Origin of the sequence: Synechococcus lacustris Maggiore-St4-Slac, assembly GCF_024345595.1 — a bacterium.
In the GTDB taxonomy this organism is placed as follows: Bacteria; Cyanobacteriota; Cyanobacteriia; order PCC-6307; family Cyanobiaceae; genus Synechococcus_D; species Synechococcus_D lacustris.
Map to the genome: position 1 here is coordinate 1 of NZ_JAGQBK010000006.1, position 55,868 is coordinate 55,868.

The 55,868-nt window shown below is 51.2% G+C and carries 59 protein-coding genes, 3 tRNA genes and 1 other RNA gene (1 of these 63 running past the window's edge); 26 read left to right on the forward strand and 37 right to left on the reverse strand.

Translation table 11 applies throughout. The annotated features are described in order from the left end of the window. The 4 genes from KBY68_RS06010 to KBY68_RS06025 all read right to left on the reverse strand — a co-directional run. Positions 1-3,260 (reverse strand): type I polyketide synthase (locus KBY68_RS06010; RefSeq protein WP_255096320.1); only part of this gene is annotated, 3,260 nt, incomplete at its 3' end. 52 nt (positions 3,261-3,312) lie between these two features. Then, on the reverse strand, positions 3,313-3,999 hold the full coding sequence (locus tag KBY68_RS06015; protein ID WP_255096321.1) for an ATP-binding cassette domain-containing protein: 687 nt from the start codon (positions 3,997-3,999) through the stop codon (positions 3,313-3,315). A gap of 9 nt (positions 4,000-4,008) precedes the next feature. After that, positions 4,009-5,181, reverse strand: a complete 1,173-nt coding sequence (locus KBY68_RS06020; RefSeq protein WP_255096322.1) for an FtsX-like permease family protein — start codon at positions 5,179-5,181, stop codon at positions 4,009-4,011. Then, on the reverse strand, positions 5,178-6,233 hold the full coding sequence (locus KBY68_RS06025; RefSeq protein WP_255096323.1) for an HlyD family secretion protein: 1,056 nt from the start codon (positions 6,231-6,233) through the stop codon (positions 5,178-5,180). The genes KBY68_RS06020 and KBY68_RS06025 overlap by 4 nt, the downstream gene beginning before the upstream one ends. Positions 6,234-6,330: 97 nt before the next feature. On the opposite strand from KBY68_RS06025, the gene KBY68_RS06030 reads away from it, so the two are divergent. Genes KBY68_RS06030 through KBY68_RS06045 form a run of 4 tightly spaced genes read left to right on the forward strand, consistent with a single transcriptional unit; the run spans position 6,331 to position 11,203 of the window. Continuing rightward, positions 6,331-7,491 (forward strand): acyltransferase family protein, encoded by a 1,161-nt coding sequence (locus KBY68_RS06030; RefSeq protein ID WP_255096324.1) that lies wholly within the window; start codon positions 6,331-6,333, stop codon positions 7,489-7,491. A 56-nt stretch (positions 7,492-7,547) separates the two neighbouring features. Beyond that, the gene (locus KBY68_RS06035) at positions 7,548-8,156 is read left to right on the forward strand and encodes a response regulator transcription factor (protein WP_255096325.1); all 609 of its coding nucleotides are present in this window, start codon (positions 7,548-7,550) and stop codon (positions 8,154-8,156) included. Next, a complete protein-coding gene (locus KBY68_RS06040) occupies positions 8,149-10,206 on the forward strand; it encodes a sensor histidine kinase (RefSeq protein WP_255096326.1) in 2,058 nt (685 codons plus the stop codon). Before KBY68_RS06035 ends, KBY68_RS06040 begins: the two co-directional genes overlap by 8 nt. Before the next feature lie 46 nt (positions 10,207-10,252). Next, positions 10,253-11,203 (forward strand): hypothetical protein, encoded by a 951-nt coding sequence (locus tag KBY68_RS06045; RefSeq protein ID WP_255096327.1) that lies wholly within the window; start codon positions 10,253-10,255, stop codon positions 11,201-11,203. On the opposite strand, the gene KBY68_RS06050 is transcribed toward KBY68_RS06045, so the two are convergent. From KBY68_RS06050 to KBY68_RS06060, 3 genes are read right to left on the reverse strand one after another with little or no spacing between them, the layout of a single operon-like run. Next, positions 11,169-11,651: a hypothetical protein gene (locus KBY68_RS06050; protein WP_255096328.1), complete on the reverse strand. Its 483-nt coding sequence runs from the start codon at positions 11,649-11,651 to the stop codon at positions 11,169-11,171. The genes KBY68_RS06045 and KBY68_RS06050 overlap by 35 nt on opposite strands. An 8-nt stretch (positions 11,652-11,659) precedes the next feature. Beyond that, positions 11,660-11,782 carry a hypothetical protein gene (locus KBY68_RS06055; protein WP_255096329.1) on the reverse strand — a complete coding sequence of 41 codons (123 nt, stop codon included), beginning with the start codon at positions 11,780-11,782 and terminating at the stop codon, positions 11,660-11,662. A 9-nt stretch (positions 11,783-11,791) separates the two neighbouring features. Then, positions 11,792-12,034: a DUF8674 family protein gene (locus tag KBY68_RS06060; protein WP_193464805.1), complete on the reverse strand. Its 243-nt coding sequence runs from the start codon at positions 12,032-12,034 to the stop codon at positions 11,792-11,794. Between the two features lie 95 nt (positions 12,035-12,129). Here KBY68_RS06060 and KBY68_RS06065 point away from each other — a divergent pair, with 95 nt between their 5' ends. Continuing rightward, complete coding sequence (locus KBY68_RS06065; RefSeq protein WP_255096330.1) at positions 12,130-13,308, forward strand: glycosyltransferase; 1,179 nt, start codon at positions 12,130-12,132, stop codon at positions 13,306-13,308. Between the two features lie 155 nt (positions 13,309-13,463). Next, on the forward strand, positions 13,464-14,120 hold the full coding sequence (locus tag KBY68_RS06070; RefSeq protein WP_255096430.1) for an undecaprenyl-phosphate galactose phosphotransferase family protein: 657 nt from the start codon (positions 13,464-13,466) through the stop codon (positions 14,118-14,120). On the opposite strand, the gene cbiB is transcribed toward KBY68_RS06070, so the two are convergent. The 5 genes from cbiB to KBY68_RS06095 are packed head-to-tail and all read right to left on the reverse strand — an operon-like array spanning position 14,091 to position 18,512. Beyond that, entirely contained in the window at positions 14,091-15,077 is a 987-nt protein-coding gene (cbiB, locus tag KBY68_RS06075) for an adenosylcobinamide-phosphate synthase CbiB (protein WP_390634981.1), read from the reverse strand. The two genes, KBY68_RS06070 and cbiB, sit on opposite strands and share 30 nt — an antisense overlap. Then, on the reverse strand, positions 15,059-16,054 hold the full coding sequence (gene ilvC, locus KBY68_RS06080; RefSeq protein WP_106499266.1) for a ketol-acid reductoisomerase: 996 nt from the start codon (positions 16,052-16,054) through the stop codon (positions 15,059-15,061). The genes cbiB and ilvC overlap by 19 nt, the downstream gene beginning before the upstream one ends. Before the next feature lie 46 nt (positions 16,055-16,100). Continuing rightward, complete coding sequence (locus tag KBY68_RS06085) at positions 16,101-16,703, reverse strand: ATP-dependent Clp protease proteolytic subunit (protein ID WP_106499265.1); 603 nt, start codon at positions 16,701-16,703, stop codon at positions 16,101-16,103. 48 nt (positions 16,704-16,751) lie between these two features. Beyond that, a complete protein-coding gene (locus KBY68_RS06090) occupies positions 16,752-17,417 on the reverse strand; it encodes an ATP-dependent Clp protease proteolytic subunit (protein ID WP_106499264.1) in 666 nt (221 codons plus the stop codon). Positions 17,418-17,441: 24 nt separating this feature from the next. Next, positions 17,442-18,512: a PIN/TRAM domain-containing protein gene (locus KBY68_RS06095; RefSeq protein ID WP_106499263.1), complete on the reverse strand. Its 1,071-nt coding sequence runs from the start codon at positions 18,510-18,512 to the stop codon at positions 17,442-17,444. 52 nt (positions 18,513-18,564) lie between these two features. Here KBY68_RS06095 and hemW point away from each other — a divergent pair, with 52 nt between their 5' ends. Continuing rightward, complete coding sequence (gene hemW / locus KBY68_RS06100) at positions 18,565-19,806, forward strand: radical SAM family heme chaperone HemW (protein WP_255096332.1); 1,242 nt, start codon at positions 18,565-18,567, stop codon at positions 19,804-19,806. On the opposite strand, the gene panB is transcribed toward hemW, so the two are convergent. Then, positions 19,753-20,511: a 3-methyl-2-oxobutanoate hydroxymethyltransferase gene (gene panB / locus KBY68_RS06105; protein WP_255096433.1), complete on the reverse strand. Its 759-nt coding sequence runs from the start codon at positions 20,509-20,511 to the stop codon at positions 19,753-19,755. The genes hemW and panB overlap by 54 nt on opposite strands. A 64-nt stretch (positions 20,512-20,575) precedes the next feature. Here panB and ffs point away from each other — a divergent pair. Beyond that, positions 20,576-20,672: signal recognition particle sRNA small type (gene ffs, locus KBY68_RS06110), an RNA gene on the forward strand. 16 nt (positions 20,673-20,688) lie between these two features. On the opposite strand, the gene ftsZ is transcribed toward ffs, so the two are convergent. The 5 genes from ftsZ to miaB form a co-directional block, all read right to left on the reverse strand. Further along, on the reverse strand, positions 20,689-21,810 hold the full coding sequence (gene ftsZ / locus KBY68_RS06115) for a cell division protein FtsZ (RefSeq protein WP_255096333.1): 1,122 nt from the start codon (positions 21,808-21,810) through the stop codon (positions 20,689-20,691). Positions 21,811-21,904: 94 nt separating this feature from the next. Next, positions 21,905-22,708: a cell division protein FtsQ/DivIB gene (locus KBY68_RS06120; protein WP_255096334.1), complete on the reverse strand. Its 804-nt coding sequence runs from the start codon at positions 22,706-22,708 to the stop codon at positions 21,905-21,907. Positions 22,709-22,711: 3 nt separating this feature from the next. Continuing rightward, entirely contained in the window at positions 22,712-23,122 is a 411-nt protein-coding gene (locus KBY68_RS06125) for a hypothetical protein (RefSeq protein WP_106499260.1), read from the reverse strand. After that, entirely contained in the window at positions 23,119-24,171 is a 1,053-nt protein-coding gene (locus KBY68_RS06130) for a D-alanine--D-alanine ligase family protein (RefSeq protein WP_255096335.1), read from the reverse strand. Before KBY68_RS06130 ends, KBY68_RS06125 begins: the two co-directional genes overlap by 4 nt. 18 nt (positions 24,172-24,189) lie before the next feature. Further along, a complete protein-coding gene (gene miaB / locus KBY68_RS06135) occupies positions 24,190-25,542 on the reverse strand; it encodes a tRNA (N6-isopentenyl adenosine(37)-C2)-methylthiotransferase MiaB (protein ID WP_255096336.1) in 1,353 nt (450 codons plus the stop codon). Between the two features lie 93 nt (positions 25,543-25,635). Between miaB and KBY68_RS06140 the strand changes: the two genes are divergently transcribed. Then, positions 25,636-26,676 (forward strand): dipeptide epimerase, encoded by a 1,041-nt coding sequence (locus KBY68_RS06140; protein WP_255096337.1) that lies wholly within the window; start codon positions 25,636-25,638, stop codon positions 26,674-26,676. Next, positions 26,670-27,725, forward strand: a complete 1,056-nt coding sequence (locus KBY68_RS06145; protein WP_255096338.1) for an N-acetyltransferase DgcN family protein — start codon at positions 26,670-26,672, stop codon at positions 27,723-27,725. Before KBY68_RS06140 ends, KBY68_RS06145 begins: the two co-directional genes overlap by 7 nt. Before the next feature lie 2 nt (positions 27,726-27,727). Here the strand turns inward: KBY68_RS06145 and KBY68_RS06150 are convergent. Next, a tRNA-His gene (locus KBY68_RS06150) sits at positions 27,728-27,800 on the reverse strand. A 40-nt stretch (positions 27,801-27,840) separates the two neighbouring features. Between KBY68_RS06150 and KBY68_RS06155 the strand changes: the two genes are divergently transcribed. Together KBY68_RS06155 and KBY68_RS06160 are read left to right on the forward strand one after the other, a co-directional pair. Then, entirely contained in the window at positions 27,841-28,242 is a 402-nt protein-coding gene (locus KBY68_RS06155; RefSeq protein ID WP_241537006.1) for a DUF4359 domain-containing protein, read from the forward strand. Next, complete coding sequence (locus KBY68_RS06160) at positions 28,232-29,584, forward strand: FAD-binding oxidoreductase (protein ID WP_255096339.1); 1,353 nt, start codon at positions 28,232-28,234, stop codon at positions 29,582-29,584. The genes KBY68_RS06155 and KBY68_RS06160 overlap by 11 nt, the downstream gene beginning before the upstream one ends. 21 nt (positions 29,585-29,605) lie before the next feature. Here the strand turns inward: KBY68_RS06160 and KBY68_RS06165 are convergent, their stop codons facing one another. The 3 genes from KBY68_RS06165 to KBY68_RS06175 form a co-directional block, all read right to left on the reverse strand. Continuing rightward, a complete protein-coding gene (locus KBY68_RS06165) occupies positions 29,606-30,142 on the reverse strand; it encodes a pentapeptide repeat-containing protein (RefSeq protein WP_255096340.1) in 537 nt (178 codons plus the stop codon). A gap of 78 nt (positions 30,143-30,220) precedes the next feature. Continuing rightward, positions 30,221-31,414 (reverse strand): bifunctional folylpolyglutamate synthase/dihydrofolate synthase, encoded by a 1,194-nt coding sequence (locus KBY68_RS06170; RefSeq protein ID WP_255096341.1) that lies wholly within the window; start codon positions 31,412-31,414, stop codon positions 30,221-30,223. 5 nt (positions 31,415-31,419) lie between these two features. After that, entirely contained in the window at positions 31,420-32,616 is a 1,197-nt protein-coding gene (locus KBY68_RS06175; RefSeq protein ID WP_106499254.1) for an aspartate aminotransferase family protein, read from the reverse strand. On the opposite strand from KBY68_RS06175, the gene KBY68_RS06180 reads away from it, so the two are divergent. Then, positions 32,609-32,690 (forward strand) — tRNA-Leu (locus KBY68_RS06180). The genes KBY68_RS06175 and KBY68_RS06180 overlap by 8 nt on opposite strands. Here the strand turns inward: KBY68_RS06180 and murA are convergent. Continuing rightward, complete coding sequence (gene murA / locus KBY68_RS06185; protein ID WP_255096342.1) at positions 32,691-33,989, reverse strand: UDP-N-acetylglucosamine 1-carboxyvinyltransferase; 1,299 nt, start codon at positions 33,987-33,989, stop codon at positions 32,691-32,693. It abuts the tRNA gene before it with no gap. Between the two features lie 146 nt (positions 33,990-34,135). On the opposite strand from murA, the gene KBY68_RS06190 reads away from it, so the two are divergent. The 5 genes from KBY68_RS06190 (at position 34,136) to trpC (ending at position 37,718) form a co-directional block, all read left to right on the forward strand. Beyond that, a tRNA-Leu gene (locus tag KBY68_RS06190) sits at positions 34,136-34,219 on the forward strand. Positions 34,220-34,290: 71 nt separating this feature from the next. Further along, positions 34,291-34,539: a DUF8653 family protein gene (locus tag KBY68_RS06195; RefSeq protein WP_106499252.1), complete on the forward strand. Its 249-nt coding sequence runs from the start codon at positions 34,291-34,293 to the stop codon at positions 34,537-34,539. An 18-nt stretch (positions 34,540-34,557) separates the two neighbouring features. After that, positions 34,558-35,373, forward strand: a complete 816-nt coding sequence (locus tag KBY68_RS06200) for a TrmH family RNA methyltransferase (RefSeq protein ID WP_390634982.1) — start codon at positions 34,558-34,560, stop codon at positions 35,371-35,373. After that, positions 35,370-36,827: a dihydrolipoyl dehydrogenase gene (gene lpdA, locus KBY68_RS06205; RefSeq protein ID WP_255096344.1), complete on the forward strand. Its 1,458-nt coding sequence runs from the start codon at positions 35,370-35,372 to the stop codon at positions 36,825-36,827. Before KBY68_RS06200 ends, lpdA begins: the two co-directional genes overlap by 4 nt. Positions 36,828-36,830: 3 nt before the next feature. Next, positions 36,831-37,718: an indole-3-glycerol phosphate synthase TrpC gene (gene trpC / locus KBY68_RS06210; RefSeq protein ID WP_255096345.1), complete on the forward strand. Its 888-nt coding sequence runs from the start codon at positions 36,831-36,833 to the stop codon at positions 37,716-37,718. Between the two features lie 113 nt (positions 37,719-37,831). Here trpC and KBY68_RS06215 read toward each other — a convergent pair whose 3' ends face one another. Together KBY68_RS06215 and rpsD are read right to left on the reverse strand one after the other, a co-directional pair. Further along, positions 37,832-38,623: a response regulator transcription factor gene (locus KBY68_RS06215; RefSeq protein WP_255096346.1), complete on the reverse strand. Its 792-nt coding sequence runs from the start codon at positions 38,621-38,623 to the stop codon at positions 37,832-37,834. Between the two features lie 129 nt (positions 38,624-38,752). Continuing rightward, positions 38,753-39,361, reverse strand: coding sequence for a 30S ribosomal protein S4 (gene rpsD, locus KBY68_RS06220; RefSeq protein WP_106499247.1), 609 nt, complete (start codon positions 39,359-39,361; stop codon positions 38,753-38,755). A gap of 104 nt (positions 39,362-39,465) precedes the next feature. Here rpsD and yidD point away from each other — a divergent pair, with 104 nt between their 5' ends. The 3 genes from yidD to KBY68_RS06235 are packed head-to-tail and all read left to right on the forward strand — an operon-like array spanning position 39,466 to position 41,466. Then, positions 39,466-39,681, forward strand: coding sequence for a membrane protein insertion efficiency factor YidD (yidD, locus tag KBY68_RS06225; protein ID WP_390623240.1), 216 nt, complete (start codon positions 39,466-39,468; stop codon positions 39,679-39,681). After that, on the forward strand, positions 39,678-39,935 hold the full coding sequence (locus KBY68_RS06230; RefSeq protein ID WP_106499245.1) for a glutaredoxin family protein: 258 nt from the start codon (positions 39,678-39,680) through the stop codon (positions 39,933-39,935). The genes yidD and KBY68_RS06230 overlap by 4 nt, the downstream gene beginning before the upstream one ends. Positions 39,936-39,963: 28 nt before the next feature. Continuing rightward, positions 39,964-41,466 carry a UDP-N-acetylmuramoyl-L-alanyl-D-glutamate--2,6-diaminopimelate ligase gene (locus KBY68_RS06235; RefSeq protein WP_255096347.1) on the forward strand — a complete coding sequence of 501 codons (1,503 nt, stop codon included), beginning with the start codon at positions 39,964-39,966 and terminating at the stop codon, positions 41,464-41,466. Here the strand turns inward: KBY68_RS06235 and KBY68_RS06240 are convergent. From KBY68_RS06240 to sppA, 12 genes are all read right to left on the reverse strand, one after another. Further along, positions 41,463-41,780, reverse strand: coding sequence for a hypothetical protein (locus tag KBY68_RS06240; protein WP_106499243.1), 318 nt, complete (start codon positions 41,778-41,780; stop codon positions 41,463-41,465). The genes KBY68_RS06235 and KBY68_RS06240 overlap by 4 nt on opposite strands. Before the next feature lie 33 nt (positions 41,781-41,813). Continuing rightward, entirely contained in the window at positions 41,814-42,953 is a 1,140-nt protein-coding gene (locus KBY68_RS06245; RefSeq protein WP_255096434.1) for an aminotransferase class V-fold PLP-dependent enzyme, read from the reverse strand. A 28-nt stretch (positions 42,954-42,981) separates the two neighbouring features. After that, positions 42,982-43,158 carry a hypothetical protein gene (locus tag KBY68_RS06250; RefSeq protein ID WP_255096348.1) on the reverse strand — a complete coding sequence of 59 codons (177 nt, stop codon included), beginning with the start codon at positions 43,156-43,158 and terminating at the stop codon, positions 42,982-42,984. A gap of 121 nt (positions 43,159-43,279) precedes the next feature. Continuing rightward, positions 43,280-44,749, reverse strand: a complete 1,470-nt coding sequence (locus KBY68_RS06255) for a Ycf46 family AAA ATPase (RefSeq protein WP_255096349.1) — start codon at positions 44,747-44,749, stop codon at positions 43,280-43,282. Further along, on the reverse strand, positions 44,746-45,225 hold the full coding sequence (locus KBY68_RS06260; RefSeq protein WP_255096350.1) for a YceD family protein: 480 nt from the start codon (positions 45,223-45,225) through the stop codon (positions 44,746-44,748). Before KBY68_RS06260 ends, KBY68_RS06255 begins: the two co-directional genes overlap by 4 nt. Beyond that, on the reverse strand, positions 45,225-46,364 hold the full coding sequence (gene yidC / locus KBY68_RS06265; RefSeq protein ID WP_255096352.1) for a membrane protein insertase YidC: 1,140 nt from the start codon (positions 46,362-46,364) through the stop codon (positions 45,225-45,227). The genes KBY68_RS06260 and yidC overlap by 1 nt, the downstream gene beginning before the upstream one ends. A 60-nt stretch (positions 46,365-46,424) precedes the next feature. Further along, the gene (locus KBY68_RS06270) at positions 46,425-46,847 is read right to left on the reverse strand and encodes a PH domain-containing protein (protein ID WP_106499239.1); all 423 of its coding nucleotides are present in this window, start codon (positions 46,845-46,847) and stop codon (positions 46,425-46,427) included. Then, positions 46,801-47,247: a ribonuclease P protein component gene (gene rnpA / locus KBY68_RS06275; RefSeq protein WP_255096353.1), complete on the reverse strand. Its 447-nt coding sequence runs from the start codon at positions 47,245-47,247 to the stop codon at positions 46,801-46,803. Before rnpA ends, KBY68_RS06270 begins: the two co-directional genes overlap by 47 nt. A 50-nt stretch (positions 47,248-47,297) precedes the next feature. Next, positions 47,298-47,435, reverse strand: coding sequence for a 50S ribosomal protein L34 (gene rpmH, locus KBY68_RS06280; RefSeq protein ID WP_106499237.1), 138 nt, complete (start codon positions 47,433-47,435; stop codon positions 47,298-47,300). 50 nt (positions 47,436-47,485) lie between these two features. After that, positions 47,486-48,064, reverse strand: coding sequence for a DUF2808 domain-containing protein (locus KBY68_RS06285; protein WP_255096355.1), 579 nt, complete (start codon positions 48,062-48,064; stop codon positions 47,486-47,488). Between the two features lie 94 nt (positions 48,065-48,158). Continuing rightward, positions 48,159-48,542: a chorismate mutase gene (aroH, locus tag KBY68_RS06290; protein WP_106499903.1), complete on the reverse strand. Its 384-nt coding sequence runs from the start codon at positions 48,540-48,542 to the stop codon at positions 48,159-48,161. Continuing rightward, a complete protein-coding gene (sppA, locus tag KBY68_RS06295; RefSeq protein WP_255096356.1) occupies positions 48,539-49,324 on the reverse strand; it encodes a signal peptide peptidase SppA in 786 nt (261 codons plus the stop codon). Before sppA ends, aroH begins: the two co-directional genes overlap by 4 nt. Before the next feature lie 79 nt (positions 49,325-49,403). Here sppA and KBY68_RS06300 point away from each other — a divergent pair, with 79 nt between their 5' ends. The 5 genes in view from KBY68_RS06300 to KBY68_RS06320 are tightly spaced (at most 33 nt apart) and all read left to right on the forward strand, a layout consistent with a single transcriptional unit that may run on beyond the window. Next, positions 49,404-50,339 (forward strand): DMT family transporter, encoded by a 936-nt coding sequence (locus KBY68_RS06300; RefSeq protein WP_255096357.1) that lies wholly within the window; start codon positions 49,404-49,406, stop codon positions 50,337-50,339. Next, the gene (locus KBY68_RS06305; protein WP_255096358.1) at positions 50,336-51,397 is read left to right on the forward strand and encodes a glycosyltransferase; all 1,062 of its coding nucleotides are present in this window, start codon (positions 50,336-50,338) and stop codon (positions 51,395-51,397) included. Before KBY68_RS06300 ends, KBY68_RS06305 begins: the two co-directional genes overlap by 4 nt. A gap of 21 nt (positions 51,398-51,418) precedes the next feature. Further along, positions 51,419-53,422, forward strand: coding sequence for an NAD-binding protein (locus tag KBY68_RS06310; protein ID WP_255096359.1), 2,004 nt, complete (start codon positions 51,419-51,421; stop codon positions 53,420-53,422). Positions 53,423-53,428: 6 nt separating this feature from the next. After that, positions 53,429-55,195: an ArnT family glycosyltransferase gene (locus KBY68_RS06315; RefSeq protein WP_255096360.1), complete on the forward strand. Its 1,767-nt coding sequence runs from the start codon at positions 53,429-53,431 to the stop codon at positions 55,193-55,195. A gap of 33 nt (positions 55,196-55,228) precedes the next feature. Next, positions 55,229-55,868 carry the 5' portion of a peptidylprolyl isomerase gene (locus KBY68_RS06320; protein WP_255096361.1) on the forward strand. 89 nt of this gene lie beyond the right edge of the window, so only the first 640 of its 729 coding nucleotides appear in the window; the start codon lies at positions 55,229-55,231; the stop codon falls past the right edge of the window.

Sequence of the window (55,868 nt, forward strand, 5' to 3'; positions counted from 1 at the left end):
ACCAGATTTCTGTATGCATTCCCATATTCTAAGCCCATACTCCGAAGTGCTCCATAGTATTTTGGCAGTGTAATTTCAGTAGGCTCTGTTGTAAATTGCTTTTCAAAATGTAATTCACTAATTTTCTCTCCTAGTCTCACATTTTCCAAGTTCTCTGTTTCACCACTATTGACATAAACCTTTCCGTGCTGAGTCCATTTTTTGCTTGTTTCTGCTGAACTGAAAAATTCCATTAAAGAATTTTCAGGATTGTAGACAATTTGCAGAACTATTGCCTCCCCTTTTATCTGTAATGGTAGATCTAATCTTAAATTTTTTAGCTTTAATTTGCTTCCCTCTTTAACTAGTACATTGAGAGTTTGTTCTATAAAGCCAGCTGCTGGGAATACACAGTGGTTTTTAATGCAATGGTCGTTCAGATCTAGATTTGTTTGTTTGCATAGTTTTAGCTGGTAATAATGTATATCGCCTGGCAACTCGAGCATAGTGATGCTACTACTTTCCTCGATTTTATTAAACTCTTGTCTATCATCATTGCTTGTTTTCTGGTTTAGGTGTTCTCGCCATAATTGGCCTTTTATTTTTGATTCTTCATTTAATTTAGGCCACCAGTATTTCTTTTTTTCAAATGGATATCCTGTTAATATGCGTATTTGATTTTTTGGTACATTATATATATTCTTCCAATTTACTGGGTAACCTGCTGCCCATATTTTTTGAGCCGTTTTCAATAGAGTGAATTCACTATCAATCTGATATTGTATTGATGGGAATACTTTTATTTCAGGATTTGGGCTTAGTATTTGCTTGGTTAAATTTATTAAAATAGGTTTTGGCCCAATCTCTATGAATAAATTTCTATTTTCTTCGGATAGTGCACTAATAGCATCCTTATAGAGTACTGGTGATAATATTTGTTTAGACCAGTACTCTATAGATTCAGTTTCATTGGTTATTCTTTTACCGGTTACCGTGCTGTACATTTTCCCACTTGATGAAGAAAATTTGATACCCTTGAGCATAGTTTCAAATTCACTTATCATTGGATCCATCTCGGGTGAATGAAATGCGTGGGATACATTCAATTCACTACACTTAAAGCCACTGCTAATGGCCTCACTTTTAAATGCATCTAGGTTTGATCTTTCACCTGATATAATCAGTTGGTTATCTGTATTATAGCCGGCTAGATATGTCCTTGGATAATATTCTAGTAATGATTTTATGTTATCAATTCCTGCCTCTATAGCCAACATTCCTCCTGTTTTGGGTAAACTAGCCATTAGCTTCGCCCTAACGCATATTATGTGTGCAGCATCTTTTAAGGTTAAAACTTTGTCTAGATATGCAGCTAGGATTTCCCCTACACTGTGGCCAATTACCGCGTCTGGTTCTACCCCCCATTCTTTCCATAGAACTGTTAGGGCGTAGCCAAAAACAAATAAAGCTGGTTGCACAACTCTTGTATCTGCAAAGCTTTCGTCCCCTTTATTTGATAACCAGTTTTCGAGCAGAAGCCCATTTGTTTCTTTATCCAGATATTTCATTACGTGATCAACTGCGTTTCTAAATATCTGATTTTGAGCATATAGATCATGCCCCATCTGCTTCCATTGCGAGCCTTGACCTGTTATAAGAAATGTTATTTTCGTGGATTTTTTCGAGGAAATATCGTTAACGATTAATTTAGAGGTTTCAATGTCATTCTCAGCGTAGGATTTTAATTGTTCAATAAGCTCATTGGTGCTGCTGGCAATCCATCCATTGCGATATCTAAAATTAGATCGATATGATGATATTTCAGCTATTAACTTAATTCTTGCTGCCTCGTCGATATCTTCCAATGTTTTTGCTACATCGCCTGCAATCTTTCGAAGTGTGGATAATTGTCTTGCTGATAATATCAGGGCTAATCTTTTTTGAATTGTTGTTTTTTTTATTTCATCTCTATTTGAATTGTCTTCGGCTGAAACCAGAACTACATGTGCATTTGTTCCTCCAAATCCAAATGAACTTACTCCAATTTGCACTGGACTCCCCTCTAGCCCAATTTTTGTTGTTTCTAGTGGAATTTTTAGTTTGTATAATTCTAGATTTATTTTTGTGTTGGGGTTTTTCAAATTAATAGCTGCTGGCACTTCTTTGTTTTTTGCAACTAGCACAGCTTTTATTAGACCCGTGATACCAGATGCGGTTTCGGAGTGGCCTAGATTTGCCTTTACTGACCCTACAAGGCACTCTGTTTTTAATGCCAATGCAATGCCTAATGCCTCTAGCTCAATTGGATCGCCTTGCTTTGTCCCCGTTCCATGTGCTTCTATATAATCAGTTCTTGACGAGTCTAGTGCTGCATCTTTATAGGCAGATTCTATGCATAATATTTGTGTATCCAGCCTAGGGGCAGAGATTCCACTACTTCTACCATCAGAATTTACTGCTGATCCACATATTATTGCATCTATAATGTCGCCATCTTCCAATGCCTTTTCATAACTTTTTAGAATTACCACACCCGCCGCTTCCCCACGTACGTATCCATCCGCATCATCATCAAATGTTTTGCATTGCCCACTGGGTGATAACAAGCCTGCTTTACAGAAGCTTGTGTGTATCCCTGGGTGAACTATTATTTGTACTCCACCCACAATTGCCATATCACATTTTCCACTATTTATACTTTGGCATGCAAGATCTATGGCAACTAGTGAGGATGAACATGCTGTATCTACAGTTAAGCTTGGACCTCTTAAATCCAAAAAATACGATAACCTATTGGCTGCTATACATCCGGTATTTCCCGATAGTAAAAATGTTTCATTTTCGGGTACTAAATAGTCGTATTCTGATCCCCACAAGAGCATCCCGTAATCGCAACTTGATATACCAATAAATACTCCTGTTTTTGTGCCTTTGATCTCATCAATTCGGATTCCTGCGTTTTCAATTGCCCTCCACGATACCTCCATTAAAAGTCTCTGTTGAGGGTCCATGCATGTGGCTTCTCGCGGGGATACACCAAAGAAGCTTGCATCAAAACTGCCTACATCATCAAGAAATCCAGCTTCTTTTACATGATGAGTTGATGGATTTAATGGATTTAAATTATAATGAATGTTTTGATCCCATCGCTCTTTAGGACAGCTACTGATGGCGTTACCTTTATTTATTAAAAATTCCCATAGCTGGTTTGGAGACTCTATGCCTCCTGGCAACCGGCAGCCCATTCCAATGATTGCAACGTGACGCTTTATGTCGGTCAAGGCGGGTGATCCGTTTTTATCTATTGTACAATTTGGCTCATCTGGTTGAGCTTTAGATTATTAAACCGTTTTCAAGCTTTATAATACGATCAGCATAATCTAGAATTTTATTGTCGTGGGTTATTATAATTACTGAGCATTGCTTAGTTTCTGCTAACTCTTTCAGTAAGCTTATTACTATTCTTGCTGAATCTTTATCCAATGAGGCTGTTGGCTCATCAGCCAGAATTATTTCTGGTGTATTTGCGATAGCTCTTGCTATTGATATCCTTTGTTTTTGGCCTATTGAAAGGTCTTTTGGTTTAAAGTTTGCCCTATGACTAAGTTCCAGGAGTTCTAGTAGTTGAAAACATCTTTCTTCAATCTCACTCATTTCTTTTCTTCTCCATTCTTTATGCACTTCAAGACCAACCCTTATGTTTTCCTGTGCCGTAAGGTATGGAAGTAAGTTATGTGATTGAAATATGAAACCAATTTGCTTACGTAGTTCAACTAGTTCCATCCTATTAGCGGATACTATGTTTTTGCCAAGAATCTCTAGGTATCCCTTTGCTCCCGTGCGAAGTCCCCCCATTAATGTTAATAATGTTGTTTTACCTGATCCTGATGCACCTGTGAGGATTATTAGTTCACCTTTTGATACTTCTAGTTCTATTGAGTTAAGTACCTGTGAATGAGGATCTTCTTTGCAGTATCGGTAGGTTAATTCCTTGATTTTTACGGGTTTCTTGGATTGCATACTATTCTCTTAATAGAGTGTTGAGGGGTCTACTTCTCTTAGTTTATTTGTTGCTATATAGCATGAAATCATGCTGGTTGCAATACTTAGGCTTGCTACTATGATAGCTCTTCCAATTGTCATGTATATGAGCAGGTTTGACGCAGACATCATGATTGAGTATAATCCCATTGAAATAAGAATTGAAAACGGAAAGGACATTAGCGTAAGTATCAATGCTTGCGTAAAAACAATTTTTATTACAAAAATATTTGTGTACCCTAATGCCAGTAGCGTTGCGTATTCAGGAAGATGACTTATTACATCTGAATATAGGATTTGATACAATATTATTCCACTTACTACAAATCCAACTATAACCCCAAGCCCAAATATAAATGTTAGTGCTGTGTTCTTGCTCCAGTAGTTCATTTCTGTTTTTGATATTTCTTCTATCAACATCGCACTAACTGTTCCTCCATTTGGGAATAATTTTTCTGAAAGTGCTTTTTTGACCCTTTCCTTAGCATAATTCTTGCTTATTTTTACTACGCCTAGATTTGCTATATGTTGGTTTCTTTTTGGATAGTAATGTAATAAATTATTTTGAGACATGACTAAACTTAAATCAGAGGCAAAAGTAGACCCTATCTGTGCTGTTGAATTTATAAGAATTCTTTTATCAATTAGATTTGACCGATATGAATTTTTTTGCATCATTTCTCTTTTTGCATCCCTTACATATGATGGCCTTGAAAGTGTATCAATTGCAGCGCGTTCGTAAAGATCTATTAATCTTAAATCTAGGCTTGTCTTTTTTGTATCTAGGGCGCTATTTAGAGGATCAATTCCATATATCTGTGCATTTGTTGTCATTCCTTCCGACTTGATTAGCACAGTTCCAAGTTCTATGGATAATGTGGAAACTTTTGCTACTCCTTCCACTCCTTTGGCTCTCATTATGTCTGAGATGCTTATTGTTGGAGACTGAGATAATCTTTTAAATCGTGAGCTTACTATTACGATTTCTCCATCTAGCAGTGAATATGGTCGAGATTGACTTTGATATATCGATTCCAACAAGCCAAGTTGAAAAAATACTAGTACATTTGAAAAACAGATTCCTGCAGTTGCAGCAGCTGTTTTTATGGGTGAATCTTTTAGCTGCTTTATTGCTAATGGAAGCCTTTTGGAGAATTTCATTTTTCTGAATAGATTGGTTCAAAAAGGATATTTACTTCCATATAATTATAATTTTGGGCCTGGATGGATGATTTATTGTCTAATTTTATTAATACGTTAAAAACTCTATTTGCAAGGTTTGCTGCTGGATCATCAGAATTAACAGTTTGTTGTGTAACCTGGCGGCTTACTTCTATTACTCTACCTTTCCACTTTAAATTTGGAACCCCATTCGCAGTTATATTTGCAGCTTGTCCTAATTTAATATTTTCTATGTCTGCTCTATTTACTTCAGCAAGTATCCCCATGGAATTGCTGTTCCCAACATCCATAACTGCCTTACCATTATTTATGCTTTCCCCCGGCCTTGAATATATTTTGAATACTTTTCCATTTTCGGGTGCTTTTATTACTGAGAGCATTGATTTAAATTTATTTGCTTCGTATTCCCATTCTGCAGATTTTAATTTAGCTTTGTTTGTTTCTACTAGCTTTTGATTTGACAGATATTCTTGTTCAGTTGCTCTATAGAGTGTTTCCTTCTCATCCGCTTGTTCATATGTGGCAGCACCTTGATTTCTTAGAAAATTGTATCTTTTGTATTGTCCACGATAAAAATCCCTTAATGTCTTAGAAGATATCATCTTTGCTTTAGCGCTTTCAAGCTCCGCAATCTGTTGAATTATTTTTGCTCTTGACGATTTCATATTATAAATTGATTCATCTCTGTCCTCCACACTAAATAGTGGATCCCCTTTCTTGATAAATTGATTTTCTTTAACGTATAGGGCTTTAATCCTGCTTGAAGAGTAGATCATTGGATATTGAATCGAACGGATATATTCCGTTGGCTGTACCTTGCCTAAGGCGAATACCCTTATGTTAAGTGGCTGTTCTACATGTGAATTCTTTGATCCATTGATTTTTTGTATTGCTACTACCAGAATTAATATTGACGCCAAATATATTGTTAACTTTTTGAATGAGATTTTATTTAATATCCCCACCCTATTTTGCTTTTCTTCTGTTTTATGAGTGGCATTCACTTTTTGTTCATTTTCATTTTCCTGCATATCGTGTTTGCTAATAATGATTTATTCTAGCTTTCTTATCTCGGATTGCAATGCAATTCCTTGTGATATTATCCTTATTTGCATTTTTACTTGCTTTATGCTACATGCCTCCCGCAATGTCTCTTTAGACTATCTTAAGGCTTTCGTTATTGTATTGGTGGTTTTTCTTCACTCAATTTTAGCATATCCATCATGGGCTTTTTTTAATGTTAATTCATTTCTAAATTCAAGTGCTCCCATTGTAGATCCGGCTAGATGTGAGTTTATAGATTTTATTCCCAGCCTCTTAAATGGTTTCTTTATGGCCCTTCTTTTTTTTATTTCAGGCCTTTTTGTTTATCAAAGTTTGTTAACTAAGGGCCCTGTTGCTTTTGTCCGAACCCGATTTAAAAGGCTTGGTATTCCCTTCGTATTTGTTCTTTCATTTGTGATGCCGATAGCTTTTTATCCTTCTTTTCTAATGTCTGGCTCTACTAAGGATTTTATTTCCTTTTGGTTTAGTTGGTCTTGGACTAGTGGCCCTGCTTGGTTTTTATCTTTGCTTTTACTTTTTAATTGCTATGCAGTTATCGTATATCGCCTTAAGCTTTTTCCAAGCTTCTCTTCTGCTAATTTTATTGTATCTAATCCCTTAGTTTTTTTCCTCGTTCTTATTTTTGCCTCTGTTTTTGTCTATCTTCCTTTGATGTATTTCTACGGACCATTTCAATGGTCATCGTTTGGTCCCCTTCTTATTGGCCAAACTAGTCGTTTACTTTTTTATTTGGTTTACTTTTCAGCTGGATTAATCGTAGGAAAGGTTGGTCTTAGCTCAACCTTTCTACTTGATTCCCGTGTATTTCTTAGGCGCTCCTTTGTTTGGCTTATTGCTTCAGCTATTCTAGGCTTTATTTATTTGGCTTCTTTGAAAATTGTTCCCATTAATTTAACGGTTCCCTGGAGCCCTCCTGCTTTGTGGTGGATTAATGCACTTATTTTTTGTTTTTATTCAGCTATCCTTTTAATGTCATCTTTGTTGCTCTCTTTTACCTTCTTTTCCAGGAGAGTTGATCTTCTTGACCATCTTAGTGCCAATTCTTTTGGTATTTATATTTTACATTATCCTTTTGTTGTTTGGGCCCAGTTTTTTCTTCTTCCTTTTCACCTACCTGGCTGTCTTAAGCTCCTGATTGTTTTTACCTTTGCTTTCTTTTTTAGTTGGTGGACTAGTTCTTTGATTCGCATATCCCCCCGCGCAAGATACCTTCTTGGCGGTTGATCCCTTTGCTATAATGTTGTTACTCAGAATTTCTATGATTTTTCTTTTAGTGCCTAATGTCAATCTCAATTCCATTGCAGCTCACACAACCACAAACGAATATTTGTAGTTGCTTGGTTGTTGAGGGTCAGGAAATTTTTTCGCGCTTATTATGTAGTTTACTTCAAAATTATTTAAATGTAGACCTTATTGCCACTGCTTCAAGTGTTTCTGAGGCGTTTATTGCATGTGAGAATTTAAAGCCTGATTTATTAATCCTAGACTTAAATTTACCGGATGGTGATGGTATTGAGGTTGCTGAGGTTTTTAGCCGTTTTTCACCTGGTGGAAAAATTATAATCTTATCTGGCCATGCCAGTAGTTTTATTGCTCCCCCTGAATTTTTGGATTATATTTTTGGTGTGGTTGATAAAACAGCAGCTTTTGAAAACTTGCAGATTTTATTAGAGAAACTCTTTGTTAATCCGTTTTTATCTCTTACCCCTCGCCAACGGCAGATTTTTACGCTTATTGGCAATGGGCTTCAAAATAAGGAAATTGCTTCACACTTGCAGTTATCTATCACCACAGTTGAAACCCATCGTAAGGCTATTGCTAGGCATTTAAATAAAAGTGGCGCTGAGTTACTTGTTTACGCAGCCACTTTTACTCGCTTGTATGTTTAAATTTAAAATAGCATTTCTTTTTCCTGAAAGGCTTTCTTCTCGGCTGGTTTTAAGTGTTCTTTTGCAAATTCTATTTATTTCATTTGCAGTTGGTATTCTTTCTTTTATTGCCGGTTTGCGCTCAAAGCAGCTTGAAGCAATTAATTATAAACAGCAGGGGGCATTAACGGCCTTTACTAGCGGTCTATCTAGTAGGTTGTCTGCACCTATATATATAAATAATTTAAATGCAACTTCTATCGCCCAAGGTGATTTGGATTTAAAAAACTTCAATCAGATGTCTGATCGATTTTGGAGTCAGTTGCAACAATTCCCTGTTTCCTATATTAATTATGGAGGCACCAATGGTGAGTTTCTTGGTGTGCAGCGGCTTGATAATGGCCAGTTTTTAGTTAATGAAAACACTAATAAACCACAGCCTGGGAGCTTGTCTATTTATAAACTAGGCCCCCATGGTAAAAGAGGTGAGCTTATTGAAATTGTTCAAGGGATGAGCCAGCTCCATGAAGAACCCTGGTATACCGAAACTGTGTTTGCAAACCGTCCAATGTGGAGTTCAATATATCAATGGGAAGATGATCCAAATGTTTTTGCAATTTCTTTTAATCAACCCATAAAATCACGCGATGGCGAATTATTGGGTGTTATTGGTGTTGATTTTGTTCTTGCTCAACTGAGTACATGGATGAAGTCTGTTTGGCAACCAGCTAACGGGCTCGCTTTAATTGTTGATAATAATGGCTATTTGGTAGCTAGCTCTGATTCAAATTTGTTATTTACACGCGTTGGCAATCAATTAAAGCGTAGAAGAATAGACCAAGTTTCTCTCCAAAAAGTTCAAACCGCAGTTAATACCTTTTTTGTTAAAAGTACTTCTGCATCCAATCAATTGCAACCTAATTTTTCAACTTTATCTAGCTCACCAATCCCAATTGCTTCTGGTTCTAACCAGCGTGAAATCCTCTTAGATGCTTCTCCTTGGGGCCAAGAACTTGGCCTGAATTGGATTCTTATTACCTTTTTTGAATCAGATTTGGGATTTTTATCATCTTGGCTGTTTGCTATTTTTGCTCTTTGTGCTTTTTTCATTCTTGCTTTTTTTATATGGATTAGTTTACGTTCTATTATTTCTTGGTTGTTATTACCTTTAACCTCTCTTCGCAGCCAAGCAGATGGTATCGCTAAGGAACTTGCATCTAATGATTTGCCAATTGGCGAAATTAAGTTTTTCTCTGATCAGCCTTCAGAAATCTATTCAATGTCTGTTTCTATTGATAAACTTATTAAGGCTTACAATTATCAATTCAGATTGCTATCCGAGCAAACGGAACGGGAGGCTATTAAGGATGCACAATCTATTGCTATCCTTCGCGATAAACTTAAAACCAGCCTTAAGGCTGCTGCCATTGCCCATGAAATTAATCAACCACTTAGTGCCATTATTTTAAATTCTAGTATTCTTCTGCGCCATGCTCCCAATGATCCCGGCCTCTTGCTTCTAAATTCTCAAGCATCTGAGATGTCAGCTGTAGTTGAAAAGATGCGGTCTCTTTTGGCAAACGTGCAATCTAGGCAGGAGGTTATTAATTTACAAAATCTTTTAAATTCTATTGTTGTTTATGCCAACAGTAACCTTCCTCAACTCCCTGCATTGCTTAAGCTCAATTTTGATTCTGAACGCTTTTGGATTTTGGCGGATGCGTCTCAGATCCAAATGGCCTTAATTAATTTATTTAAGAATTCTCTTGTTGCTCTGCATTCGTATTGTGTTGATTTGCCTTTAATAGAGCTTGGTTTGTTTCGGCAAGCTGATTATATTGTTATTTCTATTTCAGATAATGGCCCTGGTTTCAGTGATTATCATCTTGATAATTTGCTTTTAAATTCCTCTGGTGATTCAGGTTTAGGCCTGGGTTTGTTTTTAGTGCAATGCACCATGGAAAATCATAATGGCTTTATTAAGCTTGGCCGCTCTGCCTCCGGTGGTGCGCTTGTTGAATTGTGTTTCCCAGCCCTTCCTCTACCCACTTCTGGGTATGGCCCTAATTAGGCGTTTTATTTATATTTAAATTAGCTTGCTTCAGCACTTCATTCTTGTGCCAGATTTATTAAAAGATGGTATCCCAATTATTGATTTGCTTCAAATATCAGCTGATCTTGATTACACGGCAAGCCACCTTGGCAGGCATCAGAGCGGTGTTTCCCGTATTTATAGGCAGGTTAGTAGATCGCTCGATTTGAATTTTATTAAGAATGAAAATGGGTTTTACTCTGCTTCAAATAACCTTGCTGTTTTGCACTGCCTTCGCACCGCTTCTCAGCTTTTGCGCTTAAATAATCCAGCTTCCTTGCGTTGGGTTTCTGGTTTATATCATGATTGGATTTTTTCTCAACATTCATCATTTCCTATTCCTTTAGCTAGGCCCTGGTTTGGAGAGGAGCAAACATTGAATTTGTTGAAAGATAGGGTTATAGATCTAGCTATTGTTAGTTGTTTAGATGTATTTCCAACTAAAACCATAATTAATTCGAATCCATTTCATTTTGATAAGTTTATTGCCATTGGCCTTTCGAGCTTTCCGCTTACATTGAGTGCTAGCCCAAACCACCCTTTGGTATCTGCTGATCAAATTAAGCCAAATGATTTTCGATTCTTCCCTTCACTTGCTACCTTAGCTAATTTGTTTCCAAGCAAGGCAAATTTATTGGCTGCCTTGGGTTTATGGCGCAATAGGCGCCCAATTCTTAAATACAACTGGCGGCATTGGGAGGGTGCTTGTTGCGATTCAAAAACTTTGATCTACACCACGCCAATTAGCAAGATGTTCCTCAAGGATAAGCTGCAGATATCTGATATCAAATTTGACCTTTCTATTTGTGATGGCGATGTGCTTTTGGTTCGCGAAGATGTTTTTCAACACCATGTGATTAAGTCACTTATCTTTGGTATTTGGTCAGCCTATTCCTCTATCTGTGCGCCGCTATTTGCAAACGATTCCAGATTTAAAATCTTCACATGCAACCCTGCACTGAAATTCGGTAGCTGAAGCCGGTGCTGCCTGGATCAGCACTGGCACCAATCTTGAAATTTACCTGGCTAACGGTTTTACCTTGCACCGCAGCAAACGGGCCAAACATTGCGCCACTACCCATTGGCGGTGTGATTAATTCATTCACAACCTGTAGGTTTGTGCCATCACTAAATTTTAAGTATGCCTGCACTGGATAACGGGCTGCTTCCGTTGATTGGGCTGTGAAAAATAACTTATATGTGTTAAACGCTTTGTTTACGGCAAAGTCGGTATTCCAATTGGTTCTCCCTAATGCCAAGCCTATTGGTGAAACTTTGGGCGCACCCACCCTTTTAACAACAGTGGTTCCACCGCTGCCGCCGATTGGCATCAGGAAGTTGCAGCTTTGGGCAAAGCTGGCATTAGCGCTTGTAAATATGCCAAGCAGGGCACCCAACCAGATTTGCTTGTTTTGATTAATCATTTTTTGGCTCAGGATTTGGGTGGTGGTGTTTGGGTGTCGCTTGGTTTTAGGAACACAAATACTGTTCCCACCACAACCATCAGCACCAATACGGCACCCCCAAGAATCGGCAGCAGCAATGAGTTGTCCATTAATTCAGTTTAGCTGTGAAAGAGCAATACCAACCCTTGGCTCACCTGATGAAACTCCCTTTCCTCCCGGCTTAGGTCGATGCCAACGCCGAGTCCCTCCTTTAACGCCTGTTCAAATGGTGGTTGGTTTGGAATTGTTTTATCGGTGCAGAGGGCTGCAATACCCACAGATGTTGCATGCCATGTAAAGCCATCGGTTACCCATATGGCCTCTTCCATCAGGGCTTCTTCCAGTAGGGAGCGCAGTGGCAAGGATTTCACCAACCAGTCCCTAGCCTGATAACGAAAATGCTTCGCGGCAACACACCGTGAGCTTTTGTAGTGGAGCTCACCTAGCCTCCGCGGCGATGAGCAGTTTTTCTTTCCCAACCGCCCTCGTTCACGAGTGGTTTAGCCCCCGCTCAGTTGGTGGTGCTGAATTGGTGGTGCAACAGCTAGACCATCTATTGCAACCCCAGTTGTTCAGCTTGGTTGATGCTGAATCAAGCCACCCCGGCAGCTGGCTTGAAGGGCGTTCAATCCGCACATCTTTTATCCAGAAGCTCCCCTTCGGCAAAAGCCATGTGCAGCAATACTTGCCCCTTCTACCCCTGGCGATTGAACAGCTCAACCTGGAGGGTTATCCCCTGGTTTTAAGCAGTAGCCATTTGGTTGCCAAGGGAGTGCTAACCAGCCCCGAACAACTGCACGTGAGTTATGTGCATACCCCAGTGCGCTACGCCTGGGATCAAATGCACGCATACCTTCGGGCCTCCTCCATCGCTAGGGGCCCCCTCGGCCCTTGGGTGCGCTGGCAGCTCCATCAGTTGCGCCTTTGGGATGTGTTGAGTGCCAGCCGCCCCAACCATTTGATTGCCAATTCCCGTTTCACCGCCCAACGCATAGCCCGCTACTGGGGCCGCTCTGCCACCGTGCTGCCACCCCCCGTTGGCGTGGAACGTTTTGATTGGCAGCAACCACGGGACTCTTTTTATTTATGTGTTTGCCGCCTAGTTCCCTACAAGCGCGTTGATTTGGTTGTGCAGGCTTGCGTTGATTTAGATCTACCTCTGTTGGTGGTGGGTGATGGACCCGAACGCAAACGGCTTGAATCCATAGCTAAGGCCAATATTCGCTTTTTGGGCCATTGCCCCGCCGCTGAGGTGGAGCAATTGATGGCCCGTTGCCGCGCCTATGTGTACGCCGGTGTGGAGGATTTCGGCATCGCCCCTGTGGAAGCAATGGCCGCTGGGGCTCCAGTGATTGCATTGGGGCGGGGCGGCTTGCGTGATTCAGTGCTTTGCCTAAGCCAAAATCGCCAAACTGCCACTGGTTTGCTCTTCCCAGATCAGGAACTGGCTCAACTGCGCAGTGCCTTAAACGCCTTTGAAGAAGGGCGGTTGTGGCGTGAATTGCCAGCGGAGCGCCTACGCATTCACGCAGAAAGCTTTGCACCTCAAGCATTTAGAGCCCGCCTAGAGCGTTTGCTACACAACTGGTGGGATACCCATAACAGTGATCCCTATGGCGCTGTGCCTGTGAATTAGCTGACCCAGGTTCTCTGGTTGCGGTGCATGCGATTTGTACGTTTGGTGCAACTCATGCAGTGCAAATGCTCGCGCGTTCGCCACTAAAAAATTTAGCTGCATTTAGTAATTCCGCTTCATCAGTTTCAGCTAATTTCCCCTTGGCGGCGAAGTCAATGTCTTTCAGCTGCAGCCGCCAAGGCCTGCAAATAAGGCCCAATGCAAGCATCAAACGCACAGCTGATATTGCTTTTTCCCTTGGTTTGCTCTGCCTTGGCTCCCCCTTATTGCTTGCCATCGCCCTGCTTGTAAAAATCACCTCCCCCGGACCAATTTTTTATTCCCAGGAGCGCATCGGTAAACGCTACAGCCGTTTTGGTTGCATCAAATTTCGCACTATGCAATTGGATGCTGATCAACGCCTGCAAAACCTGCTCGCCAGTTCACCGGCACTGCGCCAGGAATTTGCTAAGGATCACAAGCTGAAAAACGATCCGCGAATCACACCGATCGGCCAATTTCTAAGGGTTACTAGTTTGGATGAATTGCCACAATTGATTAATATTTTCCGTGGTGAGATGAGTTTGGTGGGTCCGCGGCCCATCGTTCAAGACGAAATTCGTCGATATGGGCAATCCATGGATGAGGTGCTTTCAGTGAGGCCTGGGCTCACTGGCTTGTGGCAGGTTTCAGGTAGGAATAATCTCAGCTACAAGCGCCGAGTTGAATTGGATCTCATTTATGTGCGCCGCCACAATTTGAGGCTTGATTTCAATATTCTGCTTCGCACCATCGCAGTTGTTTTATTTCCAGCCGACAAAGGCGCCTACTAGGATTAAAGCGATTAGCTGCCATTGCAAGGCAAGCCATTGGTTTATGCGCAATATGGCTAAAATAGCATCGCTATTTACTACGTTGCCACCTCTATTTAATATGGGTTTATTAATAGCTTCACCTTCGTAATAATTTAAACCTCCAAGCTGAATGTTTAGTGCGTAGGCATAGGCGGCCTGGGATACTCCTGCATTTGGAGAAGCGTCTGCTTTGCCATCGCGACAGGCAGCCCACAATTCGCCAAGGCTTAGGGCCACCAGCCTTGAGGGCAGCCACACCAATAAATCATCCAGTCGAGCCCCTGCGGTGCCAAGCCAGCGCAGTCGCCCCCGGCGATAGCCCAGCATCGAATCAAGGGTGCTACTTGCCTTAAACCCCCAGGCCATTGCCAGGGGCCCTGGCCACTCAGTTAAGCCAGCGCACCAGAGCAGTGCCCCCAGCAGCAGCCAAAACAATGGGGCAAACAAGCCATCTACGCCATTCTCACTGGCGGTTTCAGCTGTTGCCCGCAGGATTTCCATTTGGTTTAATCCCGCCGTATCGCGGCCAACAATCCAGCCAAGCCGTTCCCGGGCTACTGCTAAATCATCGGGTTGGCTTGCCAATGGTTCTAAAACTGCCCTAACGGCTAGGGCCAGGCTGCGGCCCGCCAAGCAGCTGGCCATGGCGATTAAAAGCAGGGGCATTGCCCATGGTTTCGCTAAAGCAAGCCGTTCAATCAACCAACCCGCCAGGCCGCTTCCGAGCAGCAGCAATGTTGTTATCACAAAGCCCCCTAGGCGCAGCCGCCAGGGGCTGTAGCCAGCCCAGGCTTCTGCCCAACTGCGCCATAGCTTGATCAGTGCCCCCATGGCCATCACGGGGTGGGGCCAATGGGGCGGATCGCCCAGCAGCCGATCAAGGCCGCTGGCAATTATTACCAGCAGCAGCGGCCAGATCAGGCGGTTTTTAACCAGCTGAACATTGAACGCAGGCCTTTACCCACCGATTCAATCGGGTGTTGGCTGTCTCTTTGGCGCATTTTTGTCATCTGGGGCTTGCCTGCATCGCATTCAGCCACAAAATTGCGGGCAAAGGTGCCATCTTGAATATCGCTAAGGATGCGCTTCATTTCAGCTTTGGTTTCTGCTGTGATCAACCTTGGGCCACTCACATAGTCGCCATATTCAGCCGTATTAGAGATCGAATCCCGCATGGCAGTGAGGCCACCTTTAACCATTAAATCAACGATTAGCTTCACTTCATGGAGGCATTCGAAATAGGCCAGTTCCGGTTGGTAGCCAGCCTCCACCAGGGTTTCAAAGCCAGCTTTCACCAGTTCGCTCAGGCCACCGCAAAGCACCGCCTGTTCACCAAATAAATCGGTTTCCGTTTCCTCTTTGAAATTGGTTTCCAGGATGCCCGCCCTGGTGCCACCAATCCCTTTGGCGTAGGCCATCGCCAGTTGCCGCGCCTTGCCGCTGGCATCTTGTTCAATTGCAAATAGGGCGGGCACGCCCATGCCGTTTTGATATTCCCAACGCACCGTGTGGCCAGGACCCTTTGGGGCAACCATCACCACATCCACATCAGCCGGTGGTTTGATCAGTTCAAAGCGAATATTGAACCCATGGGCAAAGCTCAACATCTTGCCGGCGCTTAGATGGGGTGCAATTTCAGTGTCGTAAACGGCTTTTTGGAATTCATCAGGCAGTAGCACCATGATCCAATCAGCCTTGGCGGCAGCTTCGGCCACGCTCAATACCTCGAGGCCGTCTGCCTTTGCTTTTTCCGCCGAGCGGCTGCCTTCATAGAGGCCAACCACCACATCAACGCCGCTGTCCTTGAGATTTAAGGCATGGGCATGGCCCTGGGAGCCATAGCCGATGATCGCCACGGTTTTACCGCTTAGAAGATCAAGGTCTGCATCGTTGTCGTAGTAAAGGGTGGCCATCCGGGGTAAGGGCAGGGCAAAGGAGGAGCCTACCCAAACGCCATCCCTAGGCTTCGCTTGGGTTGCTAATTACCCGATCGATCAGGCCATATTCCTTCGCTTCAGCGGCACTTAAGAAGTAGTCGCGGTCGGTGTCTTTCTCTAGCTTTTCCAAGTTTTGACCAGTCATCTCCGCCAGCTGTTGGTTTAGCTGATCTTTAAGGCGCAGGATTTCCCGCGCTTCGATTTCAATGTCGCTGGCTTGCCTTTGGCTAGTGCCCCCCAAGGGCTGGTGGATCATGATCCTGCTATGGGGTAACGCCAAGCGTTTGCCCTTGGTGCCAGCCGCCAATAGAAAAGCACCCATGGAAGCGGCAAGGCCCACGCAAATGGTTACCACATCAGCTTTTACATATTGAATCGTGTCGTAAATAGCAAGGCCTGCTGTTACCGATCCGCCTGGGGAATTGATATACAAGTAAATCGGTTTACTGCTGTCGTCGGAATCGAGATACAGCATTTGTGCAACTAAAGCATTAGCAACACCATCATTTACCTCTTGGCCAAGGAAGAGGATCCTCTCCACACCAAGGCGGGTGTAGATGTCTACCCAGCGCTCATATTGGCTGCCTGGGAGACGGTAGGGAACGCTTGGGGTGCCGATGGGCATGGTGAAAAATGCAGGGTTAGGGGTGTGGAAGAAAACAAAAAACAGCGGTTAGCTGGGCAGATCTTTACGGCTGCTCAATACCCGATCAATCAAGCCATATTCGAGTGCTTCCTTAGGTGTTAGGTAGGTCATGCGATCGGAATCCTCAGCCAATTGTTCAGGGCTGCGGCCCGTGTTCAAAGAGAGCATTTCCAACATGGTGCGCTTGTTTTGCAACACCTCCTTTGCTCTGATCTGGATGTCGGTGGCTTGGCCCCGGGCGCCACTGCGGGGTTGATGCAGCACGATTGAAGCATTGGGTAAAGATGCCCTTTGCCCCTTGGTGCCAGCGGAAAGGATCATCGCTGCCGTGCCCATCGCTTGACCAATGCAAATCGTGTGCACAGGTGGTTTCACATATTTGATCGTGTCGCAGATGGCAAATGCCTCAGTTTCAAAACCGATTGCATCTCCTGAATACCAGCTGGTGCCAGTGGAATTTATGTAGAAGAAGATTGGTTTTTCTGGATTATCAAATTCCAAATACAGCAATTGGGCAATGATTAATTCAGTTACATCTATACCCATCTGGCGTTTTGCATCGTCGTCTGAAAACAGGGGTAAGCCCAGATAAACGATGCGTTCCTTCAGTAGCAGCGAAGGCAGATCCGGCGGCGGGGTGCGAAATGAACTGCTGCCCCCTTCTGAGTAGGGAGCCGATACGGCCGAAACCATCAAGTAGGTGCGGATGCAGCGAGCCTAGCGAGGGTCGGAGGCGCGAGCGAACACCATCCTTCCCGCAGGGGTTTGCAGGGCGCCCGTAACGGTTACCTCCCGCCGTTCACCAATGCTGCTGCGCGCCCCTTCCACCACAACCATCGTGCCGTCTTCCAGGTAACCAACCCCCTGCTCAGCTTCTTTGCCCTCCCTGATGATCTTGAGCTGGAGCAAATCCCCCGGTTGTACCTCAGGCCTGAGCCGAACCACCAGTTCACTCAGGTTGAGGGGCCGTAGGTTTTGCACCTGGGCCACCTGGGCCAGGTTGTAATCGGTTGTGAGCAGCAGCCCATTGGTATCGGCCGCTAGTTTCAGCAATTTGTCGTCTACCCCCGCTCCCTCGTAGCGGGTGTTGTTAACAACCAAACGCCGGCCATATTGCTGGCGCATCTCCGTGAGCAATTTCAAGCCGCGGCGGCCTTTACCCCGTTTTTCAGCATTGCCAGAATCGGCCAACTGTTGCAGTTCATCGATTACGCATTGGGCCACGATCACCTGACCTTCCAATAGCCCGCATTCCACCAGCCATTGCACCCGGCCATCGATAATCACGCTCGTATCAAGGATTTTGGGGCTGGCCGGTTGCAGCACCCCATCGGCCACCAGCAGGGCTTCATTGCTGCTCGGAATAAACAAGCGCAGCAGGGTTCTGCCATGCACTTCGGCCAGGTTGTAGCCGCTCACGCCAAAAAATACGTTGCTCAACACCGCCGCCAGTGGTTTTACAAAACCCACCTCCCACGGCAATGGCAGCAGCAGGATCGGTGCCAGCAGCAGGTTTGCCACCAGTAGCCCCAGGATCAAACCCACCGCCCTACTGATTAATAAATCCGTTGGCATGGTGCGCACTTGGCGCATTAATTTCTGGCGCAATTGTTGAAAAAGCAGCCCTGCCACCAGGCCAAAAAGGGCGCCAAAGCCACCCAGCACCCAGCGCAGCCCCTCCAAATTGGTTACCTGCACCAGCAGCCTTTCCGGCAGTAAGTCCACCCCAAGCCAGCCGGAGGCAGCGCCGGAAATCAAAAACAGAATCAGAATCAGGGCATCCACCACGGCGTAGCAGGGAGAGCTTCAGGGATTAGCCCCTAAACAGATTTATATGAGTGTGCCGCTTCCGCTCCATCGGCGCTTGCCCCGCAGCCTTTATCTCCATATCCCCTTCTGCCATCGCCGCTGTTTTTATTGCGATTTTCCTGTGGTGCCTTTGGGTGACCATGCTTCTGGCGCTACTTCTAATTCCGTAGCAAATTACCTAGCTCAACTAAACCTCGACCTGGAGGCCGCAGCTCCAGGCCCACCGCTTTCCACCGTTTACATCGGTGGCGGCACACCATCGTTGCTCTCCGTTGCTCAAATAGGCGCCCTGCTTGAGCGGCTGGAACAGCAATGGGGGCTGGCGCCTGGCGTTGAAATAAGCCTTGAGATCGATCCGGCCAGCTTTGATCGCCCTTGGTTGGAAGCGGTGTTGAACCTTGGCATTAACCGCTTCAGCCTGGGGGGTCAGAGCTTTGATGATCAGGTTTTGCATGGCCTTGGCCGGCGCCATAGTGCTGCCCAGTTGCGGGAAGCTTGCGCCTGGTTGCGTCAATTTCAGGCGGCAGGGCAATTAAACAGCTGGAGCCTTGATTTAATCCTCAACCTGCCAGGTCAAACGCAGCAGCACTGGCAGCAGCAATTAAGCGCAGCCCTTAGGGAATATCCGCCCCATCTTTCGATTTACGACCTAATCGTGGAACCCGGCACGGTGTTTGAGTGGCGCCAAAGGCGGGGTGAATTGCCCTTACCAAGCCAAGATGCCGCCGCTGAACATTTGGATCACACCCACCAGCAGCTTGCCGCTGCGGGCTATGGCCACTACGAAATCAGTAATTGGGCCCTTCCCGGCCATTGCTCCCGCCACAACCGCGTTTATTGGAGTGGTGCCCCATGGTGGGCTTTTGGCCTTGGTGCCACAGCCGGTGCTGGCGCTGAACGGTTGGCCAGGCCCCGCACCAGGGAGGCCTACGGCCAATGGCTGCTCAGTTACCCAGGCCAGCAGTTGCCAGCAGGCATCGCTTTGGGGTCTATCCCACCCCTGGAAGATCTGCTGCTGGTGGGCCTCAGGCGCCGGGAAGGGGTTGACCTCGCCTGGCTGGAGGCTGCCGTTGCTTGGCCGGTGGAGGGCTCCTTGGCTGCCGCCATCGGCCAGGTTCTGGCCCCCTGGTTAAGCGATGGGCTTGTGCAATTAAATCAAGGTCGTTTGCGCTTGGTGCCCCCCGCTGGCTTCAGCCTTAGCAATGCGGTGTTGCGGGACCTACTGGCCTGGTTGCAAGGATGCAACCCAGCCCCTGAGGGCCTCACTAAATAATTCGGCCCCCGGCAGCAGGGCACTGGAAAAGGGCGGTTGGGCTGCCGTAAGCCCAAGTAGATCAGCTGTTACCCGCACTTGGCCATCGCAGTTGTTGCCGGCGCCAATGCCGATTACCGGCAGCTCTAATTCCTGGCTTAATTGGCCTGCCAGGGGGTGTGGCACATGCTCGAGCACCAAGGCAAAGCAGCCGGCTTGTTCCAGTTCATGGGCGCTTTGGCGCAAGCGCTCTTGGGCTACCGGATCGGTGGCCTGGCGGCGGTAACCAAGCTGACGCACCGATTGGGGTGTTAGCCCCAGGTGACCCATCACCGGAATGCCGCTGCGCACTAGGCGGCTAACCACTGCCAGGGTTTCCGGTTCTGCCCCCTCAAGTTTCACGCCAAGGCAGTTGGTTTCTTTGAGGAACCTACCGGCCGCCGCCACAGCTCGATCCGGGCCGCATTGATAGCTCAAAAATGGCAGATCACACACCATCGGCGTGTGCTGTAATCCCTTCTCCACGGCCGCTGCATGGTGCAGCATCGCCTCCACCGTTACGGGCAGGGTGGTGGCATGGCCAAGGCTCACCATGGCAAGAGAATCCCCCACCAGCACCAGATCAACCCCAGCCGCTTCCGCCCATTGGGCACTCATCACATCCCAAGCTGTGAGCACAGCAATGGGCTTTCCCTCCTGCTTGAGGCGCTGCAGTTGAAGGCCCAATTGGGGAGGGGTAAGGCTCAAGCCGTTTGAACTTGTAAGTGCCAGCCATTGCTAACATGGGGTCGACTCGGATCCATGCGGCTCCGACGCCTAAACCTGGTCAGATCCGGAAGGCAGCAGCCACACGGGATGCTCGAGGCAGGCGTGGACTCCGGGTCACCTAATTAAATTTCAGAATCAGTTTTCGGCGCGATTTTGGCGTTGCAGCAGAAAGGAAGGTATGCGCACACCACTGGAATCGCCCTCATCGCCATTGCGGCTTGGGGAAACGGGCTCGAGCAGTGAGTTTTGGCTGAGCCGTTTTGGCACATAGATGCCGCCCCCTTCAAAGCCAGTGGCAATCACAGTTACGTGGATTTCGCCTTCCAATTGATCATCAACAACAGCGCCAACAATGATGTTGGCTTCAGGATCCACCACGTCGTAGATCACCTCAGATGCGGTGGTCATGTCTTCCAGGGTCATGTCGCGGCCGCCACTGATATTGATCACACAACCCTTGGCGCCATCGATGCGGGCCGATTCCAGCAGCGGGCTGCTCATGGCTGCCATCGCCGCTTCTGTTGCCCTTGATCTACCCGAGCCAATGCCAATACCCAACAGTGCGGTGCCAGCGCAGGCCATCACCGAACGCACATCGGCGAAATCCACATTCACCAGGCCTGGTTTTGTGATGATGTCGCTGATGCCCTTCACGCCGCTGCGCAACACCTCGTCGGCGGCGCGAAATGCTTCCTGCAGTGGTGCCCCAGAAATTGAATCCCGCAGGCGATCATTTGGGATCACAATCAAGGTATCCACGTGTTCCGCCAGGCGGGCAATGCCCTCCTCCGCCTGCCGCATGCGTTTCCTGCCTTCAAAAGTGAAGGGTTTAGTAACGATGCCAACGGTGAGGGCGCCGGATTCCTTGGCCACTTCCGCCACGATCGGGGCTGCTCCGGTGCCAGTGCCGCCGCCCATGCCAGCGGTGATAAACACCAAATCGGTGCCCTCTAGGGCTTGCTGCAATTCGATGCGCGATTCTTCAGCCGCTTTTTGACCAATGGCTGGATTACCCCCAGCACCAAGGCCGCGGGTGAGCTTCATGCCCAACTGCACCCTCTGGTTAGCTGAGGCATTCAGCAGGGCTTGGGCATCGGTATTGAGCACCCAAAAGCCCACCCCATGGAGCTCAGAGGCGATCATCCGGTTAACTGCATTGCTGCCGCCACCACCAACACCGATAACTTCGATCCGGGCGCTTTGGCTGGGCACAATTCCCTGGCCCGCCATGGCGGATTTGGATTCGAAGCTATCCATCGAATAAGTCAAGCTTTCAGTGCCTTTCATTATTCCAGGCTTAGTTCATATTTGAAATTTTTTTTATCTGGATTCGCACATTCGAGTTGAACTCTTAATTTTCTGGTTGCTGCTTGGGTGCCGCCATAACCAGCTCAGGATGTTCCGGGTCGCTTAAATCCAGTGCTTTTGCCCCCGCTGGGCGATCAAGATTTTTTGCTAGGTGGCTCAGCACCTGCAGCCTTCTGCCGGTGCGTTCATCAATGGGGCCAAACCGCACTGCACCTAACTTGTTGCTTACAAGCCAAAGGTCGCCATTGGCTTCAAAGCGCAGTTCCCGCACATCCGCCTGCTTGGGGAGCACGCCAATCAGTAGTTCCAATGTGGGTTGGTAGCGGCTTTGCCAGCCCAGCACCATCAGGTTTGGCAGGGCTGCTCCGCCAAGGCCCGCCTGTTGGCGTGGGCTAATCCAGCGGCCGGTGCGATCGATATAACCCTGCTCAGGGCCACTGCTACCGCTGCGTTGGGCCCTAGCAACGGCCGCCCGTTCGCTCAAATTAATAACCAAACGGGGCGGCAGCATCTGCCGTTGTATGCGCACCTGATCCACCGGCAGGGCAGCCGCAAGCCGTTGTTTGATCAGGATTGGATTTAATTCCAACAGCTTTAGTGGAAAGGTGAGGCCAGATGCCCTAACCACCAGCTCGCGGTTTAGATCCGGGGCACCGCTCACCTCCACTTGATTGGGGCTGCGCAGGATCCAGGCTTGTTTGATAACCAGCCAGCCAAGGCCTGCGCTGATCGCCATCAAGGCAAGCAGCCGCCAGAGTTGGGCGATGGTGTCTAGGCGTTTACGCCGGCGTAGTTCCTTGCGGCGCTGGATGCCCTCTGCCAAATTTTCACGGCTTTGCTCCACCACAGATCAGAGCTCACAGCGGGAGCGACTCATCAATTCACCAATCCAGCGGCGTGCCCGATCGGCATCGGAAAAGGGCAGGTCGTATTCGCGGCCATCACCTATCAGCCTGAGCCGGCAGGCCCCATGGCTTTCATCTGTTAAGGGGGCATCGCCAGAACCCAACGACAGCAATTCCACCAGCTCCAATTTCGACACCATCAACGACCCCTGCGGTTTGAACTTACCCGCTTCAAAGCTGGTCCACTCCAGGCAGCCATCCTTCAACCTTGCGCCACCACCACCATCCAATTTGGATAGTTCAGAACCTGCCGCCCATTCCAAAAAAAGCCGTTGTCGCCTTCGTTCAAGCCAGCCGAGGGCCGCTAAAACCACAAAGGCCACCAGCAGGGGTAACCAGAGCAATCCATGGGTCATCTCGCCAGCTCCACTAATTGGTGCACCAGATCTGCCAGGGGGATACCGCTGGCAAACCAAAGCATCGGATACATGCTGAGGTGCGTGAACCCTGGCAACGTATTGATTTCATTGATCAAAAGCCGTTCTGTTGCCTCTTCGTAAAACAAATCAACGCGGCTAAGGCCGCTGGCACCCACCGCCTGCAGGGCGGCAATCGCCAGTTTTTGGGCTTCATTTGCCACCTGCTCTGGCACCTGGGCTGGAATTACAGCCTGGCTATGGCCTTCGCAATATTTGGTTTCGTAGTCGTACCAATCAGCATCAAAGCAAATTTCGCCCACCACAGAAGCCCTTAATTTTTCCCGCCCCAATACGGCGCATTCCAGTTCCCGCACCTTGAGACCCTGTTCCACCACAATCCGCTGGTCGTGGCTGGCGGCAAGTTGCAGGCCCGCTAGTAGCTCGTTGCGGTTGCTGGCTTTACTGATGCCCACAGATGAACCAAGGTTGGCTGGTTTTATGAAACAGGGGTAGCCAAGTGCCGCCTCCAGCCGGCTGAGCAGTTGGTTTGGCTGTTCAAGTTCCGCTGCCGCCACCGGTTGGTAAGCACCCTGGGGCAAACCGGCTGCTGCAAACGCGGCCTTCATGGCCAACTTATCCATGCCAACGGCAGATCCCAATACCCCAGAACCCACATAGGGCACCTGCATCAAGCTAAATAAACCCTGGATGGTGCCGTCTTCCCCATTGGGGCCATGGAGCACCGGAAACCAACATTGCACCTCCAATGCCCCAGGCGGGAAGCCATGGAAGCCCTCCCTTTCAAGCTGATCATCGAGGGGGGCGGGAAGCTGGCTTTTTAATACGGCCTCGGCAACCTCTTCCCCCCACCAGCGGCCCTTTTGATCGATGTAAAAGCAGCGCACTTGATAGCGCTCCGGATTGCTGCCTTCGTTAAAACCCTGCTTCACGGTGCAGGCCGATCTAATCGAGATGGCGTGTTCCCCTGAGGCGCCACCAAATATCAAGCCCACCACTAATTTTGCTTTAGTTGGGCTGCTATCCACGGAACCGTTGCGGGGGCCTCAAGGTACCAGCGCCGCTTTTGCAATGGCGCTACCGCTGAGGGAAAACGGACGAACAGCTTCGATTTTTACAGCCACAGTGCTGCCAACTTGATGGCCCCTGGCTTCAAAAAAAGTAAGCCGATTGGTGCGGGTGCGTCCCATCAGTTGCTGGGGATTTTTAGGGTTGATGGCCTCCACTAAAACCTCCTCGCAACGGCCTAGGTAGCGCTCACCACTCTGGCGGGCTTTCTTTTCTACCAACGCATTTAATTCCTGCAGCCTTGCCACCTTCTCCGCTTCCGGCACTTGGTTTGGCCAGTTGGCCGCTGGGGTGTGGGGACGGGGGGAATAGGCAGCCGTATTAACTAAATCAAAGCCAATCTCATCAACCAGGGCCAAGGTATTGCGAAATTGAGCGTTGCTTTCCCCTGGAAAGCCAACGATTGCATCGGCGCTGATGGCCGCATGGGGCATGCGGCTGCGGATCTGTTCAACGATGCGGCGATAGCGGCCAATGTTGTAACCGCGGGCCATGGCCTTAAGCAATTCATCATCACCACTTTGAAAAGGCACGTGAAAGTGTTCGCACACCTTGCTCAAATTGGCGCAGGCTTCAATCAGGCGTTCGGTGAAATAACGGGGATGGCTGGTGGCAAATCGAATCCGTTCAATCCCTTCCACATCATGGATGTGATGCAGAAGATCGGTGAGGGTGTGTTGACGTCGGCCTTCGGGGGTTATCCCAGGTAGATCGCGGCCGTAGGCATCAATGTTTTGACCAAGCAGGGTGATTTCCTTATATCCCTTTGCTGCTAATGATTCGATTTCAGTGCGAATCGCCGCAGGTAAACGCGATTGCTCCTGGCCCCGCACCGCTGGCACCACGCAGTAGGTGCAGCGTTCATTGCAGCCGTAGATCACATTTACCCAGGCGCAAAGTTCACTTTCCCGGCGGGCGGTGGTGATGTCTTCAAGGATGTGATTTTCATCGGTGGCAAGCACCTGCTGGCCATTACCAACCTGATTTAAGAGCGTTTCCAACCTGTTGGCGTGTTGGGGCCCCATTACTAGGTCGAGTTCGGGCACCCGCCGCAATAGGGCAGCCCCCTCCTGTTGGGCAACGCAACCGGCCACCACCAGGGTGAGATTTGGATTTTGGCGTTTGCGAATCGCTTGGCGGCCCAGGTAGCTGTAAACCTTTTGCTCTGCGTTATCGCGAATTGTGCAGGTGTTGTAGAGCACTAAATCAGCTTCAGCTTCTGCTACCCCTTGGCGATAGCCCATGGTTTCCAAAATGCCAGCCATTCGTTCTGAATCGGCTTTATTCATCTGGCACCCAAAGGTGGTAATCCAATAGGTGGGATCGGCCATGGGCTTAAGAGATGAGGTGATCAGCTAACTCCAGTGTTATCTAAAGCGGTTCCCATGGCAGGGTGAAACAAACGGGTATTTGTTTTTAACTCCATGGCTTGGCAGCTGAGCCGCTTTTCGCTCACTAAACGGGTGCCTCTCACCATCAGCAGGGGCACCACCGCAACAGTGGAGCATCTGCTGCTGGAGATCAGCCATGGGGGTTGCACGGGCCGCGGTGAAACCGGTGGATTTGACACCGGCAACCATTGCTATCAAACGGCAGCTCTGGAAAATGAACTGCTGCAATGGCTTCCCTGCCTTGGGGAGCAGGCTCCACCACCGCCCCAGCTATGGGGCTCCCTCTTAGCTCCCTTGAGCCCACCGGCCCGTTGCGCCGTGGATTTGGCTTTGCATGATTGGTGGGCTAAACAGCTGGGCTATCCCCTCTGGCAGCTCTGGGGCCTGGATTTAGGCAGTTGTAAAGCCACCAGCGTCACCCTGGGTATTGCACCAGTGGAACAGCTGCTGCAACGGCTTGAGCAGTGGCGCAGCCTTCTGCCTGCCTCGCGGCTGAAGCTCAAGCTCGGTAGCCCCGCTGGCATTGAAACGGATCAAGCCCTGGTGGAGGCTTTGCTGCCGGCCCTGGCTGGTGCGGAACTCCAGGTTGATGCCAATGGTGGTTGGAACCTGGAGCAAGCCAAATTGATGCTGCCCTGGTTGGCCGAGCGGGGGGTGGTGTTGGTGGAGCAGCCCCTCGCGGCCCGCAGCGGCGATGAAGCTGATTTTGCTGCCCTGCAGGGGCTCAGCTCCATGGCCCTTGTGGCTGATGAAAGCTGCTGGGGCACAGCTGATTTATTGCGCTTGGCCCCCCACGTGCAGGGGGTGAATTTGAAATTGCTTAAAACCGGCGGGCTAACCGAGGCTTTGCTGATGGCCCGCCTAGCCCAACGCCTTGGGGTGGGCTTGATGCTTGGCTGTTATTCAGATAGCAGCTTGCTGAATGGGGCAGCGGCCCATCTCTTGCCATTGGTGGAATGGCCAGACCTCGATTCCCATCTCAATCTCAGTGATGATCCTTTTGTTGCACCTCCGCGCCAGGGGGATGAGCTGCTGCCAAGCCAACTGCCAGGTTTAGGGGTGGAGAGATGTTGAACGCTGCTGCGCCGGTGGTTCTGCTTCAGCACGGCGGGCTAACCAACCTTTCCGGTAAAACCGGGCTGGCCTTTTTGCGTTACCGCCAGGGCCCGATCGTGGCGGTGCTTGATCCAAGCCAGGCAGGGGCGGATCTGCCATTGCTAACAGGTATTCCCCGTTCGGTGCCGATCGTTGCTTCCCTGGCGGAAGCGATGGTTTACGGGCCCCAGGTGGCGGTGGTGGGGCTTGCACCCTCCGGCGGCCGCCTAGCGCCTGAAGTGCGTCAGAGCGTGGCGGAAGCCCTGGCAGCTGGCCTAAGCGTGGCCAGTGGTTTACACACCAAGCTCGCTGCTGATCCCGAGTTGGCGGCCCTAGTGCAGCCGGGTTGTTGGATTTGGGATCTACGCCAGGAGCCAGCCCAGCTGCAGGTGGCAGCTGCCCGGGCTGCGGCTTTGCCCTGCCGCCGGGTGTTGGCCCTTGGCAGCGACATGAGCGTGGGCAAGATGAGCACCGCTTTGGAATTAACAGCTGCTGCCCGCAGCCAAGGCCTTGATGCTCGGTTTGTGGCAACCGGCCAAGGGGGAATTTTGATTTCAGGTGCCGGCATTGCCCTAGATGCAGTGCGCATCGATTACGCCGCTGGGGCAGTGGAAGCGGCTTTATTGCAAACAGCGGAGGGGGCCGGCCCCGCTGCGATTGTTTTTGTGGAGGGTCAGGGTTCCTTTTGCCATCCGGGTTCAAGCGCCAGCTTGCCGCTTTTGCGGGGCAGCCAACCCACCGAACTCTTGCTGGTGCATCGAGCTGGCCAGCAGGCAATCCGAAATCTGCCGGACATTCCCCTGCCACCCTTGCCCCAATTGATCTCCACCTGTGAAGCCCTAGCTGCCTTGGCAACACCCCAGGCGGCAAAGCCACCACGGGTAAAGGCGATAGCCCTTAATACCGGCCACCTTGAGGGCGATGCAGCTGAGCTGGAAATCAAAAAAGCCAACCAACTAACCGGATTGCCCTGCGGCGATCCGGTTAGGGGAGATAGGGAACTGCTGTTAGCGGCCCTATTGAGTTGAAGGGCGAGCGAGGGGATTCGAACCCCCGTATGGCGGCACCACAAGCCGCTGCCTTAACCACTTGGCGACGCCCGCCGTGGAGTACAAAATCTACCAGTTAGGCAGAAACAACCCAGTGGCTGAAGCTCTAGCAAAACCTTTGGGGTTACTTGTTGTGGGGATTGGTGCCCTGTTGGTTATCACCAACCCAAGCCCTAAGGATTTCCGTGAATTTGCTGGCACGGAACTTGCAGAGCAAGCAGTGGCGGAATTTTGCCCGCCAGGCAAGCTTCCCCTGATGCTGCGTTTGGTGGTGCAGAACTGCCCTGAACTGATCCGCGCCCAACGGGAACCCCTAGGTGCCCTGGCAGATCAGTTCAGCCAACGGCTCAACTTCGGCCTGTTTAGCGTTTACACAACCCAGCTGGCTGGTGGGCAGCTGCTGCCCCAATTGGCCCTGCCTGGCTATGAACTGAAAACCCTTGCGGTGGCTGGTCAATTCCTGGTGTTAAAAGCAACCGAAAGCAATGCTCCTTGAAGCCGATAGGGCCGCATTAATCGAAGCCTGCAGCGGCCTTGAGCTGGTGGAGCAGGGCCCCCTATTGGAACGCCTCTCCCACGATCAATTTTGCTTCTCGCCCCTGCTACAGCCCCAGTTGCAACCCTGCTTAGCCGATTTAGTTGTGCGGGTGAAGCAGCCCCATGAGGTGTTGCAGGTGGCTGCTGCTTGTTATCGCCTGGGCATTCCCCTCACACCTCGGGGAGCCGGTAGTGGCAACTACGGCCAATGCGTGCCCCTCCAGGGGGGTGTGGTGCTCGACACCTCTGGCCTGGAGCAAGTGCGTAGTTTCAACAGCAGCACTGGGTTGTTAACGGCAGAACCGGGCTGCAAGTTGTTGGAATTGGATCAATGGTTGCAACCCCAAGGTTGGGCCCTGCGCTTGGCACCTAGTACCTGGCGCACCGCCACCTTGGGTGGTTTTATCGCCGGTGGCTCCAGCGGTGTTGGCAGTTTGCGCTGGGGGTTATTGCGGGATCCAGGCAATTTGTTGGGGCTTGAGGTGGTAACCGTTGAGGCGGAACCACGCCTTTTGCAGCTGGGGCCAGCCCAAGCCCAGGCCTTAAACCATGCCTATGGCAGCAACGGCATCTTCACTGCCATCACTGTGCCCACGGCCCCATGGCAAAACTGGCAGGAGCTGGTTTTGGAATTGCCTGATCGCCCCAAGGCCTTGGCGCTAGCAGCGCAATTAGGTGTTGCTGCCCTTGAAATAGATGCCCTTTGCTACCTGGAGCAGCGCCTGGCGCAGCAGCTGCCCGATCTGCCTGAGCTAGCAACTGCCAGGGGTGATCGTTTGCTTCTTTTAGCAAGCCCTTGCTCTATCCCAGTGATCGAACAACTCACGGCCCAAGCCGGCGGCTGCCTTGTTTGGCAACGGCCCCAATGGCCGCCCAAGGGATTGCTATTGCGGGAGCTCTGCTGGAACCACACCACCCTGCAGATGCGGGCCTTGGATCCCAGCTTCACCTATCAGCTTGTGTTGCTACCGGAGCCGGAGTTGGCCTTTATCGATGCCATCGATGGCCATTGGCCCGGTTGGCTCCATTGGCACCTGGAGCGGGTGCGCCAAGGCGGTAAGCAGCGTTGGGTGGGGCTGCCGGTTTTCCCTTGGCGGGGAGAAGATCAGTTCATTGCCCTCAATCAGGCAATGGCAGCAGCCGGTGGTTTGGTTTTCAATGCCCATGCCATCACGGTGGAAGCGGGTGGCCTAGGGGTGGTTGATGGCGATCAGGTGGCAGCAAAATTTGCCAATGATCCAAAAGGCTTGCTTAATCCAGGTAAATTAAAGGGCTATATGGAGGCAATTGGCCAGGCTTAGAAAGAGATATAAAATGTTATTTTAGGGGCAATTTAAGCTGTTGCGGGTTGTGATCCCGCTTGTGGGATTGCTACCGCTTGCCCTGCGGCATAGATTTTTTAAATCTTCCCGATCAAGTAAAGCATCACTAAAATCGGCCCCTTCAATTTCAGCATTAGCAAAGCTGCTGCCGCTGGCAATTGCATTGGTTAAAATACTATTTTTTAAATTTGAGCCACTAAAATCAGCCCTATCCATAAGGGCATCGCTAAGGTTTGCCCCTTCAAAATTTGCACCAGCAAAAGAGCCCTGGGTGAAGATCGCCCCCTGGAGCTGGGCGCCGGAAAAATTAGCACCGCGGGCTAGGGTTCCGGCAAAAGAGCTGCCTTCAAGTTTTTGATTTTCAAAATCGCCGTTGCTCTGATTTGTGAGGGTGTAATCGGTTTTTTCTAAATAACTAGAAACGGCCAGGGCGGTATTCGCGCTGTTTGAAAAGTTGATTAGTGAGAAAACAAATGCCAGCGAAAATACGGCAATTATATTTCGCAGCACAAGCAAATTCTGCCTAATATTAAACATTTTAAAGTGCATGCTACTGGTGCTGCTCGGATGTAGAAATCAGCTTACATGATTTAATTGCTGGATTAATTTATGTTTTTATTTTAAATATTCCCCCAGGGTGGCGATCAGGTATAGCGATCCCGCAATAACAGGTGTTGCGCCTGGCTTTAGCAATTGCTCTAAGCCCTCCAGGGGGCTGTTTGCCTGCTGAATTTGTTCACTTCGATGGGGCAGGGCTGCTATCAAATCGGCGGCACTCCAGCTGGGGTGGTTTGGTAGGGCAAGGATCCAGGCCTGATCTCCCTTAGCCAACAGGGTTTCCACAATCGCAGCACCCTCCTTATGGCGTTGAATTCCCAGCAGCCAGCGGCGCGGTTGAGCTGATAACTCCTGGCGTAGGGCAAGGGCTGCCGGCGGGTTGTGGGCACCATCAAGCAATATTTTGCGGCCGCGCCACTCCAGTTGCTGCAGGCGGCCGGGCCAGCGGGCCGTGCTTAAACCTTTAGCCATGGCGCCATCGCTGATCAACCAGCCCTTTTCCTTAAGTGCCCTTGCCATGCCAAGGGCTACGGCGGCGTTCGTGCGCTGCCAGTGCCCAGCTAGGGCCAGTGGTTGTTCGCTGCTGAGGGGTTCCACCCAGCGCAGCTGGGTGTTGCAGGCGGCTGCTTGCTCCTCCAGCACCCTTGCCACTGCCTCTGGTTGGGGGCCGCTGATGGCAATGGCCCCGGGGGAGAAAACACCTGCTTTTTCCCTGGCGATTGCCGCCAGGCTGTTGCCCAAGTGTTCGCAATGGTCGAGGCCGATGCTTGCTATGCCCAGCACGGAACGGTTGTTGTGGGTGGTAGTGGCATCCAGCCTTCCGCCAAGGCCCACCTCCAGCACCGCCAATTTGATTGCTGCGCTGGCGCAGTGGCTAAAAGCTGCCCCTGTTATCAGTTCAAAGGGGGTTAGCTGATGTTTAGCGGCCAGGCCCTGCCAGTTTTGTAAGGCTTGCCTTAATTCCCCGGGGCTAATCAATTCACCAGCCACTTCCAAGCGTTCGCACCAGCTCACCAGGTGAGGGGAGCGGTAGATGGCGGTGCGAATTTCTGCCGCCTGCAGCATTGCGCCAAGCATGGTGCAAATCGAACCTTTGCCATTGGTGCCGGCCACCTGCACGGCAGGGAAGCAGAGCTGTGGTTGGCCTGCCTCCCCTAGGGCAGCCAGCAGCCGGCCAAGGCCAAGCTGGATGCCCCGGCGGGCAAAGGGTTCAAGTAGATCGGAAAGATCAACCGGATCGGGTAGCAGCAAATCCTTCAGAGCTTGGCCAGGGCTCGATCAAGGCGATGAAGGGCCTGGTTTAACTCCCGGCGGCTGATCACTAAAGGCGGCACAAAACGCACCACTTGGGCACCGGCGGGCACCAATAGCAAACCTTCAGCCATTGCTGCTTTTACCAGTTCTGCTGCGGTTATCGCCCCATCCCGCAGCAATAAGCCTTGAATTAACCCCCAGCCCCTTTCGCCACTTAATAGCTGGGGCCACTTAGCCACCCTTTGGCTGAGGCCATCCCGCAGCTGTTCGCCGCGTTGCTGCACATTAAAAAGCAATTGACGGCGATCCAGTTCCTTTGCAACGGTTAAGGCGGCCCTGCAGGCAAAGGGGTTGCCACCAAAGGTGCTGGCATGGTCGCCCGGTTCAAATACGGCGCAGTGGTTTTTAACGGCCAAAGCACCGATGGGAATACCACCCCCTAAACCCTTGGCAATGGTGAAAGCATCCGGTTCGATGCCCAGCTGTTCATAGCCCCAGAGGCTGCCGCTGCGCCCCATCCCCACTTGCACCTCATCAGAGATAAGTAGCAGTTGATGTTGGCTGCATAGCTGCCGCAGTTCTTTGAAAAAGGCTGGATTGCCAGGCACCACACCCCCTTCTCCCTGGAGGGGTTCAATCAAAACTGCAACAGCCCGATCGCAATGCTGTTGAAGGCTGCTTTTAAAACTATCGATGTCGTTGTAGGTGAAATAGGCAAAGCCATCGGGTAGGGGCTCAAAGCCGCGGTGATATTTGTCTTGGCCGGTGGCGGTAACGGCAGCGAGGGTGCGGCCATGGAAACTGGCCCTTGCACTCAGCACTAATGGGCGCTCAATTTGCTTTTTGCTGTGGCCGTATTTACGGGCCAATTTGATCGCTGCTTCATTCGCCTCCGCGCCAGAGTTGCAGAAAAAAAGCTGATCAGCGCAGCTGTGCTCCTGCAACCAGGTTGCTAGTTCCTCTTGTTCAGGAATTTCATAAAGGTTGGAAACATGCTGCAATTTGCTCAATTGCCTGGTTAGGGCTTGGCGCAGGCGCGGATTGCTGTGGCCAAGGCTGCAGGTGGCGATCCCGGCAACGCAATCCAAATACCACTTGCCATCACTGGCTTTTAGCCATACGCCCCTTCCTTTTTCAATTTTTAAGGGGTAACGGCCATAGGTGGCCATCACAGCGGTAGATTTAGGGCTTGGGGGCATGGCGGAATTGGTAGACGCAGCGCACTCAAAATGCGCCGGCTTCGGCTTTGTCGGTTCGAGTCCGACTGCCCCCATCAAGCGTAGGTTCGCTTAATCGAGGCACCTACTGCGTTTAGCTTGCCTTCTAGGTTGTCGTAGCCGCGATCCAGGTGTTGTAAACCCTGCACTGATGTGGTGCCATCTGCAGCTAAACCAGCGAGCACCATCGCAGCAGCTGCCCTTAGATCGCTGCCGGTAACAGGGGCGCCGCTAAGCCGAGCCACACCTTCCACAAAGGCGGTGTTGCCTTGGGTGCGGATATCAGCTCCCATCCTTTGCAGATCCCCCACATGTTGGAGGCGGTTTTCAAAAATCGCTTCAGTGATCACACTGGAGCCCTCGGCAGTGGCCAGCAAGCTCATAAATGGAGCCTGCAAATCGGTGGGGAACCCTGGAAATGGTTGGGTGCGCAGATCAACGGCATTAATGCGATCTGCCTTGATCGTTATGCCGATGCCATCGTTATTAAGTTGGCAACCACATTCCTCAAGCTTGCTGATAACAGCCCCTAAGTGCTCTGGAATTACAGGTGTTACCCGTAAACAGGAGCGGGTGATCGCACCAGCAAGCAAGAGGGTGCCCGCCTCAATGCGATCTGGAATAACCATGTAGTTGGCACCATGGAGTTTCTCCATGCCCACGATCGTGATGGTGGGTGTGCCAGCGCCACGAACCCTGCCACCCATGGCGATGATCAAGCCAGCTAAATCAATTACCTCTGGTTCCTGGGCGGCATTTTCAATCACCGTTTCGCCATCCGCCAAGGCGGCGGCCATCATTAATGTTTCGGTGGCGCCAACGCTGGGGCAATCGAGGTGGATGCGTCCACCAGTTAGGCGGTGGCCGCGGCCAGGCACCACCGCAGACACAACACCATGTTCAATCGTTACCTGGGCGCCTAGGGCCTTTAAACCTTTTACGTGCTCCACCACCGGGCGGGCGCCGATTTTGCAACCCCCAGGCAATGGCACCCGCGCTACCCCGAGGCGGGCAAGCAGGGGGCCGATGCAAAAAAAGCTGGCCCTAAGGCTGTTTACAAGTTCGTAGGGCGGCGAAATATGGCTGAGGTGATTTGCTTGCAGTTCAACCCAATCGGAGCCGCGCTCGATTTGAACGCCAAGGGAGGCAAGGATATCGGCCATGCCACCGATATCAGAAAGGGCTGGCATATTGCGCAGCCGCAAGCTGTTTTCGGTTAATAAACTGGCGGCCATTAAAACGAGGGCCGAGTTTTTCGCGCCGCTAACCCTCACTTCGCCTTCCAGTTTTTTGCCGCCGCGAATCTCTAATTGGGGAACAAGAAGCTGCTGAGACGGTATGAGGGTTGCTGTCATGGAGGCTGCCGTCTGCGCACCACATAATGACAATCAAGTTTGAGACCGTCTAGACGGCCGGCCACCGAACTGTCTTGGTTGTTAATGGTTGGGGCGGTTTGGTTGTGGGTTATGGTTTGGGGCTGCCGTGTTTTACGGCAACGCCAGCGGATGTGGCGGAATTGGTAGACGCGCTAGTTTCAGGTACTAGTGGCAGCAATGTCGTGGGAGTTCAAGTCTCCCCATCCGCATTTCTTTCTTTAATTGCTAGCTAGAACTGTGGATTGTTGCCATCCTTTATGGGTGTGATATCTCAGATGCGGTGATCGTTCTCAAAATCAGCAATGCATCGGATTTGGTTGCTTCAAAGGTTGGCAGGTTTTTAGAAATGCTCACCCCCGATGGCCTTGATGAAGCCAAGGTGGAGGAGGAGGTAATCAAAAAGCTTGTTGAAAACCTGCGGGCAGAGGGCATTCGTGGTTCGGTGGCATCTGTAAAAGGGCTAGACCTCTCAAGCGATGGCCTAAAGCTGAAAACAGACCTACATATGCGTCGTTTTGAGGAGATATAAATCCTGGCCACTGAAATAATTACAAGTAGGCGCAATCCACTTGTTGCCAAGTTGCGGGCTCTGCATCAAGCCAAGGGCAGGAGGGAGCAGGGCCTAATCCTGTTAGAGGGCACCCATCTGCTGCAGGAATGTGGGCGGCTGCAATTAAAACTGCAGCTGATCTGTGCCACCACAGCCTGGAGCCAGCGCCATCCCGATTTATTGCAATTAGCCCCTTGCCAACCGGTTAGCCCTGAGGTGTTGGCGGCCATGGCCAGCACCGAAAGCCCCGATGGGGTGGTGGCTTTATTAGCTGCGCCCAGGGATGAAACCGAGCTGGCTGAGCTGGATTTAGCGCCTAGGCCCCTGCTGCTTGGCCTTGATCGGGTGCAGGATCCAGGCAACATGGGAACGATTTTGCGCACTGCCCTTGCGGCAGGTGTTGATCAGGTTTGGTTGGGCGCTGGCGCCGATCCATGGCAACCAAAGGTTTTACGCGCCTCTGCTGGTGCTTCATTGCAATTAGCAATGCGCCGCTACCCAAATTTGGAAGCTGGCCTTGCCCTTGCTTTGAACTCCGGGCTGCAGGTTTTAGCGGCGGTGCAGCAGGGCGGAAAGCCCTATTGGGCTGTGGATTGGCAATTGCCGAGTTTGTTGTTGCTTGGCAATGAGGGCAGAGGCCTAGCTGCCAATCTTTTGGAGGGCGTTCAATTGGTAACCATTCCCCATGGCAATCGGGTGGAATCTTTAAATGTGGCAGTGGCGGCAGGCTTGCTTTTGATGGAGCGGAACAGGCAAAAACTAATGGCGGGCCATGGCAGGGGAGAATCATCCATAGCTGAGCCACACCCTTGACCGCTGCAAAGGGATCCCAAAACAATTTCGATTACGACTTGATCGTGATTGGCGCTGGATATGGCGGCTTTGATGCCGCAAAACATGCTGCCGACCATGGCTTGCGCACGGCAATTATCGAAAAAGGCGACATGGGTGGCACCTGCGTTAACCGCGGCTGTGTGCCTTCTAAGGCGCTGTTAGCTGCCAGTGGCAAGGTGCGAGAACTTAGTGATGCTGGCCATCTAGCCCAATTTGGGATCAAAACAAGCGGCCATAGTTTTGATCGCCAGGCCATTGCAAACCATGCCAATCAATTAGTGGCAAATATCCGCGAAAATCTCACCAAAACCCTTGAGCGAGCTGGGGTATCAATCCTCAGGGGTGAAGGGCGGATGCAGGGAAGCCAGCAGGTGGCATTGCGCCAACTGGATGGCATCGAACGGTTGCTCACGGCAAAAGATGTGGTGCTTGCCAGTGGTTCAGACCCCTTCGTGCCCCCGGGTATTACAACCGATGGCTCAACGGTATTCACAAGTGATGATGCAATCAAATTAGAAAGCTTGCCCCCTTGGCTTGCAATTATCGGCAGTGGATATATCGGCCTTGAATTTGCTGATGTGTATACAGCGCTTGGTTGTGAAGTAACGATGATTGAAGCCTTAGATCGAGTGATGCCTACATTTGATCCAGATATTGCAAAACTAGCAGCCCGCAAACTAATTGACGGCCGCGATATTGAAACAAAGGTTGGTGTTTTTGCAAGTAAGGTAATCCCCGGCAATCCGGTGCGGATTGAATTAATTGATGCCAATAGCAAGGAATTAGTTGAGGTGTTGGAAGTTGATGCGGTGCTGGTGGCCACCGGCCGCGTTCCAACCAGTAAAGATCTAAATCTTGCTGCCGTTGGTGTAGAAACCAACCGTGGTTTCATACCCGTTGATGATCAGATGCGGGTGCTGGCGAATGCTGAGCCGGTACCCCACCTATGGGCCGTTGGTGATGTAACAGGAAAGATGATGCTTGCCCACACGGCTGCAGCCCAGGGGGCTGTTGCTGTAGATAATATCTTGGGCCATCAACGCCAGATTGATTACCGCTCAATTCCAGCTGCTACCTTCACCCATCCAGAGATCAGTTCCGTTGGTTTAAGTGAAGTTGAGGCTAAGGCATTAGCAGTGGAGGCTGGTTTTGAATTGGGTACGGTGCGCAGTTATTTCAAGGCTAATTCCAAGGCATTAGCGGAATTAGAAAGTGATGGGATCATGAAGTTGTTATTTAATAAGGGCACGGGTGAAGTGCTCGGTGCCCATATTTATGGTCTCCATGCCGCTGATTTGATTCAGGAGGTTGCAAATGCAGTAGCCAGGCGTTTAAGTGTGAAGCAATTAGCTAATGAAGTCCATACCCATCCAACCCTTAGTGAAGTGGTAGAAGTTGCCTATAAACAGGCGGCTATGGCAGTGGCAGGTTGAGTTATGCAGATCCGCCGTAAACCACCAAGCCCCAAGGTGCGGGTTTCATATCTTGAATATGGTGTGCCCCTGCCGGATGAAAAGCCCCAACACATTCTTGAGGAGATCGTGTGGGCAAAAGATCGTGAAATTGCTATCGCAAGGGAGCGAATGCCACTTGCAAAGCTGAAGGAGCAGGTTGCTTTATTGCCAGCACCTTTAGATTTTGTGGCGGCTCTAAAAGCAGCCTGCCTTAAGCCCGCAGTGATTGCTGAAATTAAAAAGGCCAGCCCCAGTAAAGGTGTAATCCGGGAAAATTTTAATCCGGTTGCAATAGCAAAAGAATATGCAAGTGCAGGTGCCAGCTGCATCTCAGTTTTAACTGATAAACAATTCTTCCAGGGTGGTTTTGATGTGCTTGTGCAGGTGCGCGAAGTTGTGAACCTGCCGCTGCTATGCAAAGAATTCATTCTTTCCCCCTATCAGCTTTATCAAGCGCGAGCAGCCGGTGCTGATGCAGTGCTGCTGATTGCAGCAATCCTCAGCGATCAAGATTTGGCTTATTTGCTAAAAGCAGCCAAGACGCTACAGCTGGCGGTGTTGCTTGAGGTGCATAACGCTGAGGAACTCGAGCGAGCACTTGCCCTTGATGGGGTGCAACTTATTGGCATTAATAATCGCGATCTGGCTAGTTTTCACACTGATCTAGCCACCACTGAACAACTCACCGCAATTTATGGTTCGCAAATCCGTGCTAAGGGTTGCCTGCTTGTGAGTGAATCCGGTTTATTCAGCCGTGATGATCTTGATCGCGTTCAAACTGCTGGTGCTGATGCTGTTTTGGTAGGTGAAGCGTTGATGCGAGAAGAGCACATAGCGGATGCTTTGCAAGCTTTGATCCATGGCCGTTAGATCTAATTAATTACGTGATTTAGATAGCCAAATTCTCCAGTTGCAGCCGAGTTATATATTAGTAGAAAGCGCAAAGAAAACAAGCAATGATTGCATTTATGGGTTGCTATTTTTTAATTAGGATTGCCTTTGAGAAATCTAGTAGTTACTGATATGCCCATTTTGGCAATCTGTATTAATGCTTTCTGGCGATTATTCACTCCCAAGCGTGTAAGAAGCTGACCGCTATAGGTTTGAACACTTCGCACGGAAAGATTTAGCTGTTCGGCCACTTCGCGATTGCTAAGTCCTAAAACATAGGCCTCCAAAAGCTGCTGTTCCCGCAGGCTTAATACAACACGGCTGGAAGCTGATTGATCAATGGGCTGGGAGATTTGATTAAGATAATTTTCAACCGAAGGGCTACGGTATGTGGTGCCGGCAACCATAGCCATTAAACCTTGCACTAAAGGATTATTCGGCAAGAAAATGTCTGCGTCTGCTACGATTACATCAGGGTCAATTTTTGTGTAATCTTCTAACACATTTAAGCTATCAATTAAAATGTACGATCTTGTGGTGGGGCATGAATGAGTGATGTGTTGAACTAATTCTGCAAATTCAAGCTGCTCGCCCCTCTCATGGATAAAAACAAATCCAGGTTTAACTTCGGCTAGCAAATCAATGGCTTGGGCAGACGATTTTGCGACACCACGAAAATCTTTAGTTGCTTTAACCGCCTTATATGCTGCGGCAAACTCCAAATTGCTTTTGCCAACATGAATGAATGAGGGATCAAATTCCCTTGAGAGGCAGGCAAGCAAAAACCTGGCTTCGCCAATGATAAATAGTTTTTTAAAATCCTCCAATGGAACCCTTGCCCCGTTGTTATCTTCAGAAACTAAGGAGGGTTGTTTTCGATTCATAACAGCCGGGCATCACTTCATGCAAGCCTGCCCACGTTAGGGTATTTACGAAATGGCAGCTATGAAAAAACCCCGCCTTGGCGGGGTTTTCAGGGTTATTTGGAGCGGAACAGGTTTGAGCTCTGGTAATTAAACCTTGCGTGAATAGAATTCCACCACAAGTAGTTCGTTGATTTCAAGGGCTACCCATTCCCTTTCACATCTACCAGTTACCTTGGCCACCATTTTGGTTTTTTCAAATTCCAGATGAGGTGGAATATTGGCAAGGCCAGGGAAAGCAAGGTTGGTTTCTGCCAGCTGTTTGCTGGGTTTTGTTTCACGCACTGCCACCACATCACCGGCCCGGCATTGATAACTGGGAATATCAACCACCCGTCCATTAACGGTTATGTGGCCGTGGTTCACCAATTGGCGGGCACCGGGGATTGTGGGCCCAAGGCCAAGGCGGAAACAAACATTGTCGAGGCGACCTTCCAGCAGCTTGAGAAGATTGGTACCCGTTGAACCCTCTTGGGCCCGGGCCTTCTTCACGTAGCGAACGAGCTGCCGTTCGGAAATGCCGTAGTTGAAGCGCAGCTTTTGCTTTTCTTCTAGGCGGATGGCGTATTCGGAGCGCTTGCGACGGGCTTGGCCGTGCTGACCTGGTGGATAAGCCCGCTTAGCAGACTTACGGGTGAGACCGGGAAGGTCCCCCAAGCGCCGCGTCACCCTTAATCGAGCACCGCGGTAACGAGACATAAATGAAAAAACCGTCAGGATGGAAATTGACCAACCATTGCCTCACCTAAGTGTGCAAGGAAACAGCTAACCAATCCAATAGCTTAGCCCCAAGCCGGAACCCCATCAGTTGGTTGCTCCTGGCATTAATCAGCTTCTATCAAAGGCTGATCTCCCCGCTGCTCGGCCCACCCCGCTGTCGTTTTGTGCCCAGTTGCAGTGGCTATGCCCGAGAAGCGATCGAACGCCATGGCCCCTGGCGTGGTTGTTGGCTCAGTTTGCGCCGCTTTTTGCGCTGTCATCCCTTCAGTGCCGGTGGTTTTGATCCGGTGCCGGAATGAAATTGCTGTTATTCACCCGTCAAGGCTGTTGCCTTTGCGTTGGCCTAGAAGAACGCCTGCGGGAATTGGCCAATCCGCCTGAGTTGGAGCTGCTTGATGTGGATTCCAATCCCAATCTTCAAGCCAAATATGGTTTGGAAGTGCCGCTTTTAAGCCACAACGGCGAGTTGCTGGCCAGGGTGCCCCCCAGGCTGCAGGGGGATCGCTTAGCCCAATGGCTGCAAAAACAAATAGCAAGCCAAGAATTAGCCTAAAACCACTAAAAGTTTTTGTTCCCTAGCCATGGCTGAGGCCCCCCCCCTAGGCAGGTTGCACCAGCTGTTGAGAGATGCCGGCCTCAGTGTGCCCGCCCTATTACCTAACCCCTTGATTTGCGATGTAACTTGCGATTCCCGCCGGGTGGGCGCTGGCACCTTATTTATTGGTTTACCCGGCGCCAAAGTTGATGGCGGCAGTTTTTGGCGGGCGGCATTGCAATCAGGTGCCACCGCCACTGTTATTGGCCCTGCCGCAGCCCAGGCTGATCCCCCTGCCCCCGGTGATCCCGTTTTAGTGGTGGCAGATCCGGTGGCTGAGGTGGCGGGCAGGATCGCTGCCGCTTTCTGGGCTGAGCCCAGCAGCCACCTGCATTTGATTGGTGTAACTGGCACCAATGGCAAAACCACCACCACCTTTTTGATCGAACACCTGGCCGCTAAAGCTGGTTTGAGCACTGCCTTGTTTGGCACCTTGGCCAACCGCTGGCCCGGTTGCAATATCACCGCCACCCACACCACACCATTCGCTGATCAGTTGCAGGCCCAGTTGGCAGCAGCTCTAGCCACTGGTGTTCAGCTAGCTGCCATGGAGGTGAGTTCCCATGCCTTGCATCAGCAGCGCGTAGCCGGTTGCAACTTTAGCGGCGCTGTGTTCACAAACCTCAGCCAGGATCATCTTGATTACCACCCATCCCTAGAGGCCTATTACGAAGCCAAGGCAATGCTATTTGAACCTATTTACCTAAAAGGTATGGCGGTAATTAATAGCGATGATCCCCATGGCAAACGCCTGGCAGCACATTTAGCCGCCAAATGTTGGCGTAGTTCCTTGCTGGATCCCACCGCTGAATTATTTATGGACGCTTTGCAATTCAGCGCAGCTGGTGTTGCAGGTGTGATCCATAGCCCTAAAGGTACCGCCGCTTTTCAATCACCGCTGGTGGGCCGTTTCAATCTGATGAACCTGCTGCAGGCGGTTGGTGTGTTGCTGCAGCAGGGGGCCGAATTGGAATTACTGCTCCAGGGTTTGCAAAGTTTTCAGGGGGTACCTGGCCGGATGGAACGGGTGCCCCATGGCCCCAGCCAGCCTGCTGTTTTGGTTGATTACGCCCACACACCAGATGGTTTGGCAAATGCTTTAGGTGCATGTAAACCTTTTGCGCAAGGCCGTTTGATTTGTTTATTTGGTTGCGGCGGTGATCGCGACCGTGGCAAACGCCCCTTAATGGGTGAAATCGCAGCTCGCCTTGCTGATCAAGTGGTACTCACCTCCGATAATCCCCGTACGGAAGATCCCCAGCAAATACTCAACGACGTGTTGGCGGGCATGCCAGCTGGCAGCAACATGATTGTGGAACCTGATCGTGGCTTAGCAATACAAAAGGCGATCGCCCTTGGTGGCTCTGGTGATTTAGTGCTAATTGCCGGCAAGGGCCATGAGGATTATCAAATTATCGGCACTGAAAAAAGTCATTTCAGCGACAGGGAAGAAGCCGCCCGGTTTCTTGCTCAGCAAGCTATTAATTAATTAGCAGTTTCAATTTCTCGAGCATCACTTTCATCCACCAATGCATCCGCCACGTATTCAATCAGCCGTAGAAGTGCCTGCTTGTTACCAGAGCGGGTTTCTGCAAACATCTCTTGGATGTGGCTAGTGGGCAATCCGGTTTCAAACAAGATCCGCACCACACGGAAATTGGCATCTGGTCGCTCGGGGCTCAAAGCCGCAACAACCATCTCCTCGCCAAGGGCAAATGCATTAAATAAGAGCACCTCTGGATCATCACTCGGCTCTACCACCGAGAGCGGGTGCAGAAAACTGGCCTGCGCCTCGTACAACATGGGAGTTCCCCCAAGTGGCGCAACCTTAGGACCTCATCCGCCTTTGCTGATGTTCGCTAGGTGCTCTAGCAACAGATCGATTTCAGCCTCCGTGCTGGTGACATGGGTGCAGGCCCTCAGGCAGGCAGGATCGTCCAGGCTGCGTAAATGCAGGCCGGCATCAGCTAGGTAGTTCACCAGCTCCGCTGGCTTTTGGTTGTGCATTCGAAAGCTCACCAGGCCGCTTTGGGGTGGCCCCGCCTCCAGCAACGGCTCCACTCCCTCAATGGTGGTTAAGCCGTGCCAGAGCCTGCTGCTCAGCCCGCAGATGCGGCCATGGCGCTGGCCTGCATCACCGCAGTTTTCTAGTAGTTGCAGAGATCTCCGCAGGCCAGCCCCGAGGGGAACACAGCTTGTGGCCACTTCAAAACGTCTGCCATCTTTATGCCAGTTGCTGCTGCCTTCGCTTTCATTGCTCAGGCTGCGCCAACCGATCAGCGTGGGGTTTGCTTCTGCTAAAACCCGCTCTGAAAGCACCACTGCCCCTAAACCTTCAGGCCCGCAACACCATTTGTGGCCTGTAAACGCGTAGATATCAGCTTGGGCCGCCGCATCACCCAGCTCAAGGCTGCCCACCGATTGGGCGGCATCAACCAACAACCAAGGCTGGTTTTGCTTTGCTTGCAGCTGTTGCGCTACCGCCGAAATGGGCATCACAACTCCCGTATTCCAGAGCAGATGGGATAAAACCACCAAGCGGGTGCGGGCTTGCAATCCTTGGTTCAGCGCCTCCAGCAGCTCCCTATCGCTGCGCACCTGTTGCACAGGAAAAAAATCAATGGCCAAACCCTGGCGCCTAGCAAGTTCACGGCAGGCAGCCACCACCCCGGGGTGTTCTGCGTTGCTAATTAGAAGGCGATCACCAGCTGCAAAGGGCAGGCCCCATAGGGGTAAAACGCAGCCGCTGCTCACATTTTCAGTGAGTGTTATCCGCTGGGGTGGCACCCCACATAATTGGCTCAGGGCCTTGCGTAAGGCGGAAAGTTCAAGGTTTAACCAGGGCCACACATCACGGCCAAAGGGACCCAGTTGCTGCAATTTTTGCCAGCAGGCCACCATGGCCGCCAAGGAGTCATTTGGTAATGGGCCTTGGCCGCCGTAATTGAAATAATGCTTGCCCGTGAGGGCAGGCATTTGCTGCCGCAGGGTGAGGCTCAATGCTTCAGAGCACCTGACCCACAGCTACTGCAGCAACTGCAGAAAACAATGTGATACCGAGGGCTGTGATCGGTGATTGACCTTGGGCTACGGCCAAGGTGGTGATCACGCCAGCACCAAGGGCAGCAACGGCCAATTGATTGGTGAGTTCAGCGCGGTTTGGGGGAAGATTCAGCTTCATCGCAGCCTGCCGGTGGTGTTAATAAAAAGACCGTAGGCAGAAGTGCCAGGGAACACTTGACAAAAGCTTTGCTTCTTTACTCTCCGCAATGTAAATACATCTGAATTTATATATTTGCGCCCTAGCAAGCGGGCCTTGCTCTGCCTTCTCTTGCCCATTGCTGCAGCCGCTCCAGCGGTTCTCGAGCAGTGCGGCTTAGGGGCACCAGATCGGCGGCAGCGGCGATCAGATCCGCTTCGCCAAATTCGCGCCCTTCACTAAAGGCCACCAACATTGCCTCAAGAACCACCTGTTCCAATTCGGCACCCGAGAAGCCAGCGCAGCGATCCACGAGCGTGTCGAGCGGGATCAGGTGTTGGGGCCGGCGCCTGCGCAGGTGCAGGTTGAGGATTTGACGCCTTTCCTCGGCTTCAGGCAGGTTTAAAACAAACAGCTCATCGAAACGGCCCTTTCGCAACAGTTCCGGCGGCAATTTATCGATTGCATTTGCAGTTGCCACAACAAAAACGGGGCTGCTTTTTTCTGCCATCCAAGTGAGCAGCGTTGCTAATACCCTTTGGCTTGTGCCGCCATCACTGCGGCCATCCAAACTAAAACCTTTATCGATTTCATCGATCCAAAGGATGCAAGGGGCCATGGCCTCCGCCGTGCGGATCATGTCGCGGCTGCGGGCTTCACTGGCTCCCACCAGGCCGGCAAATAGGCGCCCTAAATCAAGGCGCAGCAGCGGCATTCCCCAACTGTGGGCAATTGCTTTTGCCGTTAACGACTTACCAGTGCCTTGGGGACCCACCAGCAGCACCCCCCTGGGATTGGGCAGCCCATAGCTCTGTGCTTCTGCTGTGAAAGCAAGCCGGCGCCTTTCCAGCCAAAGTTTTAATTGATCTAAACCACCAATTTCACTGGGATCAGCATCGGCGGGGCAGTATTCGAGTAGATCGCTGCGGGCTAGGGCGAGTCTTTTTTCCTCCAACACATCGCTTAGGTCGGCGGCATCTAGTCGGCCGTGGCGGGCTAAAGCCCTAGCCGCCAATTGCCTAATCCTTTGCTCCGGCAGGCCCCTACAGCTGCGCACCAGTAGTTCCAGGGCTTGGGGCTCCAGGGGGCTGCCAGCTGCGATGCCAATGCCGCCAAGGAGGGCACGAATTTCAGTTGCATCCGGCAATGGCAATTCCAACACCGTTACGGTGACCTCCAATTCCCGCGGCAATTGCAGATCGGGAGCGGCGATTACCAAGGTGCGCGGTTGTTGGCATAGCTCCACCGCCAGGTTGCGCAGGCGCCTGCAGATGGCGCTGTCGTCTACAAAGCGATGGAAATCAAGCAGCAGCAACAGGCCTGGGTTACCTGATGGCAATAGATCAAGGCTGTCTAGGGCCGCTAGCGGTTGGCGGGCGGCGGCACCAGCGTGGTTTGGTAAACCCTGCAAACCAGCAACAAAATCCCAACGCAGCAATGGCCGTTGCTCTAAACCTTGGGCCACCTGTTGCAGTAAACGCACCAGGCGTTCCTCCTCCTGCTGGCGTATCCACAGGATTGGCGTGCGGCTGCGGATCAATAGATCAAGTTGAGCGATCCAGGCGGCGCTCATGGTTTTTCGCTTAACTCCCCTAAAGCCGCCCAGCGGGGGTCAACGGCCTTTGGTTCATGGTTGATTTGGTTAACCATGATGCCGCTGCAGTTGAAATCACAAAGGCGCTTAAGCGGTAATTGCAGGCTTAGCTGTTCAAATAACCATTGATCGCCATCAAAACTGGCTTCTGGATCAAGGCTTTCCACGGCACCATCCAATTCAGCATTCAAGCCGCTATCTAAATTTGAGCCAACCGCAATTAATTCCTCGGCGTGGGCCTTAAGCCGATAACTAAAAGTTTTTAAGCAGCGATCACAACAGAGTTCCACCAAGGTGGAGCCAGAGCCACTCACCTGCAGTTCAGAACCACTCAATTGCGCTTGTACCCAGCCTTTAACCGGTTCAAGGCTATCGAGCTGGCTAAGGGTGTAATCGATTTGCCAGCGTTTTGCCACCCCTAGCAAACGCAGTTCCCTTAATGGGATCGGCTTCATTAGCGCTTCCCTTTTGGTTCAAATGGCAAGCGCTCCGATGAAATCGCAGTGGCACTTGCCGTTACCGTTTGCTGAGACATCTGTTGATCGAGAATTGCCTGAAGATTTTCAGGCAGGGGTTCACGGATAAGCACAAAGGTTTGGAGCGCTTGGAAAATATTGGCGATCACCATATAAAGCAGCACCCCAGCGGGCAGGGGGAAAAACAAAAACATGCCCGTGATCATCACCGGTGTGATCTTGTTGGCGGTGGCCTGTTGAGGGTTAGCCGGCATCCCCCAGCCGGAAAGGATTTGGGAAAGGAAAAGGCTGATGCCAAAACCGGCCACAAGCCCTGCAATATCCCAATTCACTTGGCCATCGGTGCGAATCCCAACCTGGCCAAGGGCCTTGATAAAGAGGAAACCGCTGCGGGCAGCTAAACCGGGGATTTTCACCTCAACGGTGGCATCACCGGGGCTGAGCGCTTTCAAGCTGCCATCCGCCGCCAGGGAAACCACGCCATCGCCTTTTGTGAGCTTCCATTGGGGGCTCATGTCGATCGTTGGTGTGAGCCGCTGCTCAACCGCCTCAAGGCTTTCGCTGCCGTCTTTGGTTTGCAATAAAACCTTGGCCTGTTCGCCAACGCCAAGGCGATTACCACCCGGCAGGGCAGCTACCACGGGAATGTGGTTTGTTTCGGTGATGAAAATCGAATGGCTGGCACTGGCAAATGGTTTGGCCTCTACGGAAGCCACCTGATCAGCTGGAACCACCTTCACATTGAAGGTGTAGGGCACATCGGCAAAGGGTGATCCCCGCAGGGTGGCAAACAGGGCAAACAAAATCGGCATCTGCACCACTAGGGGCAGGCACCCCGCCAGGGGACTGCCGAATTCCTTCATTAATTTGCCCAGTTCCTCCTGCTGCTTTTGGGGATTGCTGGCGAATTTGGCGCGGATTTCAGCCTGGCGCTTTTGCATCACCGGTTGGGCAATGCGCATGCGGCGGGCATTACGGATCGAACCAGCACTCAAAGGGAATAGGGCCAGGCGAATCACCACCGTGAGGGCAATGATTGCAAGGCCGTAGCTGGGCACTAGTCCATAGAAGAAATCAAGGATTGGCAGCAGCAGGTTGTCGGAGATGTAACCGATCACAGGCGATTAAGGGCGGTGGGAATGTATGTGGTGTGAGTGTGCCCGAGCGCGGGCTCAGCTTCAGCTGGCTACGGCAAAACCGCTGGGGGGAGTGCTGCTGCGGCTTTGGCTATCCATGCGTTCTTTGATAAATGCTTCAACCTCCCTAAACCTAGGTACGGCGCGCATTTCCAGCCGCGCTCCATCGTTGAGTAGAAGGCACATGTCCCCCCAGGCACCAAAGCCCCTGGCCACAGCGCGCACTTCTTTGATTTGGCTGTAGGTGACCTGGCTGCGATCCCTACCCAGCCAGCCACCAGTAACCGATACCCGGCGGCTGGTGATTCGAAACCTCAGCCATAGGGCCCGCACGATGGCCCCCACCGCAAAAGGCAGGCCAATCAAGGTAATTCCAAAAACCAAGTTCAAGATCAGGTCCCCTTTGGCTGGCCCGCCTTCATAGAAGAGTTCCTCCTGAAGGGTGATGGGGGGTGTTGTTGTCATCTAAAAAGCCTGCCTGTTGCAACACTGCTTGCCATTCTCTCAGTAGATCGTTGCAAGTGGCGGAACCCGCCTCTGGTTTGAGGCTTAACAGCAGCCAACTTTGAGGCCGAAGGCAGGGGGATTCCGGCTTTTCCCAGCGGTGGCACAAATCCACAAAACTCTGATGAAATTGACGCCTAAGCCGGTTGCGTTGCACAGCCCGCTTACTAACTTTGCTGCTGATCACAACAGCAAGGCGCAACTCCATTGCGGTGGAGGCCTCATCTGGTTTTAGAAGATTGGGTTTGGCAGCAGCCACCCTCAAAACCAATAGAGAACCTCCGTAGTAACGGCGGCTTTGTTTATAGATGTAATCAAAAAGATTCTTGCCCCTGAGGCGGTGCCTTTGCGGGAGAACCACCTTAATTCACCAACCAAAAATTTGAATTTAAAGGCTTAAACCCAAGGGGATCACACCGCTAAGCGGGCGCGACCACGCTTGCGGCGGGTGCGGATCAGGCGCCTGCCGGTGTGGGTGCGCATGCGCACGCGGAAGCCAGATACGCGCTTGCGCTTACGGCTGGTTCCTTCAAGGGTGCGCTTGGTCATGGGACTGGGCTGGGCTGTGGGCCAATTTCTAAGTTTACCAGCAAGCTTGCCTAGTTGGTAACTTCAATCACCCAGCTGCCCAAATAGCCGGCCATGGGGATATCTCCAGGGGCTTGGGCGAGGGCATTGAATTGGAACATTCCACCATTAACAGGGTTGGATACGTTGAAAACAACGGCGATTGCTTTATCGGGTGGCACTGGAGTTGTGGGGAAGATATCAATGCGTTTGCCGTTATCAGTTAGTTGTATTTCAGCAGGAATAGTTTCTTCGCATTTGGTGCGTTTGGCATAGCCGCCAACGCTTGTGTAGCAGAGTTTAACGTTTTTAGGATCGATATTTGTATTGAAATAACTTGGAATCGTAATCGATAATTTAAGGATCGCTGCTTTGCGATCTTTAGCCCTCAAAACTAAAAAATATTCACCCCACTGGGTGCGTTCTGTATTGGAAACATAGTAATAAAGCTTTTTGAAATCCTTATTGCCATCCCAACGGAATTCCAAAATTGATGGGGTGCCAACGGAACCCTGGGCTTTCACTGTTTGGCGCGATGCCAAGCCAAGGCCAGTGGCCCCTACCAGAGCTGCTGCAGCTAGGTAAGCCAAAGGACGAAATGATTTGAGCATTGCTTTGCCTCTATTGATTATTTGATTCTCATAAACACGCTTCTTGTTATGGGTTTCCCTAGGCCGGCCCGAGAGCTGTCAGCAATTTCAACACCTATTGATTACAAGATCTGTCTGGCCGCAAGCGTTGGCTTTCCCGCAGGTAAGCATGTTGGGCCTCTTGACCCTGGGGTAACCAGGCCTGCACCAGCACTCGAATGCAGCGGGGTAGATCGCCTGCCACAGCCATTTGCTGGCAATCAAGCAGGGCTACGCCATCCCATCCCTGCCTTCGCCTTGCCACTGAGGCGGGGAAAAGAGCATCTAAATCTTTAGTTACCGAAAATATTGCGCTCAAAACTGCAGCGCCACCCAAGCCATTGCGCTGCATCAACTCATCAAGTAATTCTGCAACTGCCTCCTCCATGGCGGCGGCGTTATTGGCCGCGGCGGTGGTGGCCCCCCGCAGGGCCCGCAAGCTAACGGCTGGATCGTTCATGGTTGATAGAGCCAGAGTGGTTGTCCCCCCAGGCCTAATTCAAGTTGTAATTGTTGCCTCAACTTTTGTAATACCCCTTGTTTTTGCTTGCCCAGTGTTACGGGTGAACTGTTGTTTGGATCTAAATTTGCAAGCCGCGCCGCCTCAAGCCGAGCTGTTTCTTCATCGCCAAGCAGGTCTACCAACCCCAATTGCAAAGCCTGGGCGCCACTGAATACCCTGCCATCAGCAAAGGCCCGAACACTCTCTTCACTAAGGCCGCGGCCCTCAGCAACAGCTGTTACAAACTGCCCGTAGCTGCTATCAATCAAGGCTTGCAATATTTCCCGCTCGCCATCGGAAAGTGGTTTATCGGGGGAGAGGATGTCTTTAAATTCACCGCTTTTTACTGTTTCAAAGCGCACGCCAAGGCGTTTCAACAGCTTTTCTAGGTTGTTGCCCCGCAAAATCACCCCAATTGAGCCGGTGATTGTGCCTGGATTTGCCACCACCCGATTGGCGGCACTGCCCACATAAACGCCGCCTGAGGCTGAAATATTGCCGTAGCTAGCAACAATTTGGCAGCCTTTTTGCCGCAATCGCATCAAGGCCTGATGAATTTCTTGGCTGTCGCCAACCGTGCCACCGGGGCTATCGATGCGCAGCAGCAGCACCGGAAACTTTTGTTCCTCCACTTGGCGGATGGCCTTCAGCACCCTTTTGCGGGCGCCGCCGGCGATGGGCCCTTCAAGGCAGATGCGAGCAATACGTTTGCGGCGTAAACGACGCAGGGGCCAAACCATGGGTGCCGCACTCAAACAGATCACAGGCGGATCCTATGCAGGCCCGGGTCTTTAGGCTCAAGCCTGCTGAAGCGCTGCCGTGCCCCCTTGGTTGCGTTGGCTTGCCATGGTGCTCCCCTTTGCCCTTTGGGGTACGGCGATGGCGGCGATGAAACCCCTGCTAGAGGAGCTTTCCCCCCTGCAACTGGCCTGGTTGCGGATGCTGCCAGCTGGCTTGGTGATCCTGCTTGCCGCTCAACTATTGGGGCGTCCGTTAGGGATAGATAAACGCGATCGTGGCTGGTTTTTAGTTTTTGCCCTAGTGGATGGCTCCCTATTTCAGGGCCTATTGGCGGAGGGGTTGCAACAAATAGGGGCGGGGCTTGGTTCGGTGTTGATCGATTCCCAGCCCCTAATGGTGGCTCTCCTGGCTCGTTTTTTTCTAGCCGAATTGATCAATCCAGTGGGTTGGATGGGCCTTTTGCTCGGTTTTGGCGGCATCCTTTGCCTCGGCTTGCCGGCTGGGGTGCTGCAGCATTGGTTGCTTGAAGGGCCGCCGGTGCTTGGCTTGGCCTTGCCCCAACGGGGGGAGTTGCTGATGTTGTTGGCCGCAGCCGCCATGGCCGTGGGCACGTTGCTTTGCCGTTGGGCCTGTCGCCACAGCGATCCATTGGCAGTAACCGGTTGGCATCTCCTCTTTGGCGGCCTACCGCTACTGGCCATGAGCCTGGTTAACACCCCCAGAACTTTTCCCCAGCTAAGCCTTTCCGAATGGGGTTTGATGGCCTATGCCAGCCTGCTTGGTAGTGCCTTGGCCTACGGCTTGTTTTTTTGGTTTGCCAACCAAGGCGACCTCACCGGCTTTACCTCCCTCACGTTTTTAACCCCTGTTTTTGCCTTGGCCAGCAGTGTGTTTTGGCTGGATGAAAATTTGCGTTTATTGCAGTGGCTAGGTGTGGCCCTGGCGCTTAGTTCAGTGCTTTTAATTAATCGACGCAGGGATATTTGGCAGCCGCAGCAGGAGCTAATTCAATGAAAATTTTGATTATCAGCACCCCCATGGGCCCCCTGGGCAAGGGCTTGGGTGGTGGCGTGGAGCTAACTCTTTTGGCCGTGTTGAAGGGGTTAAAAGCTCGCGGCCATCAAATGGCCTTGGTGGCCGCCAGCGGCAGTGAATTAGAGGCTGGTTTGCTGGATCAGCTCTGGCTGGAGCCCGGTGTCCCCCAGGCCAGTTGGCAACACCAACCGCGCCAAGCAGCCGTGCAAATACCAGCCAATTCACTGTTAGCTCGTTTTTGGGATCGGGCCCTTCAGGAACAGGATCGTTTTGATCTGCTGCTCAACCTTGCCTACGACTGGCTACCCCTTTGGCTCACCCCCCATTGCCGCACACCGCTTTTCCATTTGGTGAGCATGGGCAGTGTGGGCGAGGCGATGGACCAGCTGATTGCCGCAACGGCCGCCCGCTTTCCCAAAAGAATTGCTTTTCACACGGCAGCCCAAGCCGCGGATTTCGACCTACCAGCTGCCCCCCAACTGATGGCAAATGGGTTTGATTTCAGCCAATACCAATTTCAAGCAACGCCGCAAAAGCTGTTGGGTTGGGCCGGCAGAATTGCCCCTGAAAAAGGTTTGGAGGATGCCGCCCAGGTTGCCCAGCAATGGGGGTGGCCCCTGGCGGTGTGGGGTTTAAAGGAGGATCACGCCTACGCAGAGGCGGTGGAAGCAAGTGTGCCTGAGGGCACTCTGCAGTGGAGAGGTTTTCTGAACACCGCCCAGTTCCAAGCAGAGCTGGGCCACTGCGCCGTTTTGTTAAACACCCCAAAGTGGAATGAAGCCTTTGGCAATGTGGTGGTGGAGGCCATGGCCTGCGGTGTGCCAGTGCTGGCCTATCGCCGCGGCGGGCCAGCTGAATTGATTGACCCAGGCATCAGCGGTGCTTTGGTGGAGCCCGATTGCATCAAAGCCCTTGTTGAGTGGTTGCCCCAGGTGTTGGCTTTAGATCGCCAGGCATGCAGGGCAAAGGCAAAAGAGCGCTTCAGCCTCGAGGCATTTGCCTTGCGCTTGGAGAATTGGTTAACACAACCCCAGTAAATTGAATTCTTAGATCCCCGCTTGGATTCAATTAACAATCAGCCTGTTGATTCCGCCAATGAAGGCATCTTGGTTTGTGGCCTTGGGGCCCTTGGCCAGGCATGCCTTAGCAGCCTCATGGCTTTCAACTTGCCGATTCGCTGCCTTGATCGCAAATCACCCAAGTGGACTGATCTGGCCCTGGGGAGGGCATTGGCAGAGGTCACATTTATCGGAGATATGCGCAACCCCGAATCACTGCTCGAAGCAGGGGTTGCCACGGCAAGGGCTGTTTTACTGCTCAGCCAAGACAGTGGCGTGAACCTGGAAGCTGCTTTGCAGGTGCGGTTGCTTAACCCAAAAGCCCAACTGGTGGTGCGTTCAAGCAAAGGCAGCAGCGGCCTTGAAAATCAATTGCAAGCCCGCCTGCCTGGGTTGGTGATCGTTGATCCCCAACTGCTTACCGCTGGGGTATTCGCCAATGCCTTGAGGCCCGATGGCACAGAGGCGGCATTTGATGTGGAGGGGGAGTTGTTTGTGGTGCGCAGCATTGTGCAGCAGCAGGCCGCCAGTCGTGATCTATTTGATCAATTGGGTCGTATGCAGCGGTTGGTGCAGTGGTTCCCCGCCGGTGAAGCGCCCGCGGGCCCGGCAGCAAGTGGTTGGTGGAACCTTGATACCAAACCAGCAGCTGGCGATCGTTTGCTGTGGTTGGAACTGGCCAGCACCCTAAAAACTCGCCCCCGCTACCGCCATAAACGTTTAAGCATTTGGTGGGCCCAATTACGTTTGCTTTGGGAGGGGGTGTGTGATGCCTTGTTGCGTTTACAGCAACGCCGTAATTCATTGCTTGCTTGGGGGTTAATAAGCCTGTTGCTGTTGTTATTAATCGGTAGCTTTTTATTTGGTGCTGGTTCCCCTTTGCGGGGACTAATGCTTACGCTCGCCTTGCTCAAGGGTGAATATCTTGATGCATTTAGCTTCATTATTAATGGAGCTAATTCTGAATTAACACCAGCCCATTTCCCCCTTGCAGCATTGGCTTTGATCTATGCCCTTGGCGGCACACTGCTAACGGCTTGGCTGGTGGCTTTGATATTGGATCGTTTGCTGGCGGCCCGAATTGGCAGCCAGGAACCAAAACCACTCGCTGCAGCTACGCCCTATGTGTTGCTGCTTGATGGCGGTTTACTTGCAACCCGGCTAAGGCAACAACTGCGTTTGCAGAAATTTCAAGTGGTGCAAGTGCAGAGCACAGGGGTGGAAGAAAAATTCCAGGCTGAGGCCTATGAAAGTTTAGATCGGGCTTTAAAAGCCCTGCGCCATTGCCATTGCCAAGCGGTGGGTGTTCTCTCCGACGACCTAATGGCAAATCTGAGTGTTGCCCTTGAGTTGCAACGGAAATGGCCAGATGTGCGCCTTGCTGTGCGATCCCATTCCCTGTCTCAATCCAGCAATTTCAATGCCCTATTCGAGGGCATGCAGGTGATCAACCCCCTTGAAGTGGCAGCTGATGCGGTGGTGGCAACCGCCCTAGGCGAACGGGTTCGGGGGGTGTTGCGATTGGCGGAGGAGAATATATTGATAATCGATTACAAAATAACTTCAAGCGACACACTCAATGGCCTAAGCCTTGGCACGGTGGCCGGTGGCTATGGGCTTATCCCATTGGTGCTGATCGGTTATGGGGCAATCAAACCAATCGCTTTGCCAAATCCGGAGCGGATCTTGCAGCCAGGTGATCGTTTGGTGGTTTTGGCGGGTTTAAACGCCCTGCGCCAAGTAGAAGCAGGACAATTGAAAAAACGTTGTTGGATGTTGGAAATCAGAGGAATGCGCCCAAATGCCCCAATTTTTGATATTCAAGTGGCCTTAGCCCGTTATTTAGGTGCATCCCCGGGTGAAATGGCGGCCTATCTCGATTGTAAATTGGCTCCCCAGTTAACACCCTCCATCTATCAGGTGCCTGGACGTTTATTAGAGCAGGCCCTTAAAAGATTAGGCGTTAATTGTGAATTAGTGCCTGCAAACCATTGCGATTCATAGGCTTGCATGTTTAAACCCTTGCAACAATCCCACCGGCTCGCCTGGCTGCTGGGTTTAACCATTGCCCTGGGGGCCTTGCTATTTCTTTGGCGCTTAGGTGCCGTTGGCCAATTGGATGAAACCCCTGCCCTATTTGCGGCGGCAGGGCGAGCCATGGCCGACAGCGGCGATTGGCTTACCCCTCGGGTAAATGGCCATCCCCGCTTTGATAAGCCAGTTTTGATCTATTGGTTAATTGGTGGCCTAAGCCTCTTGCCCCGCCATTGGGATCCCCTTGGCAGCATGGCGGCAAATCTGCCATCGGCCCTTTCGATGCTGGCCCTGATGGCTGCATTGGCGGCAACGGTTTTTAAACAGGAGCCCCGGGCTGGCTTCGCCAAGGCGCTCACGGCAGCCCTTGCCTTTGGCCTTTCGCCGTTGGTGCTGCTTTGGGGACGGGTTTCCGTTAGTGACCCCCTGCTCACTGCCTGTCTTGGCATTGCAATGCTCGGTTTTTGGCGGGCCTATGGGGCTGAATCAAGGCAATGGCCATGGGGCAGCTGGTTTTTTTTGGGGCTTGCGATCCTCAGCAAGGGTCCAGTGGCCTTGGTTTTAGCCGGCGCAAGCCTCCTGTTGTTTGGCCTTTGGCAGCGGGATTTGGGCCGGTTGCTGAGGGCATTAGCTCCTGGCCGGGGCTTGCTACTTAGTTTTGGCATTTCCGCTCCCTGGTATCTGCTGGAGCTATGGCGGGAGGGAAAACCATTCCTAGACAGTTTTTTTGGTTACCACAACCTGCAGCGTTTTAGTGAAGTGGTGAATCACCACTCAGGCCCCTGGTGGTTTTTTGGGGTGGTTTTGGTGATTGCCAGTTTGCCCGCCACCCCCATGCTTTTGCTTGGTTTTGGCCATGAACTTGCGATGGCAGCAAAAACTGTTGCCCCGCCAAACAGCTTGCCCCGTTTTGCAGCTTGTTGGTTGTTGGCGGTGCTGCTGATTTTCAGCATTTCGGCTACGAAGTTGGCCAGCTACCTGCTGCCTGGGATCCCGGCAATGGCCCTTTTAATTGCCCTGGCCAGGACCCCTGAAGGGCTGCTTAGCCGTGCCCGCTGGTGTTCCATTGCAATCGCAGCATTGATGGGAATTGGCTTTTTACTTGCCCCCCTTTGGGTGCCCGCTATCAACGATCCGGAAATGCCTGGCCTTTCCTCCCAACTATTGGCAATAGGTGCGGTGCAGCGCAGTGGGTTTTGTTTTCTGGTTGCAGCCCTGGTGGGCGGCTTAAGCCAAAGGAATTATTTTTTTAATTTCCCTTGGCTGCTGGGTTTTCAATTGCCCCTTGTGGTTTGGCCATTGTTTGGTTTGGTGCCAACGGCAGAACTAATTGATCAAATTCGGCAACGGCCTGTGCGGGTAATTGCGGCGGCGGTGCAAAAACAAATGCGTTCTGGCGAAGTATTAGCGATGGTGGGTATAAACAAACCATCGCTGCACTACTACACAAAACAAGTGGTGATCTATGAAGGGCGCCCAGCTTCAGGCCTGCGCAATTTGGGGGAGCGATTGCAGTTAGAAGAAGAAAAACAAACAAAGCAAGCTGCCTCTTTATTGCTGGTGATCGATAAAACCACCGCGAGCCAATCCTTTTGGCAGCTGGTGCCCCGTTCGGTGCTGGCTAGCCAGGGCGTTTATCAGCTCTGGAGGGTGCAACGCTCGGCTCTGCAGCAGCAGGCTGGCCGATTGGCGGCCGCCGGGGTGCCATCCACCTGGCAGTTGCCCAACCCAGAGCGCTACTAACCAGCTATGAATGGGCAGTTCGTGAACAATTGCGTGACGGTTGCAACGGATTTGAGCAATACCAATTTCAGCAATAAAGACCTGGCAAGGGCTGGTTTGCTGGAAGCGGCCTGGCGCCACCGCTTGATGGAGCAGGCGGTAGTGGAAATCCCAACTCCAAACCCAGAATCAACCCAGCAGGCTCTAGGGGGCTTGTGCCAGCAGATCCAAATCCAAAACCAAGAGCAATTGCAGGCGTTTTTGCAGTTGCAGGGCCTTAGCAGCGGCGAATTTGAGGCCATGGCCCAGTTGCCATTGCGCTGGCAGCAGTGGTGTGAGCAGCAGTATTCAGCAACGGTTGAGCATGAATTTTTGCGCCGCAAGGCTGAATTTGACGAAGTTACCTATTCGTTACTGCGCTTGCGTGATGGCGAATTAGCAGCGGAATTGCACCAGCAATTGCAGGAGCAGGAGGTGGCCTTTGAAGATCTTGCCGCCCAATACTCAGAGGGTCCGGAACAACGCAGTGGCGGCAAAATTGGCCCAGTGCCGCTTTCCACTCCCCACCCAGCCCTCAGCAAGTTGCTTGAGATAAGCCAAGTGGGTCAGTTATGGCCCCCAAAGCAGTTGGAGGGTTGGTGGATCATTGTGCGGCTGGAAGGGCGAAAAGGTGCCCAGCTAGACGAAGCACTCC

Excerpts from the sequence above, each read along its gene's own strand:
- KBY68_RS06085 (WP_106499265.1), bottom strand. The coding sequence starts at position 16,703 with ATGCCCATCGGCACCCCAAGCGTTCCCTACCGTCTCCCAGGCAGCCAA.
- trpC (WP_255096345.1), top strand. The coding sequence starts at position 36,831 with ATGCAGATCCGCCGTAAACCACCAAGCCCCAAGGTGCGGGTTTCATAT.
- ilvC (WP_106499266.1), bottom strand. The coding sequence starts at position 16,054 with ATGGCCACCCTTTACTACGACAACGATGCAGACCTTGATCTTCTAAGC.
- murA (WP_255096342.1), bottom strand. The coding sequence starts at position 33,989 with ATGACAGCAACCCTCATACCGTCTCAGCAGCTTCTTGTTCCCCAATTA.
- KBY68_RS06315 (WP_255096360.1), top strand. The coding sequence starts at position 53,429 with ATGTTTAAACCCTTGCAACAATCCCACCGGCTCGCCTGGCTGCTGGGT.
- rpmH (WP_106499237.1), bottom strand. The coding sequence starts at position 47,435 with ATGACCAAGCGCACCCTTGAAGGAACCAGCCGTAAGCGCAAGCGCGTA.
- KBY68_RS06030 (WP_255096324.1), top strand. The coding sequence starts at position 6,331 with ATGCTACATGCCTCCCGCAATGTCTCTTTAGACTATCTTAAGGCTTTC.
- KBY68_RS06235 (WP_255096347.1), top strand. The coding sequence starts at position 39,964 with ATGGCTGAGGCCCCCCCCCTAGGCAGGTTGCACCAGCTGTTGAGAGAT.
- KBY68_RS06240 (WP_106499243.1), bottom strand. The coding sequence starts at position 41,780 with ATGTTGTACGAGGCGCAGGCCAGTTTTCTGCACCCGCTCTCGGTGGTA.
- KBY68_RS06270 (WP_106499239.1), bottom strand. The coding sequence starts at position 46,847 with ATGACAACAACACCCCCCATCACCCTTCAGGAGGAACTCTTCTATGAA.
- KBY68_RS06035 (WP_255096325.1), top strand. The coding sequence starts at position 7,548 with ATGTCAATCTCAATTCCATTGCAGCTCACACAACCACAAACGAATATT.
- KBY68_RS06160 (WP_255096339.1), top strand. The coding sequence starts at position 28,232 with ATGCTCCTTGAAGCCGATAGGGCCGCATTAATCGAAGCCTGCAGCGGC.
- KBY68_RS06165 (WP_255096340.1), bottom strand. The coding sequence starts at position 30,142 with ATGTTTAATATTAGGCAGAATTTGCTTGTGCTGCGAAATATAATTGCC.
- sppA (WP_255096356.1), bottom strand. The coding sequence starts at position 49,324 with ATGGTTTGGCCCCTGCGTCGTTTACGCCGCAAACGTATTGCTCGCATC.
- KBY68_RS06245 (WP_255096434.1), bottom strand. The coding sequence starts at position 42,953 with ATGCCTGCCCTCACGGGCAAGCATTATTTCAATTACGGCGGCCAAGGC.
- KBY68_RS06015 (WP_255096321.1), bottom strand. The coding sequence starts at position 3,999 with ATGCAATCCAAGAAACCCGTAAAAATCAAGGAATTAACCTACCGATAC.
- KBY68_RS06230 (WP_106499245.1), top strand. The coding sequence starts at position 39,678 with ATGAAATTGCTGTTATTCACCCGTCAAGGCTGTTGCCTTTGCGTTGGC.
- KBY68_RS06070 (WP_255096430.1), top strand. The coding sequence starts at position 13,464 with ATGTCTTTCAGCTGCAGCCGCCAAGGCCTGCAAATAAGGCCCAATGCA.
- KBY68_RS06090 (WP_106499264.1), bottom strand. The coding sequence starts at position 17,417 with ATGGTTTCGGCCGTATCGGCTCCCTACTCAGAAGGGGGCAGCAGTTCA.
- KBY68_RS06285 (WP_255096355.1), bottom strand. The coding sequence starts at position 48,064 with ATGCTCAAATCATTTCGTCCTTTGGCTTACCTAGCTGCAGCAGCTCTG.
- aroH (WP_106499903.1), bottom strand. The coding sequence starts at position 48,542 with ATGAACGATCCAGCCGTTAGCTTGCGGGCCCTGCGGGGGGCCACCACC.
- KBY68_RS06175 (WP_106499254.1), bottom strand. The coding sequence starts at position 32,616 with ATGCCCCCAAGCCCTAAATCTACCGCTGTGATGGCCACCTATGGCCGT.
- KBY68_RS06040 (WP_255096326.1), top strand. The coding sequence starts at position 8,149 with ATGTTTAAATTTAAAATAGCATTTCTTTTTCCTGAAAGGCTTTCTTCT.
- KBY68_RS06020 (WP_255096322.1), bottom strand. The coding sequence starts at position 5,181 with ATGAAATTCTCCAAAAGGCTTCCATTAGCAATAAAGCAGCTAAAAGAT.
- KBY68_RS06065 (WP_255096330.1), top strand. The coding sequence starts at position 12,130 with ATGAGCAGTTTTTCTTTCCCAACCGCCCTCGTTCACGAGTGGTTTAGC.
- rpsD (WP_106499247.1), bottom strand. The coding sequence starts at position 39,361 with ATGTCTCGTTACCGCGGTGCTCGATTAAGGGTGACGCGGCGCTTGGGG.
- KBY68_RS06140 (WP_255096337.1), top strand. The coding sequence starts at position 25,636 with ATGGCTTGGCAGCTGAGCCGCTTTTCGCTCACTAAACGGGTGCCTCTC.
- KBY68_RS06215 (WP_255096346.1), bottom strand. The coding sequence starts at position 38,623 with ATGAATCGAAAACAACCCTCCTTAGTTTCTGAAGATAACAACGGGGCA.
- KBY68_RS06025 (WP_255096323.1), bottom strand. The coding sequence starts at position 6,233 with ATGCAGGAAAATGAAAATGAACAAAAAGTGAATGCCACTCATAAAACA.
- KBY68_RS06145 (WP_255096338.1), top strand. The coding sequence starts at position 26,670 with ATGTTGAACGCTGCTGCGCCGGTGGTTCTGCTTCAGCACGGCGGGCTA.
- KBY68_RS06260 (WP_255096350.1), bottom strand. The coding sequence starts at position 45,225 with ATGAAGCCGATCCCATTAAGGGAACTGCGTTTGCTAGGGGTGGCAAAA.
- KBY68_RS06050 (WP_255096328.1), bottom strand. The coding sequence starts at position 11,651 with ATGATTAATCAAAACAAGCAAATCTGGTTGGGTGCCCTGCTTGGCATA.
- KBY68_RS06055 (WP_255096329.1), bottom strand. The coding sequence starts at position 11,782 with ATGGACAACTCATTGCTGCTGCCGATTCTTGGGGGTGCCGTATTGGTG.
- KBY68_RS06305 (WP_255096358.1), top strand. The coding sequence starts at position 50,336 with ATGAAAATTTTGATTATCAGCACCCCCATGGGCCCCCTGGGCAAGGGC.
- KBY68_RS06125 (WP_106499260.1), bottom strand. The coding sequence starts at position 23,122 with ATGACCCATGGATTGCTCTGGTTACCCCTGCTGGTGGCCTTTGTGGTT.
- miaB (WP_255096336.1), bottom strand. The coding sequence starts at position 25,542 with ATGGCCGATCCCACCTATTGGATTACCACCTTTGGGTGCCAGATGAAT.
- KBY68_RS06250 (WP_255096348.1), bottom strand. The coding sequence starts at position 43,158 with ATGAAGCTGAATCTTCCCCCAAACCGCGCTGAACTCACCAATCAATTG.
- ftsZ (WP_255096333.1), bottom strand. The coding sequence starts at position 21,810 with ATGGATAGCTTCGAATCCAAATCCGCCATGGCGGGCCAGGGAATTGTG.
- KBY68_RS06255 (WP_255096349.1), bottom strand. The coding sequence starts at position 44,749 with ATGAGCGCCGCCTGGATCGCTCAACTTGATCTATTGATCCGCAGCCGC.